Source organism: Gelidibacter gilvus, assembly GCF_004115975.1.
GTDB classification, from domain to species: Bacteria; Bacteroidota; Bacteroidia; order Flavobacteriales; family Flavobacteriaceae; genus Gelidibacter; species Gelidibacter gilvus.
Genome location: NZ_SDDZ01000004.1, coordinates 57,672 through 115,342 on the forward strand (window position 1 = coordinate 57,672; position 57,671 = coordinate 115,342).

Genomic DNA, 57,671 nt, shown 5'->3' on the forward strand with positions numbered 1-57,671 from the left:
CCCAAAAGATGACTTTATATTTTCTTTCTATCTTTTTGAACCTATTAAAACTTCCTCCAATATTTAATCCAACTTTATTTAATTTGCCAGCGATATCTGTAGTAATGCCCATTTCGTCAGTATAATTAAATTCGGCAGAATATTCAGATACCTTATTTTCAAGCCTAACTTTTTGCAACGTTCTCCAAGTTGGTTCACTCTCAATCCATTTATTTTCATATTTAGTGAAATTATGATTTGGAGGTTTAGGAAACACAAAAAATACTTTTGCAGAGTCGGCTTTATTGTTTTTATATTCTGTTTTAACACCAACAGTAGCATTGCCATTTTGTGTCGGAATATCGTCAGCTTTTAAATCTAAATTTATTTTTGAATTATCTACAACTTCTTCAATTAGCAAAATTTCCTTTGCTCCAAGATGTCCACACATTTCAATAAATGCACTTTCTTTTAGTTTTAGTGTATGTTGATGGAAGTTTGACAATGGAATATAAAAGTCTGGTTCGTAATCAGGACAAGAATATACTATTCCTTTTTGAGGATGTTGTGGAGGGAATCTAAAATGATTATTACAATACTTTATTTCTCCAAATCCTGCGAAATCATTCGAATACGCTTCCTTATCTCTTAAAAGATTGAAAGCTGAAAAAACAGGGTTAATTGCCGAATCTAATATTAGTTTTTGCCAGTTAATTGGTTTATAATTTTTTTCTTCATCTATTAGGACAATTCTCCTATCATAAATTGGAGACTCTTTATTTATTTTTATCATTTATTCTATATGTTTTTTTGTATGAAAGCTAACTTATTTATATAAGCACACAATATACTCATATTCCTTTAACATAGAAAGCTACAAATCTCATCTACAATCGTTTTTTATACAAGTTGCCCTGTTCACTAATGGATCAGTTGATCATTCACTACGATTAAAAAATAGCCATCCGCAAATATATCTGCACAAAAAAAGCACCAACAAACGCTGGTGCTTTTTCTTTAAAATAATCTCCTTTTAAGGCGCTGGTGCTGTTACAAGTCCCAAAGTATATAATTGCTCCATGGTTGGTGTGTCACTACCACCTTCAGTTTCTAAAGTAATTCCGAAGGCTTCACTTTCGTTGGCATTGGCAATGGCAAATATTTTGTTGTCGTCGGAATTGAAATCGTCAATGGTGCCCAAACTTGTTGGTGTCAACGGATTCAGTTTTAAGGACCATACTTGGTACACTTTACCCGATGGCGCCTCAGGAAGTCCTTGCGCATCTAAATAAATACTGTTATCCTTTTTGTTCCAATAGACCTTGGCATAGGTATTTGCGAATTCGCCTTGACCTCCTAACGGGACTGAAATGATATCCTTATCACGCAGGAAATTTAACAGTTTTTTTGAATCGGCAAGCTCTGTTCTGGAATTTGCAATCTGTTCTTCCAAAAAGGCTTTTTCTGTTTCAGCTGTGTTTAAGTTGGATTCCAGTTCTTTATTTTGATTCAAGGTCCAGAATAATCCAGCGCCAATAATAATAGCTGCGGCCCATCCTGTATAGGTCAACCAGTTGTATTTAGGTTTGGCAATGGAAATTACTTTGGTATCCACATCTGACACGTTAAAAGTTAATTTGTCCTTGATCGTTTCAAGCAAGCCTGCATTTTTATTGTTAGAAGTGGCAGCGGTGAGTTTAACAATGGCAGCTTCTATGTCTAAAACCTCCTGAAGTATTTCTGGATGCTCGCGCATAAGTTGATACACCTCTTTGTTTTCGTTTTCAGAGAGTGCACCTGCTACGTAAAGCTCTAAAATTCCAGATGCTATGTAAGCGTTTATATCCATATTAGTTGAGTACAATAGTTCTTAATTCCTTAATGCAATTTCTGTTTCGTGTCTTTATGGTGCCAATGGGCATGTCAAGGGCTTCTGAAGCTTCCTTTTGGGTAAATCCCTTAAAGTACAAAAGCTCAATCACTTCAATACATTTTTTGGCAAGTTGACTCACAAACTTTTTGATGCCAATGGCATCGGTTTGATCATCTAAACTATCAGTGTGTTGAAGAATATCTACGAAATATTCAGCATTCAGGTTTTTTTTTGAATTCTTAAATGCTTTGGAGCGTGTTTTATCAATGGCAGCATTTCTGGCAATATTTAAGATCCAGGTAAAAAACCGTCCTTTCTCGGCAGAATAGCTGTTGGCATTGTTCCAGGCTTTTATAAAAACATCCTGCATGACTTCTTCTGCAATGGCATGATCTCTCAGTATATTGTAGATGACGCCGTGCATACTATCGCCATACATACGGTAGAGCTCTGTAAATGCTTTTTCGTCTTTTTGCTGAAATTTTGAAATCAATACTTCTAATTGCATATAGTATTTTTAGATATTCTTTCTTAAGGAAATTAAAAATTGAGAAAAAAAAAGCCACTTGTAAAAGTGGCTTAAGTGTGTTTTATGTAACGTAATAGATTATTGAATAATACCGCCACAACTTACGCGTCCGCCGGCATCACCTGTTGGTTGTGTTTTGAAATCATCAATGCCTTCATGGACAATGATGGCTTTTCCTATAATGTCTTTATTGGCATCGCCACATCCAATGCACCACTCATCTGTAGTCATGCTAAGGGTTGCGTTTCCGTTGGCATCGGCTTGAAGGTTTCCAATATCGCCTTTGTGATAGCCATCCGGACTTCCCCATTTTCCGTGAGGTTGATTGGTTGGATTCCAATGGCCTCCAGAAGACATGCCGTCGGCTGCTGAACAATCTGCTTTTTCATGGAGGTGGATCGCGTGCTCACCTTCGGTAAGTCCGTCAATGACCACCACCATAGTGACAGCGCCATCTTCTTCAGTAAATACAGCATTTCCTTTCACCTGACTGCCGCTTTTCGGTTCCAAGCTCACTTGCAGTTTTATGACTTCTTTAACCGGCGCTTCTTTTGACATTTCTTGCATGTCATCGGCCTTGGTTTCTTTTTTATCATTTTTACAAGATGTGGTCATAGTCAGAGCAAAAACAGCTAAGAGTATCAGTGATATTCGTTTCATAGTTATAGTTTTTTAGTGTTTAAATTTTAATAATGAAGGATTAAAGTTACTGTTAATTTATGTGTATTTAGCTATAGGGATTGTAAAATATAAGATTCGTCCCAAATAGTTCCTATTCTAAGTGCCTGCTAAAATTAATTCAAACGGTGGGGATTTCATGACTTATATCATATTTTTTATAGCGTATTTGAAATATTTTTGAATCAGATTTAATCGAAACAAGAATGAATAGGTCTTTAATTGATAAATACAATGTTGCTGGGCCAAGATATACCAGCTATCCGACGGTTCCCTATTGGGTTGATGACACATTTTCCATGAAGGCATGGAAGGACTCACTTCTTAAATCTTTTGCAGAAAGCAATGAGGAGGAAGGGTTGAGTCTTTATATCCATCTGCCATTTTGCGAAAGTTTATGTACGTTTTGTGGCTGCCACAAACGGATTACGAAGCAACATAGTGTTGAAATCCCGTACATCAATGCTGTAGTGAAAGAGTGGGACCTCTATTGTGATCTGTTGCCATCTAAACCCAAAATAAAAGAAATGCATTTTGGGGGCGGCACACCAACATTTTTTTCGCCTACCCATTTAAATCTGCTCATCAATTGCATCTTAAGACGTGCCACCTTGGCTGACGATTATGAGTTCAGCTTTGAAGGCCATCCTAATAATACGACAGAACAGCATTTACAAACTTTTTATGACCTCGGATTTAGGCGCGTCAGTTTTGGAGTTCAGGATTATAATGAAACGGTGCAAAAGGCGATCCATAGAATTCAACCTTTTGAGAATGTCAAACGGGTGACTGAACAGGCTAAGGCCATCGGTTATAATTCGGTTGGACATGATCTTATTTTCGGATTGCCATTTCAAACCGAAGCCCACGTCAAGGAAACTATTGCAAAAACAAAAGAGCTTAAACCTGATCGGATTGCATTTTACAGTTATGCGCATGTCCCTTGGATAAAAGGAAATGGCCAACGTGGATTTGATGAAAGCAACCTGCCATCTGGAGAAGCAAAAAGACAGCAATATGAATTGGGCAAGACCTTGCTTTTTGAAGCAGGATATCATGAAATTGGAATGGACCATTTTGCATTAGAATCAGATTCATTGTACCAATCCATGATTACAAATCAACTCCATCGCAATTTTATGGGCTATACGGCTTCAAAAACCAAAGCCATGATTGGGTTGGGCGTATCGGCAATTAGCGATAGCTGGTTTGGGTTTGCCCAAAATGTAAAAAATGTTGAAGATTATTACCATTTGGTGAATGAAGGCATTATTCCTGTGGTAAAAGGTCATATCTTGAACGCAGAAGATCTCATCATCAGAAAACATATTCTTAATCTAATGTGCCATTTTGAGACCTCGTGGACGCCAGATGACCTGTATTTTGAAGAATTGCCTGAGATATTGGAGCATTTGAAAGAAATGGAACAGGATGGCTTATTAGTGCGTGGTGAAGGACAATTGACCATTACTGAGAAGGGGAAGCCATTTGTTAGAAATGTTTGCATGGCCTTTGATTTACATCTAAAAAGAAGAACCCCTGAAAGACAGCTGTTTTCAATGACAGTATAACCTGTGAAAGTTTAAAATCAAAAGTTGACAGTGATTTTCGTTTGTCAATTTAATATAATATGAGTACCTTTTATTTTTAATAAAAAAACACCTACCTATGAAAAAGATTATTGTTCCAATAGATTTCTCCAAATATTCTGAATACGCTCTTGAGGCCGCAGCTATTTTGGCGAAAAAAAATAATGCCGAAATTTTTGCATTACATATGTTAGAAATGTCCGATGCCATATTGACTGCATCAAATGACGGACCAAAACCGAAAATGTTATTTTTTTTAAAGCTTGCCCAGCAAAAGTTTGATGAGTTTTTAAGCAAAGACTATTTACAAGGCATTAAAGTCACTCCAATTGTCAAACACTCCAAGGTGTTTAGTGAGGTCAGTGAAGTTGCTGAAGAACACCATGCCGATTTGATTGTCATGGGCTCTCATGGAGTTAGTGGGTTTACAGAGGTTTTTGTAGGTTCAAATACTGAAAAAGTAGTGCGTCATTCCAAACTTCCTGTTTTGGTGATTAAGCAAAAACCGAGCAATCTTACTTTTGAAACGGTTATTTTTCCTTCTGATTTTACAGAAAAGAGTGTCGATGTTTATAAACGTGTTTTAGAAACACTCGGCGAAACTTCCAATGTGCATTTATTATATGTGAATGTTCCAGGGGAGAATTTTAAAAGTACTGCTGAAATGGAGCAAAACGTCGCTAGTTTTTTGATGAAAGCGGAAGGGAATATGAACAATTTAAACAAAGTTCACTATGTCTCAGATTATTCCATACAACAAGGGATTATGAATTTTTCCAATCTTTTTGGAGCTGATTTGATCGTCATGCCAACCCATGGAAGAAAAGGACTGGCACATTTTTTTGAAGGAAGTATTTCTGAAGATTTGGCAAATCGCGCCAACCTTCCAGTAATGACATTTAAAATATAGAAAAATATTTATGATATATAAGACGGTGGAATATATTTCATGTCATGTAACAAACAGACGTTAAGGCTGTTGTTGCATGACATTTTTAATTAGGACAAAAATGTCCGATATATGACAAAAATCATATTTTGTGCTGTTAAATACCAATAACTTTGAACCATAAACCAATTATAACCACATTATGAAATCAAAACTCAAATTCACAGTACTAATCGCAACAGTTTTTTTATTTAGCTGTTTTCAAGAGAAAAAAGAAAAATATACGGCTACCGAAGACATCCCAGTAAGTTTGGAGATGATTGCAGAATTGACTGCGCCACCCCACGTGCCAAAACCTGTAGGGAAGCGTAAGGCAAAGAAACTTATTGTAAAAATGGAAATCCTTGAAGCGGAAGGTGAAATTTCAAATGGGGTACGTTATGTATTCTGGACTTTTGGTGGTTCAGTTCCAGGAAGTTTTATCAGAGCTCGTGTAGGAGATGAAATCGAATTCCATTTGCAAAACCACCCAGATAATAAACTGCCTCACAACATTGATTTACATGCGGTGAATGGTCCAGGTGGAGGAGCAGAGTCTTCTTTTGTGGCTCCAGGTCACGAAAAAGTGTTTTCCTTTAAGGTATTAGCTCCTGGCTTGTATGTTTACCATTGCGCTACAGCTCCTGTAGGGATGCATATTGCCAACGGAATGTATGGCCTGATTTTGATAGAGCCTGAAGGTGGTTTACCTCCAGTAGATAAAGAGTACTACGTTATGCAGGGCGATTTCTATACTGCGGGTCCTAACGGCGAACGTGGTTTGCAACCTTTTGACATGCAGAAAGCAGTTGATGAAAGAGCCGATTATGTGGTATTTAATGGAAAAGTAGGCGCTTTGACCGGTGATGGTGCATTAACCGCTAAAGTAGGGGAGACCGTAAGACTTTTTGTGGGGAATGGAGGGCCAGGATTAGTGTCTTCTTTCCACGTTATTGGAGAAATATTTGACAGGGTAACAGTTGAGGGCGGTAGTTTGGTCAATGAGAATGTACAAACAACGTTGATCCCTGCAGGTGGTGCAGCCATGATAGAATTTAAGGTAGATGTTCCAGGATCATACGTCTTGGTTGACCACTCTATTTTCAGAGCGTTCAATAAAGGTGCTTTGGGTCTGTTGAATGTCACCGGTGAGGAAAATGAAAAAATCTATTCTGGAGAACTTATGGATAATATTTATCTTCCTGAAGGTCCAGGTATCCAAAGAATGCCAACAACAAGCGAGATCAAAGAATCTGATATTCCTGCAAAATCCTTTGAGGAGCAAATGAAATTTGGAAAACAGATTTACGGTCAAACCTGTATTGCTTGTCACCAAGCAGAAGGGCAGGGGATCCCAAGTGCCTTCCCTCCTTTGGCAAAGTCAGATTATTTAAATGCTGATGTTGATAGAGCTATTGAAGCGGTGCTTTTCGGATTGAGTGGAGAAATTACGGTAAATGGTGAGAAGTACAACAGTATCATGACCGCACAAATGATTTCTCAAGAAGAAGTTGCCAACGTAATGACCTATGTGTATAACAGCTGGGGCAATAATAAAACGGTGGTAACGCCTGAAATGGTGAAGAAAGTGAAAGAGAAAAAGAAGTAGTCGAAATTGAAATTGAAGTTGAAATTGAAATTGAAATTGAAATCGAAGTTGAAAAACTAATACCTAATCCCTAATTCCTTAAAAAATGCGTACCAAACTCTTCAGATTGTCCTTTGTTTTGATTTTTGTCCACCTATTTAGTTTTGGGCAATCTGGAGATATGGCACGTATTAATGGCGCCCGTTACATTCCGTTGTACGGAAGGGACTCCACGGTAGTTGAGGTTAAGGATTTTGATCTGGATAAATATCCGGTGACTAATGAACAGTATATGGATTTTGTTAAAAAATTTCCAGAATGGCAGAAATCTAACGCCAAAAAGATCTTTGCTGATGGCATGTACTTGAGAAATTGGAAGAACAATTTTGAACTCAATGACGATGCCAAATCAAATAGCCCAGTCACTTATGTCAGTTGGTTTGCAGCCAAAGCTTATTGCGACTGTATGGGCAAACGCTTACCAACCATGGACGAGTGGGAATATGCCGCCATGTCAGATGAAACGTCTAAGGATGCCCGTATCAAGAAATCTTACAACGAAAAGATTTTGTCCTGGTATGAAGCGCCACGATCCAACGAAAATCAAATTGGTCAAAATCCAAAAAATTATTGGGGTGTTTCTGACTTACATGGTTTAGTTTGGGAATGGACCTCAGATTTTAACTCTGTTATGCTTTCCGGTGAATCAAGAAAAGATAAAGATGGAGACAATAATTTATTCTGCGGAAGCGCCTCGTTGGGTGCTACTGATCTAATGAATTACGCAGCTTTTATGCGCTACGCTTTTAGAGGCAGTATCAAGGCCAATTACGCGATAAAGAATCTCGGATTTAGATGTGCCAAAGATATTGAAACCCCCTAATAATTATAAAACGAGCATGCTATAATTATAATGACCCGTGGAAATGATTAATTGCGGCAGCAAACCTGTACTGAGCAAAGTCGAAGGATGACCATTGAAAAACAATAAATATAACACATGAAAAAAACACTTTTTATACTATGCAGTATTCTTTTTATCGGATTTACTGCTTGTAAGAATGACAGCTCCAAATCATCGGAAGAAGCCATAGCATATTACTGCCCAATGGAATGTGAAGGCGCTAAAACCTACGACGAACCTGGCAGTTGTCCTGTTTGTAAAATGGATTTAATACCCGTTGAAACGATAAAAGAATCGAAAAAAGATTCAGATGAAATTTCAGACCTTTCAATTTTTAACATTAAATCCACATGGACCAATCAAAATGGGGAAGATCTTCAATTTGAAGATCTCAAAGGTGATGTTTTGGTGGCGGTCATGATTTACACATCTTGTAAAGCGGCGTGTCCACGATTGGTGGCCGATATGCGAAATATTGAAGAACGATTGTCAAAAAGCACAAAAGAACACGTTAAAATGATAATGGTGAGTATTGATCCGGTTACAGATACTCCTGAACGTTTAAAGGCCTTTGCTGAAGAAAACGTCATGGATAAACACCCGTGGCTGTTTTTGCGATCTTCAGAAGATAATACCCGTGAATTTGCTGCTGTTGTAGCTGTTAATTATATGAAAATTTCACCAATTGATTTTTCACATTCAAACATTATCACCGTCTTTAATGATCAAGGCGAAATGGTATTTCAACAAGAGGGTCTTGGAGTCAATTCTGATGCCACGGTTCAACACATAGAAAAAGCGGTCGCCGCCAAAAACAGGCTATTAACTTCTTTGTCCACAAGTCAAAACTAGTATAGGTTCTAATAAATTAAACTCATGAAAAAACTACTCCTTTTAATGTGCTTCGGCACGTTGAGCCAGACATTTTTTGCCCAAGAATTTGGCATCGATCTCCAGTTAAGACCACGTGCTGAGTACAGGCATGGCTTTAAAACGCTAGTTCCTGATGCCGCAGATGCAGCAACCTTTATATCACAACGTTCGCGCCTTAATTTGAATTATGGCAGTGAAAAATTGAATGCTTATATTTCCTTGCAAAATGTAAGAACTTGGGGAGAAGTCAGCACCTTATCTGCAAGTGATGTCAACGGAACCGCCATCCACGAAGCCTGGGCATCCTTTAAATTAGATTCGGAGTTTTCATTTAAAATGGGCCGACAGGAAATCATTTATGACGATTCTCGAATTTTCGGAAATGTCGATTGGGCACAAGCCGGTAGAAGCCATGACGCGTTTATTGCCACCTACCAACCCAATTCCAAAAACCAATTGGACATTGGTCTCGCTCTGAATGAAGAAGATGAAACCCTGTTTAAAACCAATTATAACGTTAATAACTACAAAGCATTTCAATATGCCTGGTACCATACCAGTTTTGAAAATTTAAGTTTAAGTCTCTTGGCGCTCAATACAGGATTTACGTTTGATCAAAATGGAAAGCAGGAAGTGGATTATAACCAAACGCTCGGAGGTTTTGTATCCTTTGGAAAAAAACAATTGAAGGGAGATGCTTCGGTTTATTTCCAAACGGGAAAAATTGCCGATCGGAACTTAAGTGCTTATAATTTGTCAGGAAACTTACATTATCAAATCAATTCAGAATTTACTTTTGGTCTTGGTGCCGAATTGCTTTCCGGAACAGATATGGATGCTACATCAGACAAATTGAACTCCTTTAACCCATTATTTGGTACCAACCATAAATTCAACGGGTGGATGGATTATTTCTATGTTGGAAATCATATCAATTCTGTGGGTCTCTTGGACATTAGTGTACCTTTAAAATATCAGAAGGAAAAAGTAACCCTACAATTAATACCACATCTATTTTCAGCTGCGGCAAATGTGGTAGACAATCAGGGGAATAAAAAAGACAACTATTTAGGAACTGAAATAGATTTCTCATTCGGTTATAAGATTGCTTCTAATATCGATTTTCAAGTAGGCTATTCACACATATTTGCCACAGAAAGCATGGAGGTCCTAAAAGGAGGCAACAGGAATAATACGACTAATTGGGCATGGGCCATGTTTGTGTTCAAACCAAAATTATTCACGCATACAGTAAATAACTAATCCCTGTTTTTATTGGAATTTTAAGCCAAAGGAATTCCAAGTAAACGCCTTAATTAATCCTTCAGGACATCCAATTCAATGTCTTGAAGGATTTTTTTTTGCGATATTCTCAATGATCGTATCCTTCTGTTTAGATGTGAGTTAAAAATAAATTACGCCAAGTATCTATTTTATGACCGATTTTAATCAAATTCCACCATCAAAGAGGACATAATCATCCGAAATATGATTATTGTCATGTTTTATGAGAGATTATCGACTTATTTTTGTTAAATAAAAGCAGACAAAAAGGACTATGACATCACTATAGTTCTGGAATTTTTATCACAACTTAAATTTTTAAAAAATGAAAAAAACACTAACAATTTTTACAGTATTAGGAGCCATGCTGTTCATGGGGTGTGGTGATGGAGAAAAAAAGAAAGATGATCCATACGCGAAACCAGCACCAACAGAGCAAACAAAAGCGGTATCCAGCGTGCCAGCTTCTCAACGAGTTGACTTAACCAATAAAGGCATTGGCCCTATCAAAAATGTGGAACTGGGCGAAACGATTGATATGGAAATGGCCGCCAAAGGAGAGGAAGTTTACAAGATGAACTGTACCGCCTGTCATAAAGTGGACAAAAAATTCATCGGTCCTGCTCCAAAAGGAATTTTGGAAAGAAGAACTCCAGAATGGGTGATGAATATGATCTTGAACCCTGAAGGAATGACTAAAGATGATCCGCTTGCTCATGATCTTTTGCTTGAGTTTAACGGTTCGCCAATGGCAAACCAGAACATGTCTGAAGAACAGGCAAGGCAGATGGTGGAATATTTTAGAACACTTTAATATATACTTAACAACCAACCGGCTTTCGAAAGAATTGATTTCTTCAAGGTCTAAAAGCTAAATTCAAATGAAAACAATCCTAAAAATGCTCTTTGTTTCGTCCGCATTACTTGTGTTTGCAGCTTGTAAGAATGAAACAGCCACCGGAACTTCGGTAGAGAGTTCCACTAAAAGCGATGTCCAAACAAAAAATCAAGGACAGGCTTTTATTGAAGATGATGAGTCAGAACCAAACCTGTTGCAAATTGCAATTGGATCACCTGATCACACCACATTGGTGGCAGCTGTTCAAGCGGCAGGTTTGGAGAATTCGCTGGTTAACGCTGGACCACTAATGGTTTTTGCGCCAACTAATGCAGCCTTTGACGCTTTGCCTCCTGGAACGGTAGAGGAACTTTTAAAGCCTGAAAACAAAGAAAAGTTGGCTTATATACTAAAGAATCACGTAACACCTGGTAACTATTCAAAGGATTTCCTGAAAAAATTTAAAAAAGTTGGACAGGCCAGTGGTGAAGATGCCGCTGTAGAAGTAAAAGGTGAAGATGTTTATGTAGGCGGAGCTAAAATTTTGGCTAGTGTACCCGCAGGAAATGGAATTGTTCACGTCGTGGATAAAGTGATATTACCTGCAAATTAATTATAAAACAATTTAATGTAAACAATAGGACAATGAAAAAATCAATTAATATTTTATTTTTCTTAGCTATAGCTGCCGGATTGGTTGGCTGTAACAATGGAAACGACCGGAAGTCGGGCAAAGGCCAAGGTGGTCTTGCAACTAATGCTGCAGAAAGAGTATATGTTGCTCCCGGTGAGCATGACGAATACTATGCATTTATGTCTGGAGGATTTAGTGGACAGCTTAGTGTTTATGGCTTGCCATCAGGTCGAATGCTAAAAGTTCTTCCTGTATTCTCACAAAACCCTGAAAATGGATATGGGTATTCTGAGGAGACCAAACCGATGTTGAATACTTCTTACGGTTTTGTGCCATGGGATGATTCACATCATCCTGATATTTCACAAACAAATGGTGAATTGGATGGCCGTTGGATATTTATCAATGGAAACAACACCCCACGTATTGCACGTATCGATTTGAAAAACTTTGCAACAGAGGAGATTATTGAAATCCCAAACAGTGCGGGTAACCATAGTTCATCATTTATTACCGAAAACACTGAATATGTGGTTGCCGGAACACGTTTTTCTGTGCCAATCCCACAAAAAGACATGCCAATAAATGAATATAAAGGGAACTTTAAAGGATCTCTAACGTTTATTAGCGTTGATCAAGAAACGGGAAGAATGGGAATTAAATTCCAGTTGATTATGCCTGGATTTAACTATGACCTTTCTCACCCTGGGCGCGATAAGAGTCACGGTTGGTTCTTCTTTACCACTTATAACACTGAAGAAGCCCACTCACTTTTGGAAGTTAACGCGTCACAAAACGACAAGGATTTCATTGCTGCCATTAACTGGAAAGTCATTGAAGAATACGTGAATAATGGCGGTGGAAAAATGGTTCCTGCCAACTATGCACATAACGTCATGGATGAAAATACGCATATGGCAACCTCTACAATGTTGAAAGAAGTATTGACCGTAAACCCACTGGATGTTCCTGGAGCAGTTTATTTCTTACCTACTCCAAAATCGCCACACGGGTGTGACGTAGATCCAACAGGTGAATACATTATTGGTAACGGAAAACTTTCTGCTGACTTGACAGTACACAGTTTCACTAAAATGCTTGATGCTATTAAGAACAAGAAATTTGATGGTGAAGCTTACGGTATTCCAATCTTGAACTTTGAGGACATCCTTGCTGGTGTTGTTAAACAACCAGGTTTAGGACCACTTCATACAGAATTTGACGAGAAAGGAAATGCTTATACAACCTTCTTTATTTCTTCTGAAGTTGTGAAATGGAAAGTTGGAACTTGGGAAGTTTTAGACCGTCAACCAGTATTCTACTCGGTAGGTCACGGAATGATTCCTGGTGGAAACTCACGTAAACCATTTGGTAAGTACTTTGTAGCCTTAAACAAGATTACAAAAGACAGATACCTTCCAACCGGTCCAGAGTTGACCCAATCGGCTCAGTTGTTTGATATTAGTGGTGATAAAATGGAACTTCTATTGGATTTCCCAACCATTGGTGAACCTCACTATGCCGCTGCTATTCCAGCAGAACTGATTAAGAACAACTCTAGAAAAATCTATAAACTTGCTGAAAACAAGCACCCTTATGCTGCACATTCTGACGGGGACACCAAAGTTGTGCGTGACGGAAAAGAGGTTCATGTTTATATGAACATGATCCGTAGCCACTTTAACCCTGATAATATTGAAGGTGTAAAAGTAGGAGACAAAGTTTTCTTCCACATCACAAACCTTGAACAAGACTTTGACGTCCCTCACGGATTTGCGGTAATTGGAGCTAATAATGCCGAATTGCTGATTGTTCCAGGAAAAACTGAAACCTTGGTTTGGGAACCTAAACAAGTAGGTGTATGGCCGTTCTATTGTACGGACTTCTGTTCTGCGCTTCACCAAGAAATGCAAGGCTATGTCCGCGTATCTCCAGCAGATTCTGACATTGAGTTGTCTTGGTCATTAGGTGAAGATTAAATATAAATAACCAATAGTATAAGTTTAGGGAAATTTTGTTTTAGTGTTTATTTCCCTACTATAAGGCGAGAGTTGAATTATCGCTCTCGCCTTTCTATTACTGAGAAGGCAGGAAACTCTAAAATAATTTAAACAAATGATTGTCAAAATTGATTTTTTAAAGCTGTGTATGGCTCTTTGGAATTGATTGTTTTAAAATGCGTATTAATTAAAAACCATTTCCGTTTTACGGGAAGTTAAAGTATGAAAAAAGCAGGAATAATAATGATTGTTGGCTCCTTGCTGCTATTGGGTCTTTTTAAATTTCCACTATGGAATATTATGCTCGGCGCACCACAGTACCCAGATCCACTTGGGATGAATATTTACATTCAAGGTATAGAGGGCGTAGAAGAGTTTGACATTCAAAATATTGATGGTCTTAACCACTATATCGGGATGAAAACCATTCCGAAAGTTGAAGAAATGTGGGAATTTGAAGTGTTTCCTATGGTCATAGGGATTATGGTAGCTCTTGGAGTGATCATCGGTTTACTGGGGTTCTTCGGAAAGGTAAGTTACAAATGGTTTCTCGGTTGGTTCGTACTGATGTCTATACTTGGGATTATGGGAATGTATGATTTTAACCTCTGGCTCATCGAATATGGAACTGATCTAGATCCTAAAGCGATCATGAAACTCGAAAACCTGGATGGTACGCCCATGACGTATAAACCGCCACTTTTAGGCTATCAAAAAATGTTGAATTTTGACGTTGATTCTTGGCCAGCAGCTGGAGCTTATATGATATTCGTTGGGATGTTGCTTACTGTAGTTGCTTTCTTTGTCGGAAAAAGTGAATCTAAGAAAGCTTCTTAATTCAAAACAAACTATAAGATCCGAGGAGAAATTGATGATGTAGAAGTTTCTTGGAAACATTGAAAATTTGATTATTTAATATTAAAAATACAAACAGATGAAACAGTTTTTTTTTCTGAGCATTATAAGCCTTTTATTGGCGTCGTGCAACGTGAGTCCACAGCCTATTAATTACGGCTCAGATGCTTGTCATTTTTGTGATATGACCATTGTAGATAAGCAACACGCCTCCCAAGTAGTGACATCAAAAGGTAAAGCTTATAAATATGATGCCATTGAATGTATGGTCCATTCTATACAGGATGAGTTTAAGGACACCGAAATGGCTTATTATTTAGTGGCCGATTTCCAAGCTCCTGGTGAGTTGGTTGATGCTACAAACGCTACGTATTTGGTCAGCGAACAGTTGCAAAGTCCAATGGGAGAAAATCTTTCAGCATTCGCAAATGAAGAAGCCGGAAAGAAAGCTCAAGAAAAATTTACTGGAGACATTTACTCCTGGAAAGAAATTCAGGACCATCTGAAAATTATTAAATAAAAAAATGGCTTCAGCAGGTTCTAAAGGGCTCAAAGTCTGTAAGATTTGCTGAAGTTTTTTTTATCAAATTCGAGATCACACTGGTTTTTTAAGGATTCTTTTTCATGGATTTCAATTTATGAAACTTTATTATAATCCGTATCTTCATTTTTTTAATCCTCTCGAAAGAGATTGACTTCATATTGATTAATTTTAACTCCATTTTGAAACACAAAAACTATATCATCTTCTTTTTAACGGCACTGTTGTCCATGACAAATGTATGGTCAAATACAATTACCGTTTGTTCCTCTTGTTCTGTCAAAACCATCCATGAAGCGCTACAACAGGCTTCCGAAGGCGATACCATTTTGGTGAAAAAAGGAATTTATAAGGAAGCCAATTTAAAGATTGATAAGGGCATTACCATAATAGGCGAGGATCTTCCAACTATAGATGGCGACGCAAAAGGAGAGATCATTACCATAGGCGCAGATAATGTGACGCTCGACGGATTTAAGATTATAAACGTAGGCGTAAGCTATACCACCGATTATGCCGCTGTACGCGTTGTAAATAGCAGTGGATTCGTGATTCAGAATTTAGAACTTGAAAAACTCTTCTTCGGAATTTATCTTCAAAAATCCAATAATGGAAAAGTACTCAACAACAAAGTAAGAGGAGAGGCTGTAACCGAATTCAACTCGGGGAATGCCATTCATTTATGGCATTGTAATAATGTAGAAGTGCGCGGAAATGATGTCCGCAATGTTCGTGATGGCATTTATCTAGAATTCTCCAGTCATATAGCTATCACAGATAATTTCAGTAAGAACAATGTACGCTATGGCCTGCATTTTATGTTCAGTAACAATAATGATGTCATCAATAATGTGTTTGAAACCAATGGTGCTGGTATAGCTTTGATGTTTTCAAAGTTTATGGAGGTGGAGCGCAATGTCATTACTAAAAACTGGGGAACGGCGGCCTACGGATTACTATTGAAGGAAGTCACCGACGTTAACCTCAAAAATAATTTATTTTTAGAGAATACGGTTGGGATAACGGTTGAAGGAAGTAACCGTTTAGTATATTCCAACAACGATTTTACGAGCAATGGTTACGCCATAAGAGTGAAAGGTGCCTGCTACGAGAATGAAATTATTAATAACAATTTCTTATATAACTCTTTCGATATTTCCTATAACGGAAAGATCAATGACAACAAATTCGATAATAACTTTTGGAGCAATTACACCGGTTACGATTTAAATAAAGACGGCATTGGCGATGTGCCCTACCGACCCGTAAAGCTCTTCTCATATATAGTGAATAGAACCCCAGAAGCCATAATTCTATTGCGAAGTCTATTTATTGACCTTATAGATTTCTCCGAAAAGGTTTCTCCAGTATTCACCCCAGATGATTTGATGGATGAAAACCCGAGAATTAAACGCATAGACCATGATAAAAATTAAGGATTTATATAAAAAATTTGGAAAAAACGAGGTTTTGAGTGGCCTCAATTTGGAAATTGGTGAAGGCGGAATATTTGCCGTCTTAGGCCCAAACGGATCAGGAAAAACAACCTTGATCAAGTGTTTGTTGGGCATGGTTATTCCCAATAAAGGCGAGATCACTGTATTGGGAGAGAATATAAAAAGTGGGTCTAATTACCGACACAAAATAGATTATTTACCTCAAATCGCTAATTTCCCAAATAACTTAAAAGTAAAGGAATTAATTACAATGATTAAAGATCTACGTGGCAAAACCTCTTTGGATCAAGACTTAATCAGTCTGTTTAAATTAGAACCTTTTTTGGATAAAAAATTAGGAAACCTTTCTGGTGGTACAAAACAAAAGGTGAATTTGGTATTAACCTTTATGTTTGATAGCCCTTTGGTGATATTGGATGAACCAACTTCAGGTTTAGACCCCATTTCATTGTTGCGTTTGAAAAAATTAATCCAAGCAGAAAAAGCTAAAGGTAAAACCATCCTGATTACCTCACATATTATGAGTTTTGTTGAAGAGATTTCAGATGAAATTGTATTTCTTTTAGAGGGTAAAATTTACTTTAAAGGAACGATTACGGAACTTAGAAATAAAACCAATCAACCGGATTTCGAACACGCCATCGCATCCATATTAACTGACAATCATGTTTAAGATATTAAAATATAGTTTTTACGATTTAATGCGTAGCCGTTGGAGTTACGTGTATTTTGCATTTTACTTATTGCTTGGTGTGGTGTTGTTGTTCTTGAACAATGATCTTTCCAAAGCGGTCATCACCTTAATGAATGTGATTATTGTTTTAGTGCCTCTAATAGGAACCATTTTTGGCGTTATGTATTATTACAATTCCAAGGAGTTTACAGAGCTGTTATTGGCACAACCCTTAAAACGATCGTCTATTTTCTTGGGTCAGTATCTTGGTGTAGCCATTTCGTTGTCCATGAGCTTGATTTTAGGATTGGGGATTCCGTTTGTTTTTTACGGATTGTTTATGTCCAATGCCATTTGGGATTTTTCCCTATTGCTGATCACAGGAACGTTTCTGACCCTCATATTTACAGCTTTGGCCTTTAACATTGCTTTGTCCAATGAAAATAGAATTAAAGGATTTGGTTATGCCATTCTATTGTGGTTGTTTTTAGCCATTATTTATGATGGCATCTTCTTAATGTCATTGATTATTTTTGAAGATTATCCTTTGGATAAATTATCCTTGATTGGAACCATGTTAAATCCAATAGATCTCTCGCGGACGCTCATCTTGCTTAAGTTGGATATCTCTGCGTTGTTAGGCTATACCGGTGCCGTATTCAAACAGTTTTTTGGAACCAATTTCGGATTGATCGTATCTTTTTCGGCCTTGACATTATGGGTGCTTTTACCAGTACTGAGAATCACCATGAAAGCAAAGAAAAAGGATTTTTAAGTCTTAAGAATTGGAATTAAATTGTGATACTTATCATATAAAAATTAAAATAAGATACTTAGATTTGCACTATGATTGCGACCATTGCACATAAAATCATGGCCTTTGTTTTGGTGTTTATATTATTTGCACATAATATCAATACCTTGGTGATTATTGGTGATTTTCTGGCAAATCAGGCCATCATTGCAAAAAACCTGTGTATTCAAAAAGACGATCAACAAGGCTGTAATGGTAAATGTCAGTTGACCAAACAGATTGTAGAAAGCACACCAGATTCCAATACCGATCTTCCAGCACAAGAAACACGACGCATGTCTTTGGATGCGTTTTGTTTGTACAATATAGATGTTGCCGAGACTCAAACAGAGATCTTGATAATAAACAAGAACTCTCCATTTGGTTATACACCGTCTATTATTGCTCAGTATCAGGATATTGATACCCCACCACCCAACTTTAGTTAATTTTTTTCGATATCAACTCTTCTTTTTCCTTTTCTGGCTTGTTTTTATAAGCGGGAAGGGGAGCCTAGAACCTATTATTAAACTTAATAATCAAAAAAAATGAAACTAAAATATATCATCCCAATCCTGTTTATTGCCCTATTTACAATGTCATGTTCAACAGATGACGATTCAGATATCATACTGAATGAAGTTGAAGGTCTTAAAAAAATCCAAGACCTGACCAACACCACACATACAGTTGAATTGTACAATAGTTCCGGTAAATTTGAAACCGGTTATAATGCCATAACTATCCGAATCAAGGATAACGCTTCCAACAATTATATTGAGAACGCTTCCTTATCTTGGATGCCTGTGATGCAAATGCCTTCAATGAAACACTCTTCTCCAAAGTCGGAGATCACTAAATCTCTGGGCAAAAAAACGCTTTTTGAGGGATTTATTATTTATCAAATGGCTAACCTCGATGGTTCAGGATGGTCGTTAAAAGTTGATTATACAATTAATGGCACTAGTTATACAGCCAATGCAGACATTAAAGTTATGCAAGCGGAGTATCAAAATGTGGCCAGTTTTATGGGTACCGATGAGGTGCGTTATGTTGTTGCCATGATGGCACCAAACAATCCTAAAATAGGTATCAATAAGTTAAAGGTTGGTTTGTTTAAAATGGAAAGCATGATGGCTTTCCCAGTTGTTGAAGATTATAAAATGACATTGGATCCGCGCATGCCAGGCATGGGGAACCACGGTTCGCCTAACAACACCGATTTGATCTATAATGGCGCAGATAAAACCTATGAAGGTAATTTATCGCTCACCATGACAGGTTACTGGGTGCTCAATCTGAAGTTATTGAATGCTTCTGGTGAGGCCTTGAAAGGCGAAAGTGTCACCGAAGAACATCCGAAAAGTTCACTTTATTTGGAACTTGAATTTTAACCCATTCTATTTTAAAAATTTCATAAAGCTATCTAAACACATCGTTCTGTCAGGTTGAGCGCACTCGAAACCAAATTGAATTTTCGACCATTCTCATTCTGACAGATAGGATAGTTTTTATAACCACTACGACCATGAAAAAGCTTATACTAGCTGTGATTTGGGTGTTTTGTGGCGGAATTATCTTCGCTCAAGAATCTCATGACACTAAAAAAGATACCACTAAATTAGACGAAATTACTTTGGTGGGCCGACGGAAATTGAGCAATTATCGCCAAGAAAAAACTTTGGCCAGTATTGACGATTATTTAGAAAAATCGAATAAAATTACCATGATCAAACGCGGTAATTACGCTTGGGAACCCGCTATGAACAATATGAATAGCGAACGCTTGAACGTGACCATTGATGGCATGCAAATTTTTGGTGCCTGCACCGATAAAATGGATCCAATTACCTCTTATGTTGATGTATCCAATTTGCGGAAGGTAAGTATTGGTTCAGGCCAATCTGGTTCAGAAAATGGACATACGATTGGAGGTGGCATTGATTTGCAATTGACAAATTCAAAATTCCACCAATCCGGATTAAAAACAAGTGTCGATTTGGGTTATGAAACCAATGGCAATTATAAAACCGGTGGTTTGGATCTGGAGTATTCTGGCAATAAGTTCTACCTCCATGCGGATGGGATATATCGTAAGTCGGATAATTATGATGCTGGCAAGAATCAAGAAGTGCTGTATTCGCAATTTCAAAAATATAATATGTCGTTGCAAACGGGTTATAAATTAACAGATCATCACACTTTAGAGGCCGCCGTTATTTATGACAAAGCAACAGATGTTGGCTATCCTGCGCTGACCATGGACGTGTCGCTTGCCGAAGCACTGATTACTTCAGTAACACATAAATATGTGAATGACTCCACCTTTATTCAGTCTTTGGAATCTAAACTTTATTTCAACACCATCACCCATGTTATGGACGATTCCAAACGCCCTGATGTGCCTATTCGCATGGATATGCCCGGATGGAGTGATACTTATGGCTTTTATAGTAAAGCGTCTATGACTATTGACAAACACGCCCTTGAGGTCAATCTCAATGGGTTTTACAACCGCTCTTTGGCAGAGATGACCATGTATCCCAATGATCCCAACCAAGCTGCGATGTTTATGTACACCTGGCCAGATATTAGAACCTTGTATTCCGGAATTTATGCTAAAGACACGTATGCCTTTAATGACCAAACATCGCTTTCAACGGCTCTGAGAATCGGTTTTCATCAAAATGAGATTGCCAAAGAAACCGGCTTGGAAAGTCTTCAGATATTTTATCCGGAAATTGGAGCGACAAATAACCGTGTATTGTCCAGCTTTACAACCAATTATCAATTTAAAAAGGAGCATTATGATGTGTCCTTTGGAGCGGGTTATGGCGAAAGAGCGCCATCTGTAAGTGAAGGTTATGGCTTTTTCCTTTTCAATAGTTTTGATAATTATGATTATATCGGCAACCCGACTTTAAAAAATGAAAAAGCTATTGAAGCCAATTTTAAAGCTAATTACCATGAGAATAATTTTCATTTAGGATTTGAGACTTCTTATTTCCATATCATGGACTATATCATCGGAAATATTGATGAAAATTTGAGTGCTATGACTATTGGTGCCGATGGGGTAAAGGTTTATAGCGCACTTTCAAATGCCAAAATATTTAATGCCTATTTGAATTCATCCTATAAATTTTCAGACTCATTTTCGATAAACGGCACTGTGGGTTACAATTATGGAAGTGCTAGCAATGGCGAGAACTTACCATTGATAAAGCCTTTTTCTTATTTGGCAGAAGTTAATTACTCAACCGCCAAATTCAATGCTGCTCTACAACTGGAGGGCAATGCAAATCAAAGTAGGTACAGCAATTTTTATGGTGAGGATGAAACCGCAGCCTACGGTATTTTAAATGTGAATTTTGGAAACGAATTCAAGCTCAACACGAATAAAGTAATCTTGAAATACGGGATAGAAAATATTTTGGATGTCAATTATTCAACCTACGCCGATTGGAACAATATCCCACGGCAGGGGAGAAATTTATATGTAAATATGTCCTATATCATATATTAAATTAGAGCCAGAACGCATCGGCCATATTGTCTACAAAGCGTTCACCATGATGAATATCGGCAATGAGGGCCAATTGTTCTTCTGTTGCGTTCTTTTGTATCTCAGGAAAAAGGATGCGTTCTTCAAATCGGATATGTTGCTCTAGTTCCTCTTCTATTTTGTGCAAGGACTTTTCTATATCCTTATCATCATTGAAGAGGCGTTTTAGGCGTCTGTGCTCGGCCAACGCACGTTTTATCAAATCATTATCTGCATCTAAAAGTGGGAAGATATGGGTTTCTTCAAGTTCAAAATGTGGAATTAATTCATTTTCAAAAAACCAATTGGCGTAGGTTTTGATGCGTTCTACATCTATGTTTTTATTGAATCCACTTCTGATTTTCCAAGAAAGCAATAAGCCATGATGATGCTCTCTGCTAAAAGGTTGAAGTGCTTTATGTCGTTTTAATGGTTTTGGTTTCATGGTTGGATATGTTTAAAATGAAAAATAAAATGCCTAAGGGCAAAAGAATACTGCTTATGAAAAGGAGTAGATAATAATTGGGGATCATCCCAAGGGCAAAATAATAAAAAAGACCCTGAATAAGTAATAAAACCTCGGTGGCAATGAAACCAATGGTAAAAGAATAGATTCCAAAGGTCAAAGACTTGCTTTTAATGGAAATCAGCGAAGAATTCAAAAGAAATGCGAACAAGAATCCGGTAATGACACCCAGCATCATTAAATGGATAAAACCGATGACAAAATTGTGATATTGATATGCCATTCTAGAGATGGTCGGGACGATGGAGCTTGTTTGCAAGGCTATTTTCAAAATAAAAGAGATGAGCGCCAAGACATACATCCATTTGGTCAACGTTGGCGTTTTGAGCCAGAAGTCTTCCCAGTGTGGGCGCAACAATAGAATAAAATAATAGCCTGCCAATAGTTGTAATAATGCGCCAAGTCCATTGATCCATAAGAGTATGGGATGAAAGGCAAACCAACTTACCGGTAAAGCAAAGGTCAGCACGGTAGAGGCAATAAGTGTTATGAAAAAACGCTGAAATACTTCGGTGTTTTTTATGTGAAATTGATGAAGGAATATCGCTAGAACAGCAAACATAAACCAACCATTAAATTGAAAATGTAGGAAAAATTGAATGGCTATTTGAAAAAACGCCGATTCTATCCCCAACATGGCAGCAGCTGGACCTAAACACCAAATACCAATGGTGGAAATGAACATAAACACTAAGGAGCCCTTTAGTAATAATTGGATGGGTCTTGACTTGATTTTGTGGTTTTTCCAGATCAATCGGATAAACAAGTAGCTACAGATAATATGTAAGGTTGAAAAACTGATGGAAATGGCAGCGTACCCCTGAAAAGGAAAACTGACCATCATCCCAATCACCGCAATCTCCGTGAGCCAAAATAAACGGTTGTAAACAGGTTTTTTATCTGGAATAAAATGTTGGACTATCAGCACATATAACATGAGATAAACCCAGCCCAACATGGCGCCATGGGAATGGGCATGCATCAAGCTTCTAAATTCAAAAGGCAGTGGTTTTACAAATTCATGAAGGGGAATCACAAAAACATATCGTAGCATCAATCCCATTATAGCCGCGACCAAAAAGTTTATGAGACATACGAGAACAAGTTTTTTCTGCATTTAAGAGGTTTTCATTATTCAATAAATGAATCCACTATGATAGGATTTTTTTTGACTAATAAAGAATCTACAAAGTAGAATTCTTCGGTCATTTCACAAAATGTTTTGCATTGATAATTTCAATGCCTAATAAAAGAAACACTTCCTATCGCATCTTATTATGTGGATCTCGTTTTTCCCTCAAAGAAACATACAATACCACAGCAGGTTAAGAAACGAAGAGGAAGTGTCTTCAACAATTAAAACCAAAATCAATTAAGGGTTTGTTCCAGCTCAATAGCTTTAGGGAACAAAATATTGTTTTCTAAATGTATGTGCAAATGCAAATCTTTTTCAAATTCATCCAACATGGCAAAGGTTACTTTGTACGTGTTGCAGGCATCAGCAGGTGGGGTATAATTATTGGTGAGTTCCACAATTTTTCTGAAACGATCACCTTCAAGTTCATGATCATGTTTCATCAATGCAATTGGATTCTCTACAGTTGTAAATTGTGGGGATTCAATTTTAGTACCTTCCATTTGTGCCTTTACCATACGTTTTATAAAAGGGAAGAGGATGAGCTCTTCTTTTTTCATATGTGATGCCATTTCTTTGGCGCAGCCTATAAATAGTGCGGTAACTTCTAAAAGCTCAGGATGTCTCTGTCCGTGTACTTTACAAAGTTTATCTAAGAATTGACGCAATACTGGCGCTTTTTCTTCAACATAGCGATGGTGTTTCTTCTCAATATAATCTGCCAGCAAATCCAATGGCCACGACTTATAGTCGATGGATTGTTGGTTATTTGAAATTTGAATCTCTAGCAGTTTGCCCAGTAATTCCTCAACCTCAATATTGTTTTTTTTGCAAACTTCTTCGACAGTTCTGTCGCCTTTACAGCAAAAATCAATACCATAGTTAGAAAATACCGCTGCGGTTCTAAAATCGTCAGCCACAAATTGACCGATCTGTTTTTGTGCGTCTTTATGTAATGTTTCCATAAAATTTATTCCCATCCTCTATAAACTAGGATTTTTCGGGTGCTTATTAATTAGACAATTATTATTTCGGATAGTTTTATCCTATTTAAGTGTAATTTTTTTTAATGTTTCTAAATTTTTAAAAATGAAGCCCCAGACTTGATGTCCAAAGCCAGTTGTTCAAGATTTGTGCTTTCCAGCATCCGTTTTAACTCGTTTCGGATCGTTGCAAATTGATCATGCACAGGACAGGGATGATTTTCATCACATACGTTTAAACCTAATCCACAGCCATGATAGATGCTGTCGCCATCTATGGAGTTTACAATTTGAGAAAGCTTAATGGATGAAATTGCTTCTTTTGGAATTTCAAATCCACCATAAGCACCTTTTACTGAATTTATAATTTGATCCCTTACTAAGGCTTGGAGTATTTTTGCCGTAAATGCTTCTGGCGAATCGATTTCTTTAGCGATCTCCTTTAAACTGACACGATTACCATCATAAGAACTCAAGGCTATATAAATAGATGCTTTGATACCGTATTCGCAAGCTTTTGAAAACATATGAATTACTTTTTTTTAGTGAAACAAATATACATTAATTTTTAATTCGGACAAAATTATCCGTATTAAAATATGTAATCAATTTTTAGTTGAACATATTAATCACATTCAATATTTCCTTGAACCATATCAACCACCGGAGCAGGGGAGATGTAAGGAATGCCTAGGCCCATGCCACGAAGGATAAACAAGACACCTATAACCACCACAAATATTGGAATTGCTTTTTGAATTCGTTGTTTTACTTTTGTATTCAGAAATTTTCCGAGGTAGATCGCTGAGGTCATTAACGGGATGGTGCCCATACCAAACAAGGCCATATATAGACTGCCCTTAAGAGTACTTTCCATTGCCAAGGACGCAAAAACGGCCATATAGACCAGGCCACAAGGTAAAAAGCCATTGAGAAATCCGATGGTAAGAAAGGTGTCGGCAGTTTTTTTCTTGAACGCTTGTCCTAAAGCTCTCTTTACTCTAGAAATCAGCTTATAGATAGGTTTCGAAAAATTGTATTTGTTGAAGATTTTTGTAGGCATGAGAACGACTACAATCATTAAAACACCAATACCTATGGATAGTTGTTGCTGTAAGCCAAAAATATAGAGACTTTTTCCGACCAATCCGAAGAAGAGACCTATAATACTATAAGCTAAAATCCGACCGAAATGATAGGTGAAAATCTGGAATACTTTTTTTGCTGAATTTTCACGATCTACCGGTAACATAAAAGCTATAGGACCGCACATGCCCACGCAATGAAAACTTCCTAAAACACCAAGTATGACGGCAGACCAGAGCATTTAATAGACGATATCTTTTTTGTAGATGTATGAATTTCCTTTATATTGCCAATCTACTTTTATGTTCCAACGACCACCTAATAAACGTTTGTCAGGTATGAGCAAATTATGGTCAGACAATGAAATTGTACTTTCAAAGTCTAATTGTTTACTAGATGGTCTATATAGGAACACTTTTCCTGTAATTTCAGATGGTTCCATGTCGTTAGGAAAAGTAATAACCACGCCTTCCGGAACACGTTTCCATGTAATATCTTCTTTTAGATGTTGTGCGTTTTTCTGTTTGTTGATTTCATTCTCAAATTCCAATTCCTGGTTATAATAGTTCTCTACAACCAAGTCATGTTCATACTTTTTGTTGACCGTCATAGAAATAACAAAATACATTATAAAGCTTATAAAAAATATAAACGCCAACACAATCCCTGTACCCCAATTAATTTTCATAATCTCTCACATGCCTACAAAAGCAGACATCTCTTTTTAAAATGTTAAAATAATATTTTAAATCTTCTTGCTCATTTTGTTCTTTTTCCGCTACGCTAATTATAACTTCTTGGTCCCAAAAAGTTGACGGATGTGGTTTCAATCAATTCGTCATCGCTGTAAACCTCAATCATCAATTTGTTCTTATCCGATTTTAATTCACTCTGATCAATTTCAATAAACATCGTGCCTTCGGCTAATCCTTGCATCGGGACGAAAAAACGATCCTCGGCAGAAACCACTTTGATAACGCCATTATAACCTCTTAATTTGAAATTAATTTCGGGAATATCTTTTGTGGTTTTATTGATCAATTTATAAGTGAATACATTACTGATCATGTTGTTTTCCTTTTTTTCATACAGCTGACCAGGAAGTCTCAAAACTCGAGCTTCTACATCATTTCTTAAGAGCAACATGCCAATAAGAAGACCGGTTAAAATCACTAAAACTGCAGAATAACCCTTTAATCGTGGTGTAAATTCGAATTTCTTTTTCTTTTCAATATTTTCTTCACTGGCATATCTAATCAGACCCAGCGGGAGATTGATGCTCTCCATAATATGGTCGCATTCGTCAATACATGCCGTACAATTGATGCATTCCAATTGGGTGCCATTTCTGATGTCAATACCTGTTGGACAAACATTCACACATTGGAAACAATCGATACAGTCTCCAAAACCAAGGGCTTCTCTATCTTCGTTTTTACGGAATTTTTTTCGGCCATTTTCACCTTCACCACGTTTATGGTCATAAGCAACAACAATCGATTTGTTATCCAATAAAACGCCTTGTAATCTCCCGTAAGGACATGCTATAATACATACTTGCTCTCTGAACCATGCAAACACAAAGTAAAAGACACCCGTAAAAATAAGTAAGGGAAGTAACGTGCTGGCATGTGCCATTGGACCTTCAGCGATATAGACCAACAATTTATCACTGCCTATTAAAAACGCTAAAAAGACGTTGGCAATGATAAATGAAATCACTAGAAATAGAAACCATTTAAATCCGCGTTTCCTGATCTTTTCCGCGTTCCAATCTTGCCGATCCAAACGCATCTGTGCACCTCTGTCGCCCTCTATGGCGTATTCAATCCGTCTGAACACCATTTCCATAAAAATGGTCTGCGGGCAAATCCATCCGCAGAAAATACGACCGAATGCCACTGTAAACAGTGCTATGAAAATCACACCTATCAGCATTGAAATGACAAAAAGATGAAAATCTTGAGGCCAAAATGGGAATCCAAAAATATTAAAACGGCGTTCTAGAATGTTGAACATTAAAAACTGGTTGCCGTTGATTTTAATAAATGGCGCCGACAAAAAGAAAGCCAAAAGGACGTAACTCACCCACTTCCGATAGTCATAAAATTTCCCGCTTGGTTTCTTAGGAAATACCCATTTTCGGTTACCTTCTTCTGTAAGTGTGCCTATTGAATCTCTAAAGCTTTCGTTATCTGGTGTTTCCACGTTTTTTTATTTTATCCCGAAGGACATGATCGGCTTTTTAAAATAATAAGCCGAGTAATTGTAATCTATTCTTCTACCCAAATATCCCCTTCTGGATCCTTTGGATTTGCTGGCGTTGTACCTTGGAAGGTCAGGATGTAACTTGATACCTGAGCCATTTCAATTGGTTTTAACGTTGATTTCCATGGTACCATCCCTTTCCCACTACGGCCACCTTCACTGACGGTGTGGAAAATATTTTTGATCCCACCACCCAGAATCCAATGTTCATCGGTAAGGTTTGGACCAATGCCACCACCACCATCCGGCATATGACAAGCAACGCAATAGGCGTCATAAACGATTTTTCCATTTGCTAAATCTGCCGGATCGGTCATGACCGTCACCGAGTCAAAATCGACCAGGTCTTTAGCATTCTTTTTATACTCTTCCAACTCCATTTTAGCTATTTCTAAAGTGGATTCTAATTCGTCATATTGATTAGCACCGTCAAACACATGAAAACGCAACATATAAACCACTGCGAACACTATTGACGCGTAAAAACCATAACGCCACCATGGTGGAAGATCATTGTCCAATTCCTTGATACCATCATAATCATGGTCAAGAATAATTTCACCTTCTTTTTCAATGGGTTTGGAACCCAACATTTTTATATAGGTTTTTTTGACCCATTCCACAATTTTTGGACTTGATGTTTTAGTACTTAAATACCTGGCTTTAGCGGCTTCATCCAAACTTTGAAACATCACATTCTCCAAAGCGGCAATTATAGCTTCAATAGCTATAATAAGAAGCAATACAAACCCTAAGAACAATAAAATCATGGGATTGTTCATAAATGCGGGATCGTGTGGTGTGCCCACAAAGAGTTCTACAATAACCCAGATAATAAAGAATAATACGGGTACCCTAACGTATGCTGGAATTGAATTTCTCATAATTGTGTATCGTTTTGATTGTCTAAAGGAATGTCGCTCATTCTATCGATGTATTCTTTTTTTGCGGTCAGTACCCACCAAAAAAGGGCCACGAAAAAAATGAAAAATATTAGTAAGGAAATCATTGGATATATTTCAATACCGGAAATACTGTCCATATGGTGTTTTATATATTTCAGCATGATGGTTTAGTTTTGTGTTGTTTCTAAATCTTTTACTTTAATATCAGTGCCAAGGCGCTGTAAATAGGCAATAATTGCCACAATTTCACGGTCTCTCATTTCAACAAAATCGGCACCGCCATTGGCTTTGTCTTTTTCATAGGCCTCTGCAAAAGCTGGATCCCCATAAAGGTTCTCTTCAATCTGAGTCCCTTGTTCGGTCATGCTTTGTTGTGCATTCGCTACGTCTTCATCGGTATATGGCACTCCAAGAGTCATCATTGCTCTCAACTTTCTTTCCGTAACAGACTTGTCCAATTTATCTGTAATCAACCATTTATAACCAGGCATGATGGATCCAGAAGACGTACTCTGCGGATCATACATATGGTTAAAATGCCAACTGTCAGAATATTTGCCTCCAATTCTATGCAAGTCAGGTCCTGTACGTTTACTTCCCCATAAGAATGGGTGGTCATAGACATACTCGCCGGCTTTTGAGAATTCACCATAGCGTTCTACTTCATCTCTAAAAGGTCTAATCATTTGAGAGTGACACCCAACGCAGCCTTCTCTAATATAAAGGTCTCTACCTTCAAGCTCAAGCGGCGTATATGGCTTCACACTGGAAATGGTAGGAATGTTAGAATCGATTACTAAGGTTGGTACAATTTGAACAATACCACCAATAAGTATGGCTATTGTTGCTCCAATGGTCAATTGAACAGGTCTACGCTCTAACCAACTGTGCCAATGTTCACCAGCAACCATGCCTTTAGAAACGCGTTGTAGTGCAGGAGCTTCTGCAAGCTCATCAGTAACTTCACTACCTTTTCTTACCGTTTGAATGACATTATAGATCATGACGATCATTCCCGCCAAGAATAAAGTACCACCAATGGCACGCATCCAATACATTGGCATAATTTCAGTAACGGTTTCCAAGAAGTTACCGTAAACCAAAGTACCGTCAGGATTAAATTGTTTCCACATACTTGCTTGGGTAAAACCAGCAACGTATAATGGCAATGCATACATGATGATTCCTAAAGTTCCGATCCAGAAATGGACGTTTGCTAAACCTATTGAATATAGTTTTGATTTGGTCAATCGAGGGATTAACCAATAGATCATCCCAAAGGCTAAAAATCCGTTCCAAGCCAGAGCTGCTACGTGAACGTGTGCAATAATCCAGTCGGTATAATGTGCAATGGCGTTGACGTTCTTGAGCGATAGCATTGGGCCTTCAAACGTAGCCATCCCATATCCGGTAATAGCAACAACCATAAATTTTAAAACAGGATCAGTTCTTACCTTGTCCCAAGCACCACGAAGTGTCAAGAGTCCGTTGATCATCCCTCCCCAGGAAGGCATTAATAACATGACTGAGAATGCGACACCTAAGTTTTGTGCCCATTCCGGTAATGCTGAGTATAGTAAGTGATGCGGTCCTGCCCAAATATAGATAAAGATCAAAGACCAAAAGTGGACTATGGAAAGTCGGTAAGAATACACAGGTCTGTTGGCTGCTTTAGGTACAAAATAGTACATCAATCCTAAAAACGGCGTGGTCAAGAAAAACGCCACTGCGTTATGTCCATACCACCATTGTACCAAGGCATCTTGAACTCCGGCATAAACAGAATAACTTTTAAAAGCACTGACTGGTATCTCTAAACTATTAAAGATGTGAAGTACGGCAACCGTAACAAAAGTGGCAATATAAAACCAAAGTGCAACATACAAATGGCGTTGTCTTCTTCTTAAAATGGTCCCGATAAGGTTCCATCCAAAAACAACCCAAACCACGGCAATGGCAATATCAATTGGCCATTCTAGTTCAGCATATTCTTTTGAGGTTGAAAAACCCAACGGCAGTGTAATTGCCGCGGCAAGAATGATTAATTGCCATCCCCAAAAGTTGATATTACTTAACGTGTCACTGAACATCCTGGCTTTCAGTAACCGTTGTGATGAATAGTAAACTCCGGCAAAAATGGCATTACCTACAAAGGCAAAAATAACTGCATTGGTATGTAACGGTCTCAACCTTCCAAAGCTCAACCATGAAATGCCATCGGTAAGGTTTGGAAAAAGGAATAGAAAAGCTAATAAGAGTCCCACGATCATACCAATAAGACCCCAGAACATGGTGGCATAAAGGAATTTCTTAACGACTTTATTATCGTAATAGAATTGTTGCATTTCCATAGTAAAAAATTATTCTTGGTTAGTTAGTTTTGATTTTTTTATTGTGATTGGTTTTTCTTTTACTAATTCGTCTTCAAAAAGCATACGTACAGACGGGGTGTAGCTATCATCATATTGACCGTTTTTTACGGCGAAAATGAAGGCAACAAAAAAGATGACGGCTACTAAAATGCTAAGACTCAGCAATAAATAAATAACACTCATACCTGATAGAAGTTAAGGGTCAAAAATACATTTGACGGTTTTATTATTTTATGATATTTATCATGTTTTAAATATTCGAATTACGAATATCGGAATATTTTTATAAACTTTCTCCTTTTATGGCCGTGTAATTCCTACGGATTATTAAGGTGGGTTTTGGCATTTAAATCTGCCAAGACCTCATATTTTAAATGACGAAATAAGAAACTGCTTTTTAATCGTGCAGTCTATTTCAATTTTCGCGCAGTCACATTTGTAGCGATTGTCGTAAAAACCACAATACTAATCGAGCTTAAGGGCATTAAGATGGCCGCAACTACGGGTTCCAGTCTGCCGGTTACCGCAAAAGAGACGCCTACAACATTGTACATAAATGACAGTACAAAGGCCCATTTCACAATTTTAATGGCCGATTTTGACAAGTTAATAAAATCGCTGAGACTATTAAATTTCTCTGCATCCAAAATGGCATCACAAGCAGGGGAGAAGACATTCACGTTTTCTGAAAGCGCAATTCCTACGTTGCTTTGTGCCAAGGCACCTGCGTCATTTAGACCATCGCCAATCATTAAGACTTTGGCACCTTCGCTCTGATGGTGTTTAATATATTCTAACTTATCATCCGGTTTTTGATTGAAAAGTAACTTGGTTCTTGCCGGAAGCAGTTTTTTCAAATTTTCTATTTCGCCTTCATTATCCCCAGAAAGAATGGCCAAATCATAATTTTTTTTGAGCTTGTTGAACAACTGAGATAGGCCTTTTCGATAACTATTGTAAAAGGTGTATTTTCCTTTGTAAGCATCGTTACTACTGATATGGACTGAAGTGTTCAGAACGGCTGTTTCACTGGGCTTTCCAACAAAATTTGCCGAGCCAATTTTGATACTGTCTTGTTGGTGCATCCCTTGAATGCCTTGCCCTACATGTTCTTCAAATTGATCGAGCATGATGATGTCGTTCTCTTCTAAAAGATCATAAAGTGTTCTGCTCAGTGGATGGTTGGAACCTCTCAACGTGTTTTTTAATAATACTTCTTCAGATAAAGAAAGGGCATCCCCTTCATAAGTGGCAGTACTTTGTTTGTTGGAAGTAATGGTACCGGTTTTATCAAATATAATCGTGTCTATTGCTGCCAACTGCTCAATAACAGTGGCGTTTTTAAGATAAAACTTATGCTTGCCAAAAATGCGAAGGATATTTCCAAGTGTAAATGGTGCCGCCAATGCAATGGCGCATGGACAGGCAATAATCAACACAGAAGTAAAAACGTTCAATGCTTTACTGGAATCAACAAACAGCCAGAACGCTGTAGAAATAAAGGCAATACTCAACACAATGATGGTAAAGCGTTTGCTGATCAGGTTTGTTAAGGTGGTGAAGCTGTCTTCCTTAACTTTATTGAACACATCGTTGCCCCACAATTGGGTCAAATAACTTTGTTCCACACTTTTTAAAGCTTCCATTTCAATGCTTCCTGAAGTCTGTTTACCACCGGCAAAAAGTTTATCTCCAGAGACTTTGCTCAGGGCGTCTGATTCTCCAGTGACAAAACTGTAATCTATTTTCGCCCTTCCCTTGATAAGGACACCATCTACCGGAATCAATTCCTCATTTCTAATCAGCAGTCGGTCACCCTTTTTAATATCATAGACTTGAATGGGATGTTCCTCACCATTTTTGGAAATCTTGGTAATGGCAATTGGAAAATAGGATTTGTAGTCGCGTTCAAAAGATAGAAACGAATAAGTTCTTTGTTGGAAGAACTTACCCAATAATAAGAAAAACAAGAGTCCGGTTAAACTGTCAAAAAAGCCTGATCCATGATCAAAAATAATGTCAAAAGTGCTTCGTAAAAAAAGAACGATGATTCCCAGCGCAATAGGCACGTCAATATTCAAAACTCTGGCGCGTAAACCTTTATAGGCAGAGATATAATAATCTTGTGAAGAATATAAAACCACTGGAAGTGAAAAAGCAAACATCAACCATCTAAAAAATGGTTTGTACTGGTCCAGCCAAAATTCCTTTACTTCAAAATACTCAGGAAACGAGAGGAACATCACATTACCAAATGCAAATCCAGCAATTCCTAGTTTGTAGATTAAGGAACGGTTAACTTGGTTTTTGCCTGTTGAAAAATCCTCCAAACTGATATAAGGGTCATATCCGATAGAACTCAACAAAATGACCGCTTCTTTCAAGCTGTAGTTTTGAGAGTTGTATTGAAGTCGCACCGTTTTCTTACCAAAATCGACTTGCGAAGATGAAATATGACTATTGAGTTTATTTAGGTTTTCGAGAATCCAAATGCATGAACTGCAATGGATTATCGGAATGTAGAGTGTTGCTATCTGTGATTTTCCATCATCAAATTCCACCAATTTATCAATAATATTCTGTTGGGAAAGAAAATCATATTTTCCTTGAATATCTTTTGGGGTGGTGCCTGGAGCAGATTGGAGATCGTAATAACAGGTGAGATCATTTTCTGAGAAGATTTCATAAACCGTCTTGCAGCCTTGACAGCAGAATGATTTATCGTCAAAAAAAATTGTGGACGAATCAGAGAGATCTCCACAGTGGAAACAAGTTGATGATTCCATAATTATGCTCATTTATACCTTGTGCAAAGGTCGTAAATGATTATGGCTTATACTATGATAATTGTCATGTTTTTCTTATTTTTGGGGGTCAAAAAAATTAAGTATGAGTAGATGCGACCAATGCATTGCACGTCAATTGAATTCAATGAAAACTTTAACAAAAGAAGAGCTAAAAGAAGTCGCTGCATGCAAGAGAACACTGTTTTATAAAAAGGGCGAAGTCATTTTTGGTGAAAATGAACTGCTCTCCGGCGTTTATTGCGTTAGAGAGGGCATTTGTAAAATGACCAAATTGAGCGCCAATGGAAAGGATCATACTGTTAAATTAATGGGTAAGGGCAAATTAATTGGCCAACGCTCAGTTATTAGTGAAGAGCGTACCCATTTAAGTGCTGTTGCTTTAATTGATGTTGAACTTTGCTATGTGCCAAAAGATCAAATTTTGGACAATATCAAATCCAACCAAGAATTTTCATTTAACGTGTTACAGAATTTGGCCCAAGATTTAAGGGAAGCCGAAGGGGATCTCATCAATATGGCTCAGAAATCGGTGAGACAACGTCTATCCGAAGCTTTAACTTATGTCAGCAAAACTTTTGGGGAGACTGAAGATGGCTATTTGAATGTCAATTTATCCCGCGAAGATTATGCAAGCATCGTTGGAACGGCTACGGAATCTGCCATCAGGATTTTATCCCAATTTAAAAAAGAAGGTCTGATCTCCACTTCAGGTAAAAAGATTAAAATTGAAAAGCTAAAGGAGTTGGAGCGTGTCGAATAATACACTTCCTCGTTTTTTGAACGCTCTAAAGTAAATGACTGATTCAATTTCAGGAAAAACAAACCCCAAAGCTTTTTGATGCTTTAGGGTTGTTTTCAAAGTTTTTTTAATGACTCGAATCTCTAAGACTCGTCTTCAGCTTTTATCTCTTTTGCTTTCATTTTACCGTCAATAGGCGCATTTTCATTCTTCAAATATTTATCTAAAAACTGAAGCACCCTACTATAGGCTTCAATTTGATTTTCCTTTTTGATAAATCCATGACCTTCATCCTCAAAGAGGACATACTCAACAGGAACACCGTTTTCTCGAACACCAGCGACAATTTCATCAGATTCTACCTGTAAAACTCGTGGGTCTTGAGCGCCCTGCAAAACAATCAATGGTTTGGTCACTTTATCTGTATGGAACAAAGGGGAAATTCGTCTGAGGCGTACTGAATCTGCAGTAAAAGGATCTCCCAATTCTAAGTACAATGATTTTCTCATGGATTCCCAATAGGGCGGAATACTCTTTAAAGTTCTGATCCAATTGGTAACACCAAATAAATTGACGCCCACATCAAATTCTTCAGGTGCGTAGGTTAGCGCGGCCATAGTCATATAGCCACCGTAGGAACCGCCTATAATTCCAATTTTATCCCCATCAATTTCTGGTTGGGTGGCGAGCCAATTTTTGCCTTCCACACAATCCTGTAAATCTTTTTCACCGTGATTTAAATCGTCCATTTGGTAAAAGGTTTTTCCATAGCCACTGCTACCGCGATTGTTGACCGCCAAAACGGCATAACCATGATTGACCATATATTGAATAAACGAATTAAATCCTTGACGTGATTGTCCGCCTGGACCTCCGTGTACCCAAACCATTGCAGGAACTTTGTTATCTTTTGAGGCTTGATGAGGCAAGTAATAAATGGCAGGAATTTCTACCCCATCAAAGGATTTGTAGCGAATAACCTTGGCGGTCACCAAATCGTCCGCATGAATGTCCTCGTTAAGGACATTGGTCAGTTGGTGTTGTTCTTTCGTTTTAAAATTATAAGTGTATAGATTGGATGGCATATTGGAGCCGCCAACATACAAGCGCATCCATTGTTCATCATCGCTAAACCCAACGCTTGAAATGCTCTGATCTCCAAAATCTGGTAAGTCAATAGGCGCATTCGTAGCGACATCTATAATTTCAATGACGTTTTTACCATCTTCATTCACATAAACGACCATATAAGTTCCGTTTTTGGTGAAACTAGCACCAGAGATATCCCATGGTTTTTCCGAAATATTAGATTTTTCCTTTGTTTTGAGATCATATTTCATCAAATAAGAAAATTCAACACCATCGTCTGTTGTATAATAAAGTGCACTGCTATCATTGGAGAAATCTTGTGCGGAATTGCTACTTTGGTTGCCGTTGACCTTTGTTTTCTCTCTTGAATTTACGTTATAAACGAAGAGATCGCTGTCATTGGTGTTCAGCGATTGCGCCAATGCAATAAAGTTTTTGTCCTTTGAGATAGCACTAAAATTCAATCCGTCATTATTCTGATAAATCATTTTTGAGTTAAAGTTGGAAATGTCCATCTCATAGACATCAAAGAATTTTGGATTCATTTTATTAGATCCGAAGTAAAAGGATTGACCATCTTCAGCCCAACCGTAAAATTGTGATTTTGCGCCTTTCTCTGGAGTCAAATCCGTGATGGTTCCTGTGGAGTCCCGTAAGTAAATATGATCAATTTCATCCCCATTGCCATCTGCTGATAAGAGCATCCGGTCATCATTCGGAAAAAATGATTCTGCAAAATAAGAGGTGCTGTCAGAAGCGGTAACAGGGGTGTAGCTACCTCCAGTAATCGGCACGGTGTATACATTAAAAATCCCCGATCGGTTACTTGAAATCAGGAGTTTGGAATTGTCGTAGGAAAAACTTCCACCGGATACAGCTTCGTTATCCATAAACTGTTCAATGGTGTACTGCTCAATTTTGAGGGCAGTATCCTCATTTTTCTCATCCTTTTTGTCCTTGCACGAAATACAAAGAAGAAGAGTCATCGCAAAAATTAAATGTTTCATGATTTTAGTGTTTTTTGCAGGTTGGTAGTGACAGTATTTCTGGGATATCGGATTATAGGTCGCTATTTCAACGAATTGGCTTAAAGATAATAAAAAGGCATTATTACATTCATAAAATAGATGTTAATAGATTTATAGGTCGCGCAAAATGTCGTATTTTTATGATGCTATGACAAAAAATACAAACACAAAACGAAAAGGTTTTGTCTTCAAGACCTACGAAGCACCTTTTCAATCACCTTTTGATAAACTTTTTGAGATTTTTAAGGAGCTGATCACCCATACTTCTGGCGATTTTGATGAAGCAATTGATTGGTTGCGGGAATTGGATAAAGAGTACAAATTGACCACTGCAGAATACACCATTGATGATTTTATTGAAGACCTTAAGAAGAAAGGCTACATCAGGGAAGAAATCGATCCGGATGGAAACGGGGGCACGGTCATTACTTCCAAAACAGAGCGCGCCATCAGGCAGCAAGCGCTTGATCATATTTTCGGACAGATCAAACGTAGCGGACAGGGCAACCATAAAAGTAAAAGTCCTGGAATAGGTGATGAGCATACGGGTGATTTTAGGGATTATCAATTTGGCGATGCTTTGGATAAAGTTTCCGTGACCGAAAGTTTGAAAAACGCACAGATCAATCATGGAATTGACGATTTTAAGCTTTCTGAAGATGATTTGGTCGTGGAAGACACCTTGCATAAATCGCAAATGAGTACGGTGTTGATGATTGACATCAGTCACAGTATGATTTTATACGGCGAAGACCGCATCACACCTGCAAAAAAAGTAGCGATGGCTTTGGCGGAATTAATAACCACCCGGTATCCAAAAGACACCTTGGATATTTTGGTTTTTGGAAATGATGCGTGGCAAATTGAGATCAAGGATTTACCATATTTAAAAGTCGGACCCTATCATACCAACACCGTTGCCGGACTACAATTGGCAATGGATTTGTTACGAAGAAAACGGAATACCAACAAACAGATTTTTATGATTACCGATGGCAAACCAAGCTGTTTAAGACTTCCGGATGGTCAATATTATAAAGACAGTGCGGGACTGAATCCATATATCATGAATAAATGTTATGCCATGGCGCAGCAGGCCAGAAGATTGCATATTCCAATTACCACGTTCATGATTGCCCAAGATCCTTATTTGATGCGTTTTGTAACGGAATTTACCAAAGCAAATCAAGGAAAGGCATTTTACACCGGACTGAAAGGCTTGGGTGAGATGATTTTTGAGGATTATGAGACGAATAGGAAGAAGAGGATTAGATAGAATCCCCACCCTGGCCTCCCCGAAGGGGAGGAGAGGATGCTGCTATTTAATTGAGATAAAATAAGAATAACAAGAATATTAATAATAAAATGACCCAATTAGTTCCCTCTCCTTCGGAGAGGGTTAGGGAAAGGAAAATGAGAAATATAAACACATTAGGCGAACTTAAAAAAGCCAATTATAAAAGCAAATCGATTAAAGACGAGTTACGAGATAATCTGATTCAGAAAATAAAGAATAAAGAAACCACATTTGAAGGTGTCCATGGGTATGAGAATACGGTGATTCCAGAATTGGAACGCGCCATTCTTTCACGACATAATATTAATTTGTTGGGATTGCGTGGTCAAGCTAAAACCCGATTGGCGCGATTGATGCTCAATCTCTTGGATGACTATATTCCGGTGGTAGCAGGTTCTGAAATTAATGATGATCCGCTACAACCAATTTCAAGATATGCCAAGGAATTGATCAAAGAGAAGGGCGATGAAACCCCAATCGAATGGTTACACAGAAGTGAGCGTTTTGCTGAAAAACTGGCAACTCCAGATGTAACTGTTGCCGATCTTATTGGTGATGTGGACCCGATTAAAGCGGCGAATTTAAAATTGAGCTACGCAGATGATCGTGTGATCCATTACGGAATGATTCCGCGTGCCAACCGTTGTATTTTCGTGATCAACGAATTGCCCGATTTACAAGCAAGGATACAAGTAGCCTTGTTCAATATTTTGCAGGAAGGTGATATTCAAATTAGAGGCTTCAAATTAAGATTGCCTTTGGATATTCAGTTTTTGTTCACTGCCAACCCTGAAGACTATACCAATAGAGGCAGTATTGTAACACCTCTAAAAGATCGAATTGGCTCTCAAATCTTGACCCATTACCCTGTAGACATTGAAACGGCACGCTTGATTACGGAACAAGAAGCGAAGGTCGTAGAAGGGCAGAATCAGATGGTTGCTGTTCCGGATTTGGCAAGGGATTTATTGGAACAGATCGTTTTTGAAGCTCGTGAAAGTGACTTTATTGATTCCAAAAGTGGTGTGAGTGCGCGTTTGAGCATTACTGCTTTGGAGAATTTAATGAGTACCGCAGAGCGTCGTGCTTTAATGGTTGGTGATGATAAAACTATGGTTCGTTTAAGCGATTTTGTCGGAATTATTCCGTCAATAACCGGAAAAGTGGAGTTGGTTTATGAAGGCGAACAGGAAGGTGCCGCCGTTGTTGCTTATAATTTGATTGGCGAAGGCGTTAAGAGTCTGTTTGAAGAGTTTTTTCCGAAAATAGAAACTCTAAAAAAAGAAGATGCTGAAACACCTTATGACGATATTGTATCCTGGTTCTTCAATCAAAAGGACGGCTTTGAACTGTTGGATGATCTCACGGACAATGAGTATAAAAAGCTGTTGGACGATATATCACCATTAGACGATTTGTTGAGTGAACATCAACCCAACCTAACTAAGGAAGACAGTTATTTTGTCAAGGAGTTTGTGCTTTGGGCATTGGTAGAATTCAAACAGTTGAACAAATTCCGTTTTTCTGAAGGGATCACCTTCAAGGATCCTTATGGAAGTTTTATAAGTGGTATTTAAAGTTTTATAGATTTTTTTAAGATTTTGTATGTTGAATATTGCTTTGAAGTCTGTTTTTTTAAGAATTTTCTGATTAGGTCAACCAATTGTGCCTTTGTGTTAATTCACCTAGCGATTATAGTTTAACTTGATACCATTAAGTTTAATATAACCTAAAAATTGAAATCATGAGAAACGACAAAGAAGATCAAAAGAAAGATAAGCAAAGTAAAAAAGATCACGCAATCAATGAAAAAGGAGATATTTCTGATGGTAATGAAATCAATCCACAGGTTGAAAAACGAAAAGATACGCATCAACCACGGGATAATGCGTAATTGTTTTGATGTGCGCTTTATATAATAAAAAGAAAAATTAAATCTAATGAATCTCATTCCGCTTTTTTAAGCGGAATGTTTTTTTGAAATATTCTGAGAATTTAATTTTCGAGTTAAACTAGCCAGAATTATACTCGGTTATAACTTCTTCGAGGTCACGTAAAAATCATTACTTACGCTAAGGTCATCTGTCTTAATTAAGGTCAGGGACCAGTCGGTTTTTGGATACAACCATAATTCTTCTCCACCAATAGAAACTTTCACTGGCATTTCAAAATCCTTGACACTATTTGTCCAACGGTACTTCAATTGTTGGTCTCTTATTTCATATTCCAGATTGGGGATTTTGGTACTTCTCAAATATTGATTAAAAAAAGCGGAGAGATCAATTCCTGAAGTTTGAGAGATGTAATTTTCAATCTGTTCAGTAGTGACAGTTTGATGATAAAAAGTGGCATTCAAACCTCTTAAGATTTCTCGCCATTTCTCGTCATCATTGATCCACTGTCTCAAGGTGTGCAACATATTGGCACCTTTATAGTACATATCTCCAGACCCTGATTGGTTAACGTCATATGCTCCGATAATTGGCGCGTCATTTTGGATGCCCTGTCGTGTGCCAATCACATATTCTGCCCCAGCCTTTTTTCCATAGAAATACTCTACAAAGATACTTTCGGCATAAGCGGTAAAACTCTCGTGGATCCACATATCCGCCATATCTTTATAGGTGATATTATTGGCAAACCATTCGTGCGCAGATTCGTGGATGATGATGAAATCAAATTTCAATCCCCATCCCGTACCAGAAAGATCCCGTCCTAAATAACCGTTTTCAAACCCATTTCCGTATGTAACGGAACTTTGATGCTCCATTCCCAAATAGGGCACTTCCACCAATTTATAGCCATCTTCATAAAATGGATAGGGACCAAACCAATGCTCAAATGCTTCCATCATTCGCGGTGCATCCTTAAATTGTTTCTTGGCTTTCTCCAGATTGTCTTTCAGGACATAGTAATCCATTTTCAAGATGCCGTTTTCGCCTTTATAGTCTTCAGAAAAGTGTACGTAATCTCCAATATTCACATTGACACCATAATTATTTATGGGATTGTTGACAAACCAATGATAGGTTTTTGTACCGTCTTTATGGTCTACAACACTGCGCAATTGGCCGTTGGAAACTTCCATCAAAGCCTTTGGAACTCTAACACTGATGAGCATACTGTCCACTTCATCGTACATATGGTCTTTGTTGGGCCACCAAACACTGGCACCAAGACCTTGGCAAGAAGTGGCAACAAAATCATTACCATTGTCATCTTTTTTCCAAGAAAAGCCACCATCCCAAGGTGCTCTTTTGGCTTCTTGGGGCTGACCTTTATAATAAACGTCCAAACTTTGAAGACTTCCTTTTTTCTGATCGTTTTTTAATGTGATAAAATGAGCATTGCCATCAGTTTCTACCTCCAATTCTTTACCATTTTGAGTTACTTTAGTGATGATCAATGGCGATTGTAAATCAATTTGGAGCACTGAATTTGGTTCAAGAACCTTATAATACACTGAGTTTTTTCCTTTTATTGATTTGGTACTCGGATCAACAGAAATATCCAAATGATAATAGGTCAAATCCCACCAAACACGCTCAGGAGTTATCGAACCTCTTAAACTATCCTGTTTTGTAAAAATTTGATTTTGGGCATTTGTAGTTTGGAAAATCACTATCACAAAAAGGGAAAAAATATATTTGTTCATTTTCTAATTTCTTAAGATTGAATTTGGAAAAACCACCACACTTTCATAACCATCTTTGCCTACGGAAGCAACACCAAAATACGAATTGTCAATAACAATCCCATTTAATGTGAATTCTTCAAGGTCGCCCACATATCTGGAATGGTCCCAAGTAGGTGAGGTGGTGTCTCTCCAATAAATCTTGTACCCTTTGGCACCATCCACTTTGTCCCATTTCAATTTTGCGGAAGCTTCCACAATGCCCCCAATGGCCACGGTTTTCGGTGGCGGCGGCGCAGAGGCCAAACTTGCCATATTGATAGCATTGACTGCGGTTAATTTTGCAGCATAGGGGAAATTTACATGTTCAAAAGTATCGCCATAATTAATGCCATCTTCTAAACGAATATCTTGATGTTGCTGGGTATAATTCTCGTGGGCTTCCATGATGCGGATGCCGGCAAATCCCAAATCGTTGAACGGTCGATGATGGCCGCCGCGACCAAAACGGTCGAGTCTATAAACCATCATCGGATTCATTTCTGGCATATAGGTTTGGGTGGTTTTATGTACATAACGTGCCAATTGGCGTGAAATTCCATCCACTTCACCACCATAAAAACGACGCATTTCTCGCTCACGATCGGTTTCTGTTGGCGGTACAGGTTCAGAAAATATTCTAAAACTCCGATTGTCAATCACTCCATCAACGCCTTCAATATTACCGATCATATCATTATTGAACACCCCAATAACATCCCAGCCTTTTTCTTTGGCATAAGCAGCTAATCCTGCACCTCCAAAAAGACCTTGTTCTTCCCCGGAAAGCCCTACATAAACAATGCTGCTTTCAAATTTGTATGTTGATAACACTCGAGCGGCTTCAATAGCTCCGGCCATTCCCGACGCATTGTCGTTGGCACCTGGTGCATCTATGCTGAAATCCATGACATCACTGGCACGCGAGTCGATATCGCCGCTCATGATAATGTATCGGTTTGGATATTTACTGCCTCTCTGAATAGCGACAACATTAACAATCCAGCCGTCATGTGGCACCCGCTTTTTGACATCTTTGGTCACAAAGTCCTTTTGATAAAACACTTCCAAACAGTTATTACAGTCTTTAGAAATCAATTCAAATTCTTTTTTGATCCAACGCCTTGCAGCGCCTATTCCTCGGGTGTTTGACACCGTATCGCTAAACGTGTGACGCGTGCCAAAATCTGCAAGAATCTGAACATCTGCTTTGATTCGGTCTACCGAAACCGCCTCAATGATATCGTAGATTTTTTGATCTGTTTGGGCATTTAAATTCAAACAAATAAGGAATACAATACTGGATTTTATTAATTGGTTCATATGATGATTTATTAAGTTGTAGTGACGTTAACTAAGATGATTATTTTTTATAATTAAATTTCACGGTTTCCACGCTGCGGTTGTCTTGCTTGATATCGACATAAATATTCATTTCATTGGCACTTATTTTTTCAAAAATCATGCCTTCAAAAATCACTTTGTTTTCCGTGATTTCTTTCAATGGAAAATCGATGGTTTTATCTTTTTCTTCCCAACCTTTTAGGTCATTGCCAAAATGTTTGAGCTGTAGGATGAGCGTATTTTCTACCTCACGAATGATTTCAATCTCATAGAAAACAACTTCGCCATTATCGATTAATTTAAAGGTCGCCATCATAGAACCACCAGAAGGTTCACTCCAGTTTTCTTCCGTTTGACCACCAAACGCTTCACCTTTCCAATTGCCGGCAATCCATTTGATGTTCTCGAGTTTGGGCTCTAGTATGGCAGATGTATTATTTAATGTGTTCGTGGCTTTAAGCTCTCCAACTATGGCTATTTTTTTTCCATCAGGGCTGATTGCTACACGACTGAGATTTTGAATGTCGTATGTTTTTAAGGAAGCAACTTCAATCCACCCCAATTTATTTTTGGGATTGAATTTGAAAAGCGCATCGTCTTTAGCCATTAGAATACTCCCATCCGCCAACCAGCACATATCTTCAACTTCAGAAAGGGTAGGAGCTATCGTTTTTATCGCGCCAGTTTTAAGATTTAAAGATTTAATTTCTGCTTTACCCTCGGTGGTTTTAGAAATAAAACTGATCAGATTGGAATTTGGAATGTGATGTAAGGACCTGCCAACATGTGTCGTTATCTTTTTATTTATGCCTGTCTTTAAATCAGAGCTGTAAAGAGACAGATAATCGGCTTCCAGAACAGAAGAAATAATGGTGTTATTGTCAAACCAAAGGTGATAGCCAACCACTAAAGTATCTAAAATCACAGTGTTTGTGCTGTTTTTTAAATCGTAGCGATATAAACGCTGTTTTCCGTCAGGATCTAATCTGATTGCTGAAACGGCATTTTGGTTAGGGATTTTTTGTGGGGAATATTCGCCGCCTTCCGTATTGCAAATCCAGGTTTTTGAACCGTAATTGAGATTGTATTTAACGATATCCGTTTGTGCATTTCGAGTGCCAGCGAATAAAATCGTCTGATTATCCATAAAGGAGGGTTGGTTGTCATAACCTTCATTATTGGAAATGTTTTGGAAATTGGACAGCTGAAAATTACCTTTCTCAGTGTTCAAATCAAATAAAAAAACTTCAGTATTGGGTTGCGCGAAGCTTAAAATAGAACTAAAAACGAACAGAATTAGATAAAATGATTTCATCGAAGGTTTATTTTCATAAAGATATAATTTTGAGTTGAACTTGTGTATAAAACTTTGAGAGCTATTGTCGTACTTTTTAAGATGTTATATGGAGACAAGCGCTGGGATATTAAAATCCACTGGTGGTGGAAATCAAAAAGCCAATTCAAATTAATGAATTGGCTTTTCTTTGTTAATCAAATTTATGTTAGTCAAAATTTCAAAAACAATAAGTGTATTGGACCTTTCGCACCGAAGCATCGGTTTAAAATCGGAAAGGCTTTTTAAATTATAAATTATACTTGTTCTCAGCTTTCACTTTTTCAGCAATGGTATTACGTAAATCTACGATATCTGGGTAGTTGGTGTATTTTACAAAACGCTTCAAGCCCATCAACAACATACGTTGTTCATCGCCTTCGGCAAATGAGATGATACTTTCCTTTCCATTTTTCTCTACAATAGAAACCGCATTGTACAAATACAATTTCGCCATGGCGATTTGGATTTCCTGTTCTTTTTCACCGAAACGTTTCGCGTTTTTCTCAGCTCTTAGAATAGTAGATTCCGCCATGTAAATCTCAATAAGGATGTCAGAAGCGGCCAACAATAATTGTTGGTGACTTTCTAAATCTGGACCAAATTTCTGGACTGCTGATCCTGCAACCATTAAGAAGACTTTCTTAAGTTTAGCAATCATTTCTTTTTCTTCAGCAAACAACTCAGAATAATCTGGGGTGTCAAAAGAAGGGATGCCTAATAATTCATCGGCTACTGCTTGAGCAGGACCCAATAGATCAACATGACCTTTCATTGCTTTTTTGACCAACATACCAACAGAAAGCATTCTATTGATTTCGTTGGTTCCTTCGTAGATTCTTGCAATACGCGCATCTCTCCAGGCAGCTTCCATAGGCGTGTCTTTAGAAAAGCCCATACCTCCAAATATTTGGATGCCTTCATCAGCACAGTTTTGAAGATCTTCAGAAACAGCAACTTTTAGAATGGAACATTCAATTGCATATTCCTCAACGCCCTTTAATTCTGCTTCTTGGTGAGAGTTTCCTTCCGCTTGGCGCATGGCAATACGGTCTTCAATATTTTTTGCAGCACGATAAGACGCCGATTCTCCCGCGTATGTACTGGTAGCCATTTCGGCTAACTTCATCTTAATGGCTCCAAAATCTGAGATTCGCGTATTGAATTGCTTGCGCTCATTAGCGTATTCAATAGCAGTTGTTGTAATTCTTCTTTGTGAATCCAAACAGGCTGCAGCCAATTTAATACGTCCAATATTTAAGGCGTTCATGGCGATTTTAAATCCTTCACCACGACCAGCCAACATATTTTCTACTGGAACAACAGTGTCGCTAAAAAACACTTGTCTTGTTGAAGACGCGTGGATTCCCAGTTTATTTTCTTCCTCACCTAATGTAATACCGTTTTTAGGATCTTGCTCAACGATAAAACCGGTAATATTTTTGTCATTTTCTATTCTAGCAAAAACTATGAACAAGCTACAGAATCCGGCATTGGAAATCCACATTTTCTGTCCGTTGATTTTGTAAGATTTTCCATCTTCAGAAAGCGTTGCCGTAGTTTTACCGGAATTGGCATCAGATCCAGCTCCTGGCTCAGTAAGTGCGTAGGCACCAAACCATTCGCCACTCGCTAATTTAGGGACGTATTTCTGCTTTTGCTCTTCAGTACCATAAAGTGTTATTGGCATCGTTCCAATTCCTGTATGTGCTCCAAAAGCCGTACTGAATGATCCAGTGCCGCTAGAAATGTATTCACATACAATCATGGTAGATACAAAGCTCATTCCCATTCCGCCGTAAGCTTCAGGAACGGACACGCTCAAAAAGCCCATGTCGCCTGCTTTACGCATCACTTCTTCCGTCAAGGCATAATCCTTGGCTTCAAATCGGTCTTTATTTGGAATAATCTCACGATCATTAAACTCCATAACGGAGTCACGCATCATTTTTTGCTCTTCATTAAAATCTTCTGGTGTGAAGACGTCTTCGCATTTCGTTTCCTTGACGATGAATTGACCACCTCTTAGTATTTCTTTTTCTTGTTGTGTTTCCATGTTCCTATCCCTAACCCTTTCCGAAGGAAAGGGAACTGTTGCGGGTTATTTTATTATTAATAGTTCTTAAAAAATTTATTTTAATCGATAATTTTTTTTCAATTGCTCCTTCCCTTTGGGAAGGTTAGGATGGGATTTTCTATTTTAAGAATTCAAATATCCCACAAGCCCCTTGTCCTGTACCAACGCACATCGTAACTGCGCCATATTTCCCTACCATGTTGCGTTTCCGCATTTCATCAAAAAGCTGGACAGATAACTTTGCTCCAGTACATCCCAATGGATGGCCTAACGCGATTGCTCCACCGTTTACGTTAACGATGTCCGGATTAAGGTTGAGTTCTCTGATGACGGCAATGGATTGTGAAGCGAAGGCCTCGTTCAATTCAATTAATTCTAGGTCTTTTTGTTCCAAACCAGCCAATTTCAAGGCTTTTGGAATGGCTTTTACGGGTCCGATACCCATAATGCGCGGTTCAACACCTACAGCGGCATAATTGACCAATCTTGCAATAGGTTCTAAATTCAATTCCTTGACCATCGCTTCACTCATGATCATTACAAAGGCTGCACCATCACTCATTTGTGAAGAGTTTCCTGCGGTAACACTTCCGTTAGCGGCAAATACTGGTCGTAATTTTGCAAGTACTTCTACACTTGTTCCTGCTCTTGGGCCTTCGTCTTTTGTGACAGTATAAGATTTGGTGGCTTTTTTTCCGTTGGCATCCACATAAGTTTGATCAACGGTGATAGGTACAATCTGATCTTGAAAACGATTCTCGGCTTGTGCTTTTAAAGCCTTCATGTGCGAATGGTATGCAAATTCATCTTGATCTTCTCGAGATACTTTAAATTGGTTGGCAACGGCTTCTGCTGTATTTCCCATGCCCCAGTAATAACTTTCATGCCCAGATTTAACAATGTCATAATTTAATTCTGGTTTGAATCCGGTCATTGGCACTGAGCTCATGCTTTCTGCACCACCGGCTATGATACAATCAGCCATTCCTGATTGGATTTTTGCTGTAGCCATGGCAATAGTTTCAATTCCTGAAGAACAAAAACGATTGACCGTCACTCCCGGAACATCAACACTGTCCAATCCAATTAAAGATATAAATCGTGCCATGTTCAACCCTTGTGAGCCCTCTGGCATGGCGTTACCCACCATGACGTCATCAATTCTTTTGACATCGAAATTTGGTAAATCTTTCATCATGTGCTGGATGGTTTCGGCACCCAATTCATCGGCTCTTTTAAACCTGAACACGCCTTTTGGTGCTTTCCCAACTGCGGTTCTGTATGCTTTTACTATATATGCTTGTTTCATTTTCCTATCCCTAACCCTTTCCGAAGGAAAGGGAACTGTTGCGGGTAATTTAAGTTAAAATATCTTTTTTTCACATCACGTCTCCTTCCCTTTGGGAAGGTTGGGATGGGATTCTAGTTCCTCAACGGTTTCCCCGTCTTCAACATATGCTGAATTCTTTCCAAAGTTTTTCGTTCTGTACACAAAGACAAAAATGCTTCACGTTCCAAATCCAATAGATATTGCTCACTGACTAAAGTTGGTTCTGATAAGTCGCCCCCAGCCATGACGTAAGCTAATTTATTTGCGATTTTTCGATCGTGTTCACTAATGTAATTGCTGTCTTCCATGGCGTCTGTTCCTACCATAAACATCCCGAGCGCTTGTTTGCCAAGCACTTTAATATCGGTACGCTTAATTGGTTGTGTGTACCCAGCGTCGGCCATAAGTTGAGCGTGTGCCTTGGCAGTAGCCAGTTGTCTGTCTTTATTGACCACAACGATATCTTTTCCTTTTTGAAGGATTCCCAAATCGAAAGCTTCATAAGCAGACGTAGATACTTTGGCCATTGCAACGGTCAGGAAATACTCTTGAAGAGTGTTCAGCTCAACATCACCTTTTCTGAACGTGTCTTGAGCACGAAGCGCCATTTCTTTAGAACCGCCTCCGCCTGGAATCACACCAACACCAAACTCTACGAGTCCAATATAAGTTTCGGCAGCAGCAACTACTTTATCCGCATGCATGGACAATTCACAACCACCACCTAGCGCCATTCCATGAGGAGCAGCAATAGTTGGGATTGCAGAATATCGCATGCGCATCATGGTATCCTGGAAATATTTGATGGCCATATTCAGCTCATCATATTCTTGCTCGGCAGCCATCATAAAAATCATTCCGATATTGGCACCAACCGAGAAGTTTGCAGCTTGATTTCCTACAACCAATCCTGCGAAATCTTTTTCAGCAAGGTCTATCGCTTTATTTAATCCGGAAAGCACATCACCGCCAATCGTATTCATCTTAGACTGGAATTCGACATTTAAGATGCCGTCTCCTAAATCTTCAACCACAACGCCAGAGTTTTTGTAAACTTCTTTAGATTTTCTGATATTATCTAAGATGATAAACGCATCCTGTCCTGGTACTTTTTCTTGTTTTTTGGATGGAATATTGTAAAAGAAGGTATTACCTTCCTTAATCGTGTAAAACGATTTATTGCCAGATTCCAGCATTTCAGTTACCCAAGCGGCAGGTTTTAAACCTTCGGCTTTCATCAATTCAATCCCTTTTTCGACACCAACGGCGTCCCAAATTTGGAAAGGTCCATGTTCCCAGCCAAAACCGGCTTTCATGGCATCATCTATTTTATAAAGCTCGTCGGTTATTTCAGGAATTCTGTTAGCCACATAAGTGAACATTGCGGCAAAGTTCTTTCTGTAAAACTCACCCGCTTTATCTTTTCCTGAGATCAAGATTGGAAAACGATCAATGACCTTATCCACTGTTTTAGTCAGTTCTAAAGTTGCAAATTGCGCCGATTTCCGATCTCTATATTCAAGCGTATTTAAATCTAAGGTTCTAATGTCCTTACCTTCCTTTTTATAAAAACCTTGTCCGGTTTTGCTTCCTAACCATTTGTTTTCTACCATCGTATTGATGAAATCAGGAAGTTTGAAAAGCTCATGGGCTTCATCTTCGGGAGCATTGTCGTAAATCCCGTTGGCCACATGCACCAAAGTGTCCAAACCAACAACATCAACGGTTCTGAAAGTGGCCGATTTTGGACGACCAATTACCGGTCCGGTCAATTTATCAACTTCTTCAACCGTCAAATCCATTTCTTTCACTTGATGGAAGAGACTTTGAATTCCGAAAATCCCAATACGGTTTCCGATAAACGCTGGCGTATCTTTCGCAATGACCGAGGTTTTTCCTAAGAATTTTTCACCATAATTATTCAGGAAATCCAATACATCTTGAGATGTTTTTGGTCCAGGAATAATTTCAAATAATTTTAAGTAACGTGCAGGGTTGAAAAAATGCGTCCCACAGAAGTGCTTTTGAAAATCTTCACTACGGCCTTCGTTCATAAAATGAATAGGAATCCCTGAGGTGTTTGAGGTAATCAAAGTGCCAGGAGTTCTGTGTTTTTCAAGTTTTCCGAAGACTTGTTTTTTAATGTCCAAGCGCTCTACTACAACTTCCATAATCCAGTCCACATTTTTGACCTTTGCAATGTCGTCTTCAAGATTACCAGTGGTAATTCTGCTGGCGAACGATTGGTCGTAAATAGGAGAGGGTTTCGATTTTAGAGAAGCAGTCAAAGAATCATTAACAATTCTGTTTCTAACGGCTTTGTCCTCTAAAGTCAGTCCTTTAGCTTTTTCAGCATCATTCAATTCTCTTGGGATAATATCAAGCAGTAATACGTCCACGCCTATATTGGCAAAATGACATGCAATACCGCTTCCCATAATTCCAGAGCCAATAATGGCTACTTTTTTTATTCTACGTTTGCTCATATTATTATAAACTATTTTCTTTTTGGTTGTATATGTTTTTATTGGAGATCATGTTGTTTATGATTTCGGCGACCTCATAAAAATGCTGTAATTGTTCTTCTGAAGCGTTTTTTCGAACGGCCTCGTTAAAAGTCAACACTTTTTCTTTGGAGTAAGCGCGTTTTTTCTTTCCAAAATCGGTCAGAAAAATCAAAACACCGCGTCCATCCTCCGGATTGGGGCGTCGCTCAATTAAACCACGTGCTTCCATTGATTTTAAGGTCCTGGATAGACTTGTGGCTTCCATGCCCATTTTTGGGCCCATAGCGGTTGAAGGCGTTCCTTTTTCTGGATCAATACTGAGCAAAGCGAAACCTGTCGCCATGGTGCTGTCAAACTTGGAAGCTTCTTCGTTGTACATTTTAGTAACCGCTAACCAAGTGGTTCTAAGAACATAATCAATGGTTTTATCTTTCATTGTAAATCATAAGGATTCCAAATATACAAAAATTTACTATGCACGCATAATAAATTGAAAACTTTTTTCACAGAAGTTTTTAAGGTATTTCCAATCGTTTTAGCCGACTATTAAACCATTCCATTTGATATTGGTTAATCAGTTATTTGTACTTTTGCGCTTTTACTAACATTACATTTATTTTTCATGAAGTTGTTCTTTAGGAAACAGGAATATATAATTCTACTTTACCGCCTATTTCTGGCTTATGTCTTTTATTTTATCGCGAGATTTTTGTTTTTCCTCTATAATTATGATGTTTTGGAAGTGCATTCTGTAGGAGCGTTTTTTAAATTGTCTTATTACGGATTGGCTTTTGATACGGCGGCGATATTATATGTCAACAGTCTTTTTATTCTTTTATCGCTTTTACCGCTTCGTGTAACACAATCCTCAGGGTATCAAAAATTATTATTCTACGTTTATTTTATCACCAATTTGATTGGATATGCCTTTAATTACGTCGATTTCATTTACTACAAGTTCAATTTTGCCAGAACAACGCTATCGGTTTTAGAGGTGGTAGAGAATGAGGCCAATAAAACGGCTATGTTTTTCAGGTTTTTGGTGAGTTATTGGCACGTGTATCTTCTGTTCCTTTTAGTGAGCTTACTGTGGATCTATTTGTACAAAAGGGTAAAGCTGCGACCATTGGCACATCCGTTATCAACTAAAACATATTATATCTCTTCTCTTATCGGGTTTGTTGTCTTCGGTACTTTAATAGTGGGTGGCATCAGGGGCGGCGATTTCAATAAAAGTACGCGACCTATCAATTTGGTAGATGCGAGTAAACATGTCAAAAAAATGGAGCAAGCCGATTTAGTGCTCAATACCACATTTGCATTTATTAGAACCTTTGGTACTAAAAGTTTTAGGAAGGTAGATTATAATATTACGGATGAAGAGATTCAATTTTACATTAAGCCTATAAAACAATACACTAGTAATGAACCAACAAAACCGAATATTGTAGTCATTATTACCGAGAGTATGGGCCGGGAATATATTGGTGCCTTTAATAAGAATATGGACATTGATAATTACGTGAGTTACACGCCATTTCTGGATTCTTTGGCGCAGCACAGTCTTATCTTTCCGAATGCTTTTGCCAATGGCTCTAAATCCATTCATGGGATGTCTTCTGTCTTATCTGGGATTCCTTCGTTTCTAGATGCCTTTACGTCTTCAAGTTATGCCAATCAGAAAATTGAGAGCTTGGTGTCTATTTTGAACGATCTTGATTATGATACTTCGTTTTTTCACGGTGCCCCAAATGGGTCTATGGGATTTTTGGGCTTTAGTAATATTTTAGGTTTCGATCGTTATTATGGAATGGAAGAATACGGTAACGACGATGATTTTGATGGGAGTTGGGGCATTTGGGATGAACCATTTCTACAATATATGAAATCGACTTTAGACCATAAACAGCAACCATTTTTTAGCACTGTTTTTACTGTGACGTCCCACGAGCCTTTTGTGATTCCGAAAAAATACGATGGTAAATTTCCGAAAGGAAACGTTCAAATGCACGAACCTGTTGGATATACAGATTATGCGTTCAAGCGATTCTTTGAAGCGGCAAAGAAGGAGCCGTGGTTTGACAATACCATTTTTGTCATTACTTCCGATCATCCAAACCAGGTGTATTATGACGTGTATAACAAAACGATCAATAGACGTGCGATACCTATACTATTTTACAAATCGGATGGAAGTTTGGTAGGAGTAAAGAACGAATTGGCGCAGCAAATTGATATTTATCCTACTTTAATGGATATTATAGGATACGATAAACCTTTTAGAAGCTGGGGAAGAAGTCTTGTTTCGGATGATGGTGTAGAGCCTTTTGCAATTAATCATAACGCATCGCAATATTATATGTTACGTGGGAATTTCATCTGTGCTTTTGATGGCAAACTCACCACCGGATTTTATGATATTAACGATAAAAGCCTTGAGAATAATCTGATTGCCAATAAAACCCCTGAAATGGAAGCTGCTGAAAAAGCTTGTAAAGCATTTTTGCAAGATTATTTTGAGCGTATTGTGGATAAGAAGTTGAGTATGGATAAATAAAAAAGAGCTTCGTTTTATGAAGCTCTTTAGTTTACGGTCTATATATTTTCTCAATAAGTTCCTTGTACATCTCTTTGATGATTTTGCGTTTCATCTTCATGGTTGGTGTTAATTGACCACCTTCAATAGACCAAATATCGGGCGTTAATTCAAACTTCTTGATTTGCTCCCATTTTCCAAAATGCACATTGGCTTTATCTATTTCCTTTTGGATTCGAGTCAATACAACTTCTGATTTTATAATGGACTTATTGTCTAACTGGACATCTTTATCTTTCTTTTTAATCCATTCTTTGATGAATTCAAAATTAGGTTGAATCAATGCGGCAGGCATTTTTTCACCTTCCCCAATGACCATGATCTGTTCTATAAATCGAGATTGCTTTAATTCGTTTTCCAATAATGCTGGAGCAACATATTTTCCTCCAGAAGTTTTGAACATCTCTTTTTTACGATCCGTTATTTTTAAAAAGCCGTCTTTATCTATTTCACCAATATCACCGGTATGAAAATAATCGCCGGTCATCACCGACTTCGTTTGCTCAGGTTCGTTGAAATACCCTAACATGATATTTGGACCTTTCACTAGAATTTCGCCATCCTCAGCAATTTTCACATCAACATTATCAATAATTTTTCCAACAGTGCCCACTCTAAACCCTTTGTTTCGCATATCATTCACTGATATTACGGGAGAGGTTTCGGTTAATCCGTAACCTTCCATAATCGGCATTTCGGCAGCCGCAAAAGTTCGTGTGAGTCGTGGTTGTAATGCAGCACTTCCAGAAACCATCATATCCAAATTACCTCCAAGACCTTCCTTCCATTTGCTGAAAATTAGTTTTCTTGCAAGTTTGAGCTGTAATTCATACCACCAGCCGTTGGCGCCATAAGGTTCATATTGAAGACCTAAATCTATGGCCCAGAAAAACAGTTTCTTTTTGATACCGGTCAATTCACCTCCTTTGGCGACAATTTTATCATATACCTTTTCGTAAAGTCGTGGCACCGCAGTCATGACATGTGGTTTGACTTCCTGAAGGTTTTCGCTCATTTTCTCAATAGATTCTGCGAAATAAATCTCCACACCACAATATTGGTAGAGGTAGAGAATCATACGTTCAAAAACATGGCAAACAGGTAAAAAGCTCAGCGCTTTCGATTTTCCGTTTTCAAAAGGCACTCGTTTTTGACTATCCAAGACATTGGAGACTAAGTTGTTGTGCGAAAGCATCACGCCTTTTGGTTTTCCTGTAGTTCCAGAAGTATAAATTAAAGTGGCTAAATCGTTAGGTTTCACCGCAGCCATACGCGCTTCAACTTCATGTTGATTGCTCTCGTCTTTACCTAATTCTAAAACTTCTTTCCAACTTTTTTCACCTTTAATGTCATCAAAAGTATAAACAGCTTTCAGACTGGTATTTGCTTTTATAGCATTGATTTTGGCTAAAACTTCTTCATCAGAGACAAAACAAACGATCGATCCAGAGTGGTTGAGGATATACTCGTAATCAGATTCAGAAATTGTTGGATAAATAGGAGTGTTTTGCGCTCCGATTTGCAAAATACCAATATCCATAACGTTCCATTCGGTTCTGTTATTGGAAGAAATAACGGCAATTTTATCGTTTGGTTGGATACCAAGGCGTAGCAAACCTCTGCTTATGGCATTGGCTTGATCGATATATTCTTGAGTGGAAATTGAGGTCCATCGGCCGTCATATTTTGTAATAAGTGCTTTCTCAAGGTTATAATGTTTCAATTGATACCTTGGAAAATCAAAAATTCTGGTAACGTCAGTCATTAGTTTTACGAAGTTTAGGATATGCAAAGTATGAAAATAAATAGGATATTCAAATGAGGACATAAAAAAAGGGATTTTTACATCTGTAAAATCCCTTTTTAAATTTGGTCAAAAATTAAATTTTATTGCTTTTCAATCCATTTGCGTGCATTGACAAAAGCTTCCAACCATGGCGAAATTTCGTCTTTTCTGCCTTCAGGATAATACGGCCAATTCCATTGGAATGTTGACCGTTCAATATGTGGCATGGTCACTAAATGTCTACCTGTTTTGTCGCACATCATCGCCGTGTTATAGTCAGATCCATTAGGATTTGCTGGATAGGTGTCATAGCCATATTTGGCCACGATGTTATAATTATCTTCTGTTAATGGTAGTTTAAATTTCCCTTCTCCGTGCGAAATCCAAACCCCTAAGGTACTTCCTGCCATACTTGAAAGCATGACAGAATTGTTTTCTTGTATTTTTACTGAGCTAAATCCGCTTTCGTGTTTATGGGATGTATTATACGTCAGTTTTCCATGAGTTTCATGCTCAGGATTGACCAAGCCTAATTCCATCCAAAGTTGAGCGCCATTACAAATACCTACGGACAGTGTGTCTTCTCTTTTAAAGAAATTCTTTAAGGCGAGATTTGCTTTTTCATTATATAGAAAGGCACCGGCCCAGCCTTTTGCAGAACCTAAAACATCTGAGTTTGAAAACCCGCCAACGGTGCCAATAAATTGAATGTCTTCCAGGGTTTCACGTCCTGAAATCAAATCGGTCATGTGCACGTCTTTCACGTCAAATCCTGCGAGGTACATGGCGTTTGCCATCTCGCGTTCAGAGTTGGATCCTTTCTCTCTTAAAATGGCTGCTTTTGGGCGTGCGGTGCGGTCAAGTCGCGACTTGATCGTACCTTCCAATTTCCCTGTAAAATGTTCTGGGAATTTATAATGTAACGGTTGATGCTTATAGTTGTCAAAGCGATCTTTTGCCAATCCGTTTGCCGTTTGCTTTTGATCGAGTAGAAAAGAGGTTCTATACCACATATCACGCAATTTCGAAACGGTCATGCTAAATACATCGTTTCCATTGATGATATTTAAGAAATCACCTTCTACAACCTTCCCGATCTTGAAAAACTCAATATTTGCATCAGCTAATATTTTTTCTGCGGAAGCGTCTTTAGTTTGAAAAACGATGCCCGCATTTTCAGCAAAAAGTATTTTGAAAGAGTCGTCCTCACCGATTTCGGTCAGATCAAATTCAGCCCCTAAATTGTTATCGGCAAAACACATTTCTAATAAAGTAGTGATCAATCCGCCCGAAGCCACATCATGTCCCGCAACAATTTGACTATCCTTTATTAAATTTTGAATGATGTTGAAAACTGTTTTTACATAGGCTGCATCCTGAACTTTAGGCGTTTCGTTACCAATTTTACTCAAAACTTGGGCAAACGAACTACCGCCCAATTTAAATCCGTCCTTAGAAAGATTGATATAATAGATGCTTCCTGCATTTTTCTTTAAAACAGGTTCGACAACTTTGGTAATATCATTACAATTTGCTGCTGCCGAAATAATGACGGTTCCTGGAGAAATCACCTCTTCATTTGGATATTTTTGTTTCATGGAAAGTGAATCTTTCCCTGTAGGAACATTGATGCCCAAATTGATGGAGAATTCAGAAACTGCTTTTACTGCGGCGTAAAGACGTGCATCTTCACCTTCATTTTTACAAGGCCACATCCAGTTGGCTGATAGTGAAACACTTTGCAACCCATCTTTTAAAGGTGCCCAAATGATATTTGTGAGCGCTTCAGTAATGCCATTTCTACTTCCTGCGATAGGATCAATCAAGCCTGAAATAGGGGAGTGGCCGATGGAAGTGGCTACACCTTCTTTTCCTGTATAATCCAAGGCCATTACGGCCACATTGTTCAATGGTAATTGTAGTGGTCCCACACATTGCTGTTTGGCAACCTTACCGCCCACACAACGGTCTACTTTATTAGTCAGCCAATCTTTACAGGCCACGGCCTCCAATTGCAATAACTGGTCTAAATAATCGTAAAATCTATCTTTTTTATAAGTGATTGCGTCGTAATTTCTACTGATGGTTTTATCCGTCATGATTGTTTTTGGAGAACTTCCAAACATGTCATTAATTTCCAAGTCCATTGGTTTTTTACCTGTGGTTTTGGATTCAAAAGTAAAACGATGATTTCCAGTAACGTCTCCCACAGTATACATTGGCGAACGCTCACGATCTGCTATTCTTTGAAGAATTTCCAAATGCTTTTCTGCAATGACCAAGCCCATACGTTCTTGCGATTCATTGCCAATTATTTCTTTTGCCGAAAGCGTCGGATCTCCGACCGGTAATTTATCTAAATCGATAAGGCCACCAGTATCTTCAACCAATTCACTTAAACAGTTCAAATGGCCTCCAGCACCATGGTCATGAATGGAAACAATAAAGTTTTCTTCACTTTCAACCATGCCACGTACGGCATTAGCGGCACGTTTTTGCATTTCCGGATTGGAACGTTGTACAGCGTTTAATTCAATACCTGTTGAAAATACGCCAGTATCTGCTGATGATACTGCAGCACCACCCATCCCAATACGGTAGTTTTCTCCACCAAGGATGACCACTTTATCACCAATTTTAGGGGTGTCTTTTAATGCTTGATCCGCTTTTCCGTAACCAATACCTCCAGCTTGCATGATGACTTTATCATAACCGAGTTTGCGTGGAGACTCTGAGCCCGTGGAAACCTCTTGATTTTCGTCATGTTCAAAAGTTAATACCGAACCACAGATCAAGGGTTGACCGAATTTGTTTCCAAAGTCTGAGGCGCCATTACTGGCCTTGATTAAAATATCCATTGGTGTTTGATACAACCACGGACGGGCTTCCATTTTCTGTTCCCAAGGCTTGCCCTGAGCCCCGTCTAACGTGTCCTCCAATCGTGAATAAGCCGTCATATAAACCGCTGTTCCCGCCAATGGCAAAGACCCTTTTCCTCCAGCCAATCGATCTCTGATTTCTCCACCAGAACCTGTGGCAGCGCCGTTGAAAGGCTCAACAGTGGTTGGGAAATTATGAGTTTCAGCTTTTAATGAAATAACCGACTCATAATCTGTAATTTGATAGAAATCTGGTTTATCCGCTGTTTTTGGTGCAAATTGTTCAACAACAGGCCCTTTTACAAAAGCGACGTTGTCTTTGTATGCTGAAACAATCGTATTGGGATTTTT

48 protein-coding genes (2 of these 48 cut by a window edge) are annotated in these 57,671 nt (G+C 38.2%); 22 read left to right on the forward strand and 26 right to left on the reverse strand.

All coding sequences use genetic code 11. The features are described 5' to 3' along the window. The 4 genes from ESZ48_RS08735 to ESZ48_RS08750 form a co-directional block, all read right to left on the reverse strand. Positions 1 to 772, reverse strand: the 5' portion of a protein-coding gene (locus ESZ48_RS08735; RefSeq protein WP_129016962.1) for a hypothetical protein. Its footprint begins 14 nt before the window's first position; 772 of the gene's 786 nt are visible here — the first part of the coding sequence; the start codon lies at positions 770 to 772; its stop codon lies off the left edge, out of view. A gap of 240 nt (positions 773 to 1,012) precedes the next feature. Next, complete coding sequence (locus ESZ48_RS08740) at positions 1,013 to 1,828, reverse strand: anti-sigma factor (RefSeq protein WP_129016963.1); 816 nt, start codon at positions 1,826 to 1,828, stop codon at positions 1,013 to 1,015. A gap of 1 nt (position 1,829) precedes the next feature. Beyond that, the gene (locus ESZ48_RS08745; protein ID WP_129016964.1) at positions 1,830 to 2,360 is read right to left on the reverse strand and encodes an RNA polymerase sigma factor; all 531 of its coding nucleotides are present in this window, start codon (positions 2,358 to 2,360) and stop codon (positions 1,830 to 1,832) included. 99 nt (positions 2,361 to 2,459) lie between these two features. Continuing rightward, positions 2,460 to 3,041, reverse strand: coding sequence for a superoxide dismutase family protein (locus tag ESZ48_RS08750; RefSeq protein WP_129016965.1), 582 nt, complete (start codon positions 3,039 to 3,041; stop codon positions 2,460 to 2,462). Positions 3,042 to 3,265: 224 nt separating this feature from the next. On the opposite strand from ESZ48_RS08750, the gene hemN reads away from it, so the two are divergent. The 17 genes from hemN (at position 3,266) to ESZ48_RS08835 (ending at position 21,542) form a co-directional block, all read left to right on the forward strand. Further along, the gene (gene hemN, locus ESZ48_RS08755) at positions 3,266 to 4,630 is read left to right on the forward strand and encodes an oxygen-independent coproporphyrinogen III oxidase (protein ID WP_223266400.1); all 1,365 of its coding nucleotides are present in this window, start codon (positions 3,266 to 3,268) and stop codon (positions 4,628 to 4,630) included. 97 nt (positions 4,631 to 4,727) lie between these two features. After that, positions 4,728 to 5,558 carry a universal stress protein gene (locus tag ESZ48_RS08760; protein ID WP_129016967.1) on the forward strand — a complete coding sequence of 277 codons (831 nt, stop codon included), beginning with the start codon at positions 4,728 to 4,730 and terminating at the stop codon, positions 5,556 to 5,558. Positions 5,559 to 5,739: 181 nt separating this feature from the next. Next, a complete protein-coding gene (nirK, locus tag ESZ48_RS08765) occupies positions 5,740 to 7,185 on the forward strand; it encodes a copper-containing nitrite reductase (RefSeq protein WP_129016968.1) in 1,446 nt (481 codons plus the stop codon). An 85-nt stretch (positions 7,186 to 7,270) separates the two neighbouring features. Continuing rightward, the gene (locus ESZ48_RS08770; RefSeq protein ID WP_129016969.1) at positions 7,271 to 8,047 is read left to right on the forward strand and encodes a formylglycine-generating enzyme family protein; all 777 of its coding nucleotides are present in this window, start codon (positions 7,271 to 7,273) and stop codon (positions 8,045 to 8,047) included. Positions 8,048 to 8,164: 117 nt separating this feature from the next. Next, complete coding sequence (locus ESZ48_RS08775) at positions 8,165 to 8,920, forward strand: SCO family protein (protein ID WP_129016970.1); 756 nt, start codon at positions 8,165 to 8,167, stop codon at positions 8,918 to 8,920. A gap of 24 nt (positions 8,921 to 8,944) precedes the next feature. After that, positions 8,945 to 10,204, forward strand: coding sequence for an alginate export family protein (locus tag ESZ48_RS08780; protein WP_129016972.1), 1,260 nt, complete (start codon positions 8,945 to 8,947; stop codon positions 10,202 to 10,204). Positions 10,205 to 10,550: 346 nt separating this feature from the next. After that, on the forward strand, positions 10,551 to 11,039 hold the full coding sequence (locus tag ESZ48_RS08785; RefSeq protein ID WP_129016973.1) for a c-type cytochrome: 489 nt from the start codon (positions 10,551 to 10,553) through the stop codon (positions 11,037 to 11,039). A 67-nt stretch (positions 11,040 to 11,106) separates the two neighbouring features. Beyond that, positions 11,107 to 11,676, forward strand: a complete 570-nt coding sequence (locus ESZ48_RS08790; protein ID WP_129016974.1) for a fasciclin domain-containing protein — start codon at positions 11,107 to 11,109, stop codon at positions 11,674 to 11,676. A gap of 32 nt (positions 11,677 to 11,708) precedes the next feature. Continuing rightward, positions 11,709 to 13,676, forward strand: a complete 1,968-nt coding sequence (nosZ, locus tag ESZ48_RS08795; RefSeq protein ID WP_129016976.1) for a Sec-dependent nitrous-oxide reductase — start codon at positions 11,709 to 11,711, stop codon at positions 13,674 to 13,676. Positions 13,677 to 13,919: 243 nt separating this feature from the next. Continuing rightward, positions 13,920 to 14,534, forward strand: a complete 615-nt coding sequence (locus tag ESZ48_RS08800; RefSeq protein WP_129016977.1) for a hypothetical protein — start codon at positions 13,920 to 13,922, stop codon at positions 14,532 to 14,534. A gap of 97 nt (positions 14,535 to 14,631) precedes the next feature. Further along, positions 14,632 to 15,072 carry a nitrous oxide reductase accessory protein NosL gene (locus ESZ48_RS08805; protein WP_129016979.1) on the forward strand — a complete coding sequence of 147 codons (441 nt, stop codon included), beginning with the start codon at positions 14,632 to 14,634 and terminating at the stop codon, positions 15,070 to 15,072. 251 nt (positions 15,073 to 15,323) lie between these two features. Continuing rightward, entirely contained in the window at positions 15,324 to 16,529 is a 1,206-nt protein-coding gene (locus ESZ48_RS08810) for a nitrous oxide reductase family maturation protein NosD (RefSeq protein ID WP_190246233.1), read from the forward strand. Further along, the gene (locus tag ESZ48_RS08815) at positions 16,516 to 17,223 is read left to right on the forward strand and encodes an ABC transporter ATP-binding protein (RefSeq protein ID WP_129016982.1); all 708 of its coding nucleotides are present in this window, start codon (positions 16,516 to 16,518) and stop codon (positions 17,221 to 17,223) included. Before ESZ48_RS08810 ends, ESZ48_RS08815 begins: the two co-directional genes overlap by 14 nt. After that, positions 17,216 to 17,998, forward strand: a complete 783-nt coding sequence (locus ESZ48_RS08820) for an ABC transporter permease (RefSeq protein ID WP_129016983.1) — start codon at positions 17,216 to 17,218, stop codon at positions 17,996 to 17,998. The genes ESZ48_RS08815 and ESZ48_RS08820 overlap by 8 nt, the downstream gene beginning before the upstream one ends. A 71-nt stretch (positions 17,999 to 18,069) precedes the next feature. Further along, positions 18,070 to 18,465, forward strand: a complete 396-nt coding sequence (locus tag ESZ48_RS08825) for a hypothetical protein (RefSeq protein WP_129016985.1) — start codon at positions 18,070 to 18,072, stop codon at positions 18,463 to 18,465. A gap of 99 nt (positions 18,466 to 18,564) precedes the next feature. Then, positions 18,565 to 19,410 (forward strand): hypothetical protein, encoded by an 846-nt coding sequence (locus ESZ48_RS08830; protein ID WP_129016987.1) that lies wholly within the window; start codon positions 18,565 to 18,567, stop codon positions 19,408 to 19,410. Between the two features lie 134 nt (positions 19,411 to 19,544). Then, positions 19,545 to 21,542 carry a TonB-dependent receptor domain-containing protein gene (locus tag ESZ48_RS08835; protein WP_129016988.1) on the forward strand — a complete coding sequence of 666 codons (1,998 nt, stop codon included), beginning with the start codon at positions 19,545 to 19,547 and terminating at the stop codon, positions 21,540 to 21,542. 1 nt (position 21,543) lies between these two features. Here ESZ48_RS08835 and ESZ48_RS08840 read toward each other — a convergent pair whose 3' ends face one another. The 12 genes from ESZ48_RS08840 to ESZ48_RS08895 form a co-directional block, all read right to left on the reverse strand. Then, positions 21,544 to 22,005 carry a hemerythrin domain-containing protein gene (locus ESZ48_RS08840; protein WP_129016990.1) on the reverse strand — a complete coding sequence of 154 codons (462 nt, stop codon included), beginning with the start codon at positions 22,003 to 22,005 and terminating at the stop codon, positions 21,544 to 21,546. Further along, positions 21,977 to 23,203 carry a hypothetical protein gene (locus ESZ48_RS08845; protein ID WP_129016991.1) on the reverse strand — a complete coding sequence of 409 codons (1,227 nt, stop codon included), beginning with the start codon at positions 23,201 to 23,203 and terminating at the stop codon, positions 21,977 to 21,979. The genes ESZ48_RS08840 and ESZ48_RS08845 overlap by 29 nt, the downstream gene beginning before the upstream one ends. Positions 23,204 to 23,454: 251 nt before the next feature. Continuing rightward, a complete protein-coding gene (gene ric, locus ESZ48_RS08850; RefSeq protein ID WP_129016993.1) occupies positions 23,455 to 24,186 on the reverse strand; it encodes an iron-sulfur cluster repair di-iron protein in 732 nt (243 codons plus the stop codon). Positions 24,187 to 24,296: 110 nt separating this feature from the next. Next, positions 24,297 to 24,731 carry an RrF2 family transcriptional regulator gene (locus tag ESZ48_RS08855; RefSeq protein ID WP_129016994.1) on the reverse strand — a complete coding sequence of 145 codons (435 nt, stop codon included), beginning with the start codon at positions 24,729 to 24,731 and terminating at the stop codon, positions 24,297 to 24,299. Between the two features lie 98 nt (positions 24,732 to 24,829). Further along, a complete protein-coding gene (locus ESZ48_RS08860) occupies positions 24,830 to 25,531 on the reverse strand; it encodes a sulfite exporter TauE/SafE family protein (protein ID WP_129016996.1) in 702 nt (233 codons plus the stop codon). Next, complete coding sequence (locus ESZ48_RS08865; RefSeq protein ID WP_129016997.1) at positions 25,532 to 25,978, reverse strand: FixH family protein; 447 nt, start codon at positions 25,976 to 25,978, stop codon at positions 25,532 to 25,534. 95 nt (positions 25,979 to 26,073) lie between these two features. After that, complete coding sequence (gene ccoG / locus ESZ48_RS08870) at positions 26,074 to 27,498, reverse strand: cytochrome c oxidase accessory protein CcoG (protein ID WP_129016999.1); 1,425 nt, start codon at positions 27,496 to 27,498, stop codon at positions 26,074 to 26,076. A gap of 65 nt (positions 27,499 to 27,563) precedes the next feature. Then, complete coding sequence (locus ESZ48_RS08875; RefSeq protein WP_129017001.1) at positions 27,564 to 28,442, reverse strand: cbb3-type cytochrome c oxidase N-terminal domain-containing protein; 879 nt, start codon at positions 28,440 to 28,442, stop codon at positions 27,564 to 27,566. Beyond that, complete coding sequence (locus tag ESZ48_RS08880) at positions 28,439 to 28,624, reverse strand: CcoQ/FixQ family Cbb3-type cytochrome c oxidase assembly chaperone (protein WP_129017003.1); 186 nt, start codon at positions 28,622 to 28,624, stop codon at positions 28,439 to 28,441. Before ESZ48_RS08880 ends, ESZ48_RS08875 begins: the two co-directional genes overlap by 4 nt. Before the next feature lie 6 nt (positions 28,625 to 28,630). Further along, positions 28,631 to 30,814 (reverse strand): cytochrome-c oxidase, cbb3-type subunit I, encoded by a 2,184-nt coding sequence (gene ccoN / locus ESZ48_RS08885; RefSeq protein WP_129017004.1) that lies wholly within the window; start codon positions 30,812 to 30,814, stop codon positions 28,631 to 28,633. A 9-nt stretch (positions 30,815 to 30,823) separates the two neighbouring features. Beyond that, entirely contained in the window at positions 30,824 to 31,018 is a 195-nt protein-coding gene (ccoS, locus tag ESZ48_RS08890) for a cbb3-type cytochrome oxidase assembly protein CcoS (protein ID WP_129017006.1), read from the reverse strand. A 227-nt stretch (positions 31,019 to 31,245) separates the two neighbouring features. Beyond that, positions 31,246 to 33,621, reverse strand: a complete 2,376-nt coding sequence (locus ESZ48_RS08895; protein ID WP_129017007.1) for a heavy metal translocating P-type ATPase metal-binding domain-containing protein — start codon at positions 33,619 to 33,621, stop codon at positions 31,246 to 31,248. A gap of 145 nt (positions 33,622 to 33,766) precedes the next feature. Here ESZ48_RS08895 and ESZ48_RS08900 point away from each other — a divergent pair, with 145 nt between their 5' ends. Further along, on the forward strand, positions 33,767 to 34,402 hold the full coding sequence (locus ESZ48_RS08900) for a Crp/Fnr family transcriptional regulator (RefSeq protein WP_223266401.1): 636 nt from the start codon (positions 33,767 to 33,769) through the stop codon (positions 34,400 to 34,402). A 122-nt stretch (positions 34,403 to 34,524) separates the two neighbouring features. Here the strand turns inward: ESZ48_RS08900 and ESZ48_RS08905 are convergent, their stop codons facing one another. Continuing rightward, positions 34,525 to 36,477, reverse strand: a complete 1,953-nt coding sequence (locus ESZ48_RS08905) for a S9 family peptidase (RefSeq protein WP_129017010.1) — start codon at positions 36,475 to 36,477, stop codon at positions 34,525 to 34,527. Positions 36,478 to 36,646: 169 nt separating this feature from the next. Between ESZ48_RS08905 and ESZ48_RS08910 the strand changes: the two genes are divergently transcribed. The 3 genes from ESZ48_RS08910 (at position 36,647) to ESZ48_RS19275 (ending at position 39,689) form a co-directional block, all read left to right on the forward strand. Continuing rightward, on the forward strand, positions 36,647 to 37,774 hold the full coding sequence (locus ESZ48_RS08910) for a vWA domain-containing protein (RefSeq protein ID WP_129017011.1): 1,128 nt from the start codon (positions 36,647 to 36,649) through the stop codon (positions 37,772 to 37,774). Positions 37,775 to 37,911: 137 nt separating this feature from the next. After that, positions 37,912 to 39,372: a magnesium chelatase gene (locus tag ESZ48_RS08915; protein WP_129017013.1), complete on the forward strand. Its 1,461-nt coding sequence runs from the start codon at positions 37,912 to 37,914 to the stop codon at positions 39,370 to 39,372. A gap of 167 nt (positions 39,373 to 39,539) precedes the next feature. Next, the gene (locus ESZ48_RS19275) at positions 39,540 to 39,689 is read left to right on the forward strand and encodes a hypothetical protein (protein ID WP_190246224.1); all 150 of its coding nucleotides are present in this window, start codon (positions 39,540 to 39,542) and stop codon (positions 39,687 to 39,689) included. Between the two features lie 138 nt (positions 39,690 to 39,827). On the opposite strand, the gene ESZ48_RS08920 is transcribed toward ESZ48_RS19275, so the two are convergent. The 7 genes from ESZ48_RS08920 to ESZ48_RS08950 form a co-directional block, all read right to left on the reverse strand. Then, positions 39,828 to 41,450 (reverse strand): M1 family metallopeptidase, encoded by a 1,623-nt coding sequence (locus ESZ48_RS08920; RefSeq protein ID WP_129017015.1) that lies wholly within the window; start codon positions 41,448 to 41,450, stop codon positions 39,828 to 39,830. A 3-nt stretch (positions 41,451 to 41,453) separates the two neighbouring features. Next, positions 41,454 to 42,791, reverse strand: coding sequence for a M28 family peptidase (locus ESZ48_RS08925; RefSeq protein WP_129017017.1), 1,338 nt, complete (start codon positions 42,789 to 42,791; stop codon positions 41,454 to 41,456). Between the two features lie 40 nt (positions 42,792 to 42,831). Further along, the gene (locus ESZ48_RS19545; RefSeq protein WP_223266402.1) at positions 42,832 to 44,127 is read right to left on the reverse strand and encodes a DUF6265 family protein; all 1,296 of its coding nucleotides are present in this window, start codon (positions 44,125 to 44,127) and stop codon (positions 42,832 to 42,834) included. A 268-nt stretch (positions 44,128 to 44,395) separates the two neighbouring features. Further along, complete coding sequence (locus ESZ48_RS08935; protein ID WP_129017019.1) at positions 44,396 to 46,201, reverse strand: acyl-CoA dehydrogenase family protein; 1,806 nt, start codon at positions 46,199 to 46,201, stop codon at positions 44,396 to 44,398. Positions 46,202 to 46,340: 139 nt separating this feature from the next. Further along, positions 46,341 to 47,531, reverse strand: a complete 1,191-nt coding sequence (locus tag ESZ48_RS08940; RefSeq protein WP_129017021.1) for an acetyl-CoA C-acyltransferase — start codon at positions 47,529 to 47,531, stop codon at positions 46,341 to 46,343. Positions 47,532 to 47,644: 113 nt separating this feature from the next. Further along, positions 47,645 to 50,038: a 3-hydroxyacyl-CoA dehydrogenase/enoyl-CoA hydratase family protein gene (locus ESZ48_RS08945; protein ID WP_129017022.1), complete on the reverse strand. Its 2,394-nt coding sequence runs from the start codon at positions 50,036 to 50,038 to the stop codon at positions 47,645 to 47,647. A 4-nt stretch (positions 50,039 to 50,042) separates the two neighbouring features. After that, complete coding sequence (locus tag ESZ48_RS08950) at positions 50,043 to 50,495, reverse strand: MarR family winged helix-turn-helix transcriptional regulator (protein WP_129017024.1); 453 nt, start codon at positions 50,493 to 50,495, stop codon at positions 50,043 to 50,045. 186 nt (positions 50,496 to 50,681) lie between these two features. Here ESZ48_RS08950 and ESZ48_RS08955 point away from each other — a divergent pair, with 186 nt between their 5' ends. Then, the gene (locus tag ESZ48_RS08955; protein ID WP_129017026.1) at positions 50,682 to 52,616 is read left to right on the forward strand and encodes an LTA synthase family protein; all 1,935 of its coding nucleotides are present in this window, start codon (positions 50,682 to 50,684) and stop codon (positions 52,614 to 52,616) included. A gap of 31 nt (positions 52,617 to 52,647) precedes the next feature. Here the strand turns inward: ESZ48_RS08955 and ESZ48_RS08960 are convergent, their stop codons facing one another. Both ESZ48_RS08960 and purL read right to left on the reverse strand, forming a co-directional pair. Beyond that, a complete protein-coding gene (locus ESZ48_RS08960) occupies positions 52,648 to 54,420 on the reverse strand; it encodes an AMP-dependent synthetase/ligase (protein WP_129017269.1) in 1,773 nt (590 codons plus the stop codon). A gap of 122 nt (positions 54,421 to 54,542) precedes the next feature. Further along, positions 54,543 to 57,671, reverse strand: the 3' portion of a protein-coding gene (gene purL / locus ESZ48_RS08965; protein ID WP_129017027.1) for a phosphoribosylformylglycinamidine synthase. 591 nt of this gene lie beyond the right edge of the window; only the last 3,129 of its 3,720 coding nucleotides appear in the window; its start codon lies beyond the right edge, outside the window; its stop codon occupies positions 54,543 to 54,545.

What these genes read in the sequence shown, in the direction of transcription:
- ESZ48_RS08905 (WP_129017010.1), bottom strand. Translation starts at nt 36,477, where the DNA reads ATGAAACATTTAATTTTTGCGATGACTCTTCTTCTTTGTATTTCGTGC.
- ESZ48_RS08750 (WP_129016965.1), bottom strand. Translation starts at nt 3,041, where the DNA reads ATGAAACGAATATCACTGATACTCTTAGCTGTTTTTGCTCTGACTATG.
- ESZ48_RS08895 (WP_129017007.1), bottom strand. Translation starts at nt 33,621, where the DNA reads ATGGAATCATCAACTTGTTTCCACTGTGGAGATCTCTCTGATTCGTCC.
- ESZ48_RS19545 (WP_223266402.1), bottom strand. Translation starts at nt 44,127, where the DNA reads ATGAAATCATTTTATCTAATTCTGTTCGTTTTTAGTTCTATTTTAAGC.
- nirK (WP_129016968.1), top strand. Translation starts at nt 5,740, where the DNA reads ATGAAATCAAAACTCAAATTCACAGTACTAATCGCAACAGTTTTTTTA.
- ESZ48_RS08960 (WP_129017269.1), bottom strand. Translation starts at nt 54,420, where the DNA reads ATGACTGACGTTACCAGAATTTTTGATTTTCCAAGGTATCAATTGAAA.
- ESZ48_RS08950 (WP_129017024.1), bottom strand. Translation starts at nt 50,495, where the DNA reads ATGAAAGATAAAACCATTGATTATGTTCTTAGAACCACTTGGTTAGCG.
- ESZ48_RS19275 (WP_190246224.1), top strand. Translation starts at nt 39,540, where the DNA reads ATGAGAAACGACAAAGAAGATCAAAAGAAAGATAAGCAAAGTAAAAAA.
- ESZ48_RS08830 (WP_129016987.1), top strand. Translation starts at nt 18,565, where the DNA reads ATGAAACTAAAATATATCATCCCAATCCTGTTTATTGCCCTATTTACA.
- ESZ48_RS08780 (WP_129016972.1), top strand. Translation starts at nt 8,945, where the DNA reads ATGAAAAAACTACTCCTTTTAATGTGCTTCGGCACGTTGAGCCAGACA.
- ESZ48_RS08785 (WP_129016973.1), top strand. Translation starts at nt 10,551, where the DNA reads ATGAAAAAAACACTAACAATTTTTACAGTATTAGGAGCCATGCTGTTC.
- ESZ48_RS08840 (WP_129016990.1), bottom strand. Translation starts at nt 22,005, where the DNA reads ATGAAACCAAAACCATTAAAACGACATAAAGCACTTCAACCTTTTAGC.
- ESZ48_RS08945 (WP_129017022.1), bottom strand. Translation starts at nt 50,038, where the DNA reads ATGAGCAAACGTAGAATAAAAAAAGTAGCCATTATTGGCTCTGGAATT.
- ESZ48_RS08825 (WP_129016985.1), top strand. Translation starts at nt 18,070, where the DNA reads ATGATTGCGACCATTGCACATAAAATCATGGCCTTTGTTTTGGTGTTT.
- ESZ48_RS08855 (WP_129016994.1), bottom strand. Translation starts at nt 24,731, where the DNA reads ATGTTTTCAAAAGCTTGCGAATACGGTATCAAAGCATCTATTTATATA.
- ESZ48_RS08745 (WP_129016964.1), bottom strand. Translation starts at nt 2,360, where the DNA reads ATGCAATTAGAAGTATTGATTTCAAAATTTCAGCAAAAAGACGAAAAA.
- ESZ48_RS08940 (WP_129017021.1), bottom strand. Translation starts at nt 47,531, where the DNA reads ATGAAACAAGCATATATAGTAAAAGCATACAGAACCGCAGTTGGGAAA.
- ESZ48_RS08810 (WP_190246233.1), top strand. Translation starts at nt 15,324, where the DNA reads ATGACAAATGTATGGTCAAATACAATTACCGTTTGTTCCTCTTGTTCT.
- ric (WP_129016993.1), bottom strand. Translation starts at nt 24,186, where the DNA reads ATGGAAACATTACATAAAGACGCACAAAAACAGATCGGTCAATTTGTG.
- ESZ48_RS08925 (WP_129017017.1), bottom strand. Translation starts at nt 42,791, where the DNA reads ATGAACCAATTAATAAAATCCAGTATTGTATTCCTTATTTGTTTGAAT.
- ESZ48_RS08935 (WP_129017019.1), bottom strand. Translation starts at nt 46,201, where the DNA reads ATGGAAACACAACAAGAAAAAGAAATACTAAGAGGTGGTCAATTCATC.
- ESZ48_RS08835 (WP_129016988.1), top strand. Translation starts at nt 19,545, where the DNA reads ATGAAAAAGCTTATACTAGCTGTGATTTGGGTGTTTTGTGGCGGAATT.
- ESZ48_RS08805 (WP_129016979.1), top strand. Translation starts at nt 14,632, where the DNA reads ATGAAACAGTTTTTTTTTCTGAGCATTATAAGCCTTTTATTGGCGTCG.
- hemN (WP_223266400.1), top strand. Translation starts at nt 3,266, where the DNA reads ATGAATAGGTCTTTAATTGATAAATACAATGTTGCTGGGCCAAGATAT.
- ESZ48_RS08860 (WP_129016996.1), bottom strand. Translation starts at nt 25,531, where the DNA reads ATGCTCTGGTCTGCCGTCATACTTGGTGTTTTAGGAAGTTTTCATTGC.
- ESZ48_RS08820 (WP_129016983.1), top strand. Translation starts at nt 17,216, where the DNA reads ATGTTTAAGATATTAAAATATAGTTTTTACGATTTAATGCGTAGCCGT.
- nosZ (WP_129016976.1), top strand. Translation starts at nt 11,709, where the DNA reads ATGAAAAAATCAATTAATATTTTATTTTTCTTAGCTATAGCTGCCGGA.
- ESZ48_RS08880 (WP_129017003.1), bottom strand. Translation starts at nt 28,624, where the DNA reads ATGCTGAAATATATAAAACACCATATGGACAGTATTTCCGGTATTGAA.
- ESZ48_RS08845 (WP_129016991.1), bottom strand. Translation starts at nt 23,203, where the DNA reads ATGCAGAAAAAACTTGTTCTCGTATGTCTCATAAACTTTTTGGTCGCG.
- ESZ48_RS08800 (WP_129016977.1), top strand. Translation starts at nt 13,920, where the DNA reads ATGAAAAAAGCAGGAATAATAATGATTGTTGGCTCCTTGCTGCTATTG.
- ESZ48_RS08790 (WP_129016974.1), top strand. Translation starts at nt 11,107, where the DNA reads ATGAAAACAATCCTAAAAATGCTCTTTGTTTCGTCCGCATTACTTGTG.
- ESZ48_RS08775 (WP_129016970.1), top strand. Translation starts at nt 8,165, where the DNA reads ATGAAAAAAACACTTTTTATACTATGCAGTATTCTTTTTATCGGATTT.
- ESZ48_RS08920 (WP_129017015.1), bottom strand. Translation starts at nt 41,450, where the DNA reads ATGAACAAATATATTTTTTCCCTTTTTGTGATAGTGATTTTCCAAACT.
- ESZ48_RS08875 (WP_129017001.1), bottom strand. Translation starts at nt 28,442, where the DNA reads ATGAGAAATTCAATTCCAGCATACGTTAGGGTACCCGTATTATTCTTT.
- ESZ48_RS08770 (WP_129016969.1), top strand. Translation starts at nt 7,271, where the DNA reads ATGCGTACCAAACTCTTCAGATTGTCCTTTGTTTTGATTTTTGTCCAC.
- ESZ48_RS08740 (WP_129016963.1), bottom strand. Translation starts at nt 1,828, where the DNA reads ATGGATATAAACGCTTACATAGCATCTGGAATTTTAGAGCTTTACGTA.
- ccoS (WP_129017006.1), bottom strand. Translation starts at nt 31,018, where the DNA reads ATGAGTGTTATTTATTTATTGCTGAGTCTTAGCATTTTAGTAGCCGTC.
- ESZ48_RS08955 (WP_129017026.1), top strand. Translation starts at nt 50,682, where the DNA reads ATGAAGTTGTTCTTTAGGAAACAGGAATATATAATTCTACTTTACCGC.
- ESZ48_RS08865 (WP_129016997.1), bottom strand. Translation starts at nt 25,978, where the DNA reads ATGAAAATTAATTGGGGTACAGGGATTGTGTTGGCGTTTATATTTTTT.
- ESZ48_RS08815 (WP_129016982.1), top strand. Translation starts at nt 16,516, where the DNA reads ATGATAAAAATTAAGGATTTATATAAAAAATTTGGAAAAAACGAGGTT.
- ESZ48_RS08760 (WP_129016967.1), top strand. Translation starts at nt 4,728, where the DNA reads ATGAAAAAGATTATTGTTCCAATAGATTTCTCCAAATATTCTGAATAC.
- ESZ48_RS08910 (WP_129017011.1), top strand. Translation starts at nt 36,647, where the DNA reads ATGACAAAAAATACAAACACAAAACGAAAAGGTTTTGTCTTCAAGACC.
- ccoN (WP_129017004.1), bottom strand. Translation starts at nt 30,814, where the DNA reads ATGGAAATGCAACAATTCTATTACGATAATAAAGTCGTTAAGAAATTC.
- ESZ48_RS08900 (WP_223266401.1), top strand. Translation starts at nt 33,767, where the DNA reads ATGAAAACTTTAACAAAAGAAGAGCTAAAAGAAGTCGCTGCATGCAAG.
- ESZ48_RS08915 (WP_129017013.1), top strand. Translation starts at nt 37,912, where the DNA reads ATGAGAAATATAAACACATTAGGCGAACTTAAAAAAGCCAATTATAAA.